This is a genomic window from Nostoc sp. (genome assembly GCF_036917315.1).
Taxonomy (GTDB): Bacteria; Cyanobacteriota; Cyanobacteriia; order Cyanobacteriales; family Nostocaceae; genus Nostoc.
Map to the genome: position 1 here is coordinate 115,344 of NZ_JBALDR010000071.1, position 57,671 is coordinate 173,014.

A 57,671-nucleotide genomic window follows, 5' to 3' on the forward strand; every position below is an offset into this window, starting at 1 on the left:
TGTAATCACTTTTTCAATAATAAAATTCTTGATGGGTTCGATCACCAAAGCATTGAGGTCGCCCATCTTCTCTTGGACAAACTGCCAAATCCCAGCCACTCCTTCACTGGCTAAGACTTGAAATACATCAACAGTTTGTTCCAATCGACTGACCTTTTCTTCACCCAATCGTTTCACAGCTTGACCGCGAATTGCTTCATAAGTGAAGCCTAAAAGCTGCATTGCTAGGCTAAAGATCCCTTTGAGGTCGAAATTTTCTGGCATTTCAATACCAGTTTCTGCCATTGTGCCAGTCAGCCAGCCGATTAATCCTTGCTGGAGGTGCTTCCCGATATTATTCATGAAGTTGAGGAAGCCTTGCTTCAGTGCCTGGATCAAATTAGTCAAGAAACCAATCGGGTCTTTGAGGATTTGCCCAACTACGCCAGCAACTCGCGCTAGCACTTGCAAAAGCATTTTGGTCAGTTCAATTATCGTCTTGATGACTCCCACGATGAAGTCGAAAGCTTTTTGAATAAAACCTTTATTTGCTGCCTTCATCTCTTCAATGCGGGCATCAACAGCTTCCAAGTTCTCCTGATATTTCTGCGCTAGGGTGTCAATTAGCTCATCTTGCTTATCGTCAACACTTTGTTGCAATTCTTCAAATTTGCTGTCAATGTCTGCGGCAGCTTGTTGACCAACTCCTTTCAACTCTTGCGGTAGTTGGCTAACATAATTCTGAATTTCCTGCTTACCATTGGCTATTTCTGCTTTGGCTTGGGTAAGTCCTTTACTGATAATGGCGACAACCTTGTTAATTACATTATCCATCTGATTGATGTAAAGCTGGCGACCTTCTTGATAGAAAGCGTTCACCTCTGAGGGCATACCAAACAATTTGTCTATCAACCATTTTCCTGGCCCCAAAATGCCGCTGTAGCGATCGCTCTTATAATCGTCCATCCGCTTGCCAACATAATCCTCGAAGGCTTTCTTTGCGTCAGCAGCACCAGCATCAAAGGCTTGTATAACTTGTCCGTCTAATTCACCGAGGGTTTTCTCAACTTTACCTTTGGTCTTGTCATAAATCTTATTAATATCACCAGCAACTTTTGCCCGTGCTTGCTCATCCTTGCTCTTGGCACCCACCTGCTGCTCCCCTACCTGACCCAGGTTTTGAGTACGGGTACCGTGCATTGCTTGCAAATGCTGCTGGGCTGTAGCTTCTGCCGTAGCTTGAGCGGTTGCGAGTATGCCTTGCTCTTGCTGGCGATATTGTGGCGGCGCTGCCACAGCATGGGTTTGAGCATCTTTCTTGGCTGCGAGTGCCCCTTGAAACTCCGGTTCATTGGAGTTTGCCAATTGCTCCTCGGTAATATCCGCCTCTTTCATCTGCTGGTCAAGTTTTTTACTGTCCTCTTGCAGTGGTGCTTCGACTTCACCTTGTCCTTTAGATTTGGGTGCAGCTTTATCTGCATCAACGCCTGTTGGCGTTGTCCCTGGCTCATTCTTTGGCAGTGGTGTTACTTGTTTAGCCTCAATCCCACTGGCATCAGGTTTTTCTTTAGTTTTCTCTTCTAGTTGACCCTGAGAGCTTTTCTGTTCTTCTTTAACCTGACCGCTCAAATCGCCTTTAACAGAGTCCAGTTTATTGTTATTTTTAAAGTTGTCCGCCTCTTCCAAGTTCTTGGGAGCCATATCAGCAATGCGCTCCATCAATTTGGCTTTGAAAGCGGCAGCATCAAATCCTGGTGTTGGGGCTTGTTGCATCTCCCCAACTTGATTGGCTTGCGCTTTGCTGTCTACTTCATTACCTGGGGGTTGGGCTGCCGCTTGGGCTTCTTGGGCTTTGCTATTGGCAGGTGGGTGTTTTTTCTCAAGTCCTGCAACCTCTTTTGTTGTGCCGACTACCGCTTGAAATGCTGGGTCATCTTCAGGGGAAGTGGGAGCCTTTTTACCATCAGCTGCTGCATCAGGTAATTTTACTGTAGTGCTGGCTACATTTGCTCCTGGTAATCCGGCGATCGCTTTCCCTGCGTTTCCTCCAGGTAAATCTGCGGTTCCCTTACCTACATCTGCTCCTTTGTTTTGAGCTTGCTGTTGAGAATCGACCTTTTCTGTATTAACTTTGGTATCTTTTGACTCAGGCTCTTTTGGTTGATTTCCTCCAGCCTCAACTTGTTTCTGAGTTACTGCTGCACCAACCTTTTTTGTCGGAGGTGGATCTGTTACCGCGTTCCCGCCATCATCTGGTGGTGTGGGGCTAGCTTGATGTTTTTCTGTCGTAGTCTGATTTTGTTGTTCGCCGTTTTCCGTATCAGTTTTGGATTCTAAATTTTTTTGGTTGTCTTCGTCACTTGGTTTTTGGAAATTCTCTCGCAGTTGGATAGCTAGCCCATGCCCCGCAGAGGTTGTAGGCACTTTTGTCTGAAGTTTATTTTCTTTTGGTGCTAGATGAAGAGATTTCGGCTGCACTGCACTGCCATTCTGCTGGACAACGTGCGTCAACTCATGAGCCAGTAATTCTTTGCCTGCATTACTTCCAGGAGAGTATTCGCCTTGACGGAAGAACACATCTTGTCCTGTGGTAAAAGCACGAGCTTGTATAGATTCATTTAAGCGATTAGATTGAGCATCAGTATGAACCCGAACGCTACCGAAATCAGCCCCAAACGCCTGTTCCATTGGTTGCTTGATATCATCTGCCAGCGGCTGCCCATTTCCACGTGCTTGTTGGATAGAAGTTTCTAGCTCAGATGTTGCGGCTGTCCTTCCTCCGCCCTGACGCTGCACCAAAGGGGTAATGGAACCCGCTAGGGATTTCATTTGTAATTGGTCTTCTTCCTCTGGTAATGCCTCCCGTTGGATAGATTGCACAGGTTCGCTCATCCTCTGCATCACCAACTGGGCGACGCTATCAGCCTCCTGCTCATAAATGTCTCCAGGTTGATTAACTGTCAGTTTTGTTTGTGGACGCCGCAGTGATATTCGACTGATGTCATGTCCAAGTGGTTTGGTTGGGGATTGTACCTCATTCACTATCTGGGATAAAGTACCAAGCGGCTTCATTTGCAATTCTTCTTCTGGTAGTTCCTCCCGTTGCAACGAGGGAGTTTCTCCCCAAGATTTCATTTGTACTTCTTCTTCTAGCAGTTCCTCGCGCTGAATACTGCCCTCTGGTTTCGCTTGCAATTCATCTTCATCATCAGGTAATTCTTCTCGCTGAAGTTTCCCACTCTGTGGCTGATGAATTCTTTGCATCACCTGACGTGCTGTTTGGTCAGCTTCTTGCTCGTATTTATCTCCAGGCTCCCCAATCGTCAGTTTTGCCTGAATTGGTGTTGATGTATCTGATCTTCTGACTGGAATATTGGCAAAGTTATGACCAAATCGAGTTGCTTTTTCCAGTCGAGAATTCAAAGATCGATCCATCTTGGCTTGCAATACAGTCAGTCGTTCTTGTCCCTCTGGCGTAATCGTCCGATGCTTGGCTTGTAATTCCAATCCAGTTACTTCCATCTTTTCTTCTACAAAAGCTTCATTCTCTACGTCTGTTTGTGTCACAGGCGTAAAAGATGCTTTTTGAGTTTGGCCGCCAAACGGTCTATAGGCCAATTGAGGAGTTTGTTCTGGTGCTTGGGAATTAGAAAAGCTGGATGAGGGACTTTTGAGGGATTTCATCGGTTTTATTGCAACTATTGACGATTCAATTTGTCTAGATGATTAGTTTTGATTATCATTTACCCAAAATTGCAATTATCAAGATAATTTTAGAACGCTAATCAATTAGAAATAATTAAGATGTGTTTCCCCCGAAGATAAGTACTGGCTTGTAAATAGTCTCATATCGAATAAAGGAGAACACGCTGCCGTGTTCCCCTAGCCACAAGAAAAAGTATCCTTGAATCTGCCTTCTGATATTAGTACTTTCTTAAGTTGGCAAAGTTTTTATGCAAAACTGACTCCTAGTGTATAAGAAAAATCAGGATTATAACTGTTACCAGAGAAAGTTCCGCTATCTTCAGGCAAGATAACCCTTCAGGGCTGGCGAATGTATTGTTTGTACTTTATCCAGTATTTTTCCGCTCATAGAAAAGTGAAGTTGTCACTATCAAGTGTGAGACCCACTACCCCCTGCACAATACCGATAATCTCATCTTGCTCTGCTCCTAATTTGTCTAAAAATATTCGTGTGTTACTTCCAACAACTTGCAAGCGGTAATCCTGTGAAAATCCGTTGAGTTCAATTCGGTCTTGGCTAGAGTCGAAGTCAGTAATAGTAGCCAAGTCTCCAAAACCAGGATTCGTAGTATTGTTATCGTCGTAGAAAACATTTACAGCGTCCCCTAGAATAAATCTATCTGCCCCAGCCCCGCCAGTTAAGTTATCAATTTCCCCTAATCCAGGTGGAAGCGGACTACCAGGAAAAGTACCGATGAGGATATCATTTCCAGATCCCCCATTGAGGATATCATTGCCCGGCCCGCCTTGTAGGCTATCATTGCCGTCCTCACCATTGAGGATATCATCGCCATTATTACCGTCTAGGGTATCATCGCCTGCTCTTGCATTTATAGTGTTATTAGAAGTATTACCAAAAAGAAAGTTGTTAAAACTGTTACCTATCCCGGTAATGTTGCCACCTTCTCTCAGCCTCAGGTTCTCCAGATTGGCTCCTAATGTGTAGCTTACAGAAGATCGGACGTTATCTATACCTGAATTCGCAGCCTCTCTAATGGTATCAAGAGTAGTGTCAACAATGTAAGTATCGTCACCTGCTCCCCCATTCAAAGTGTCAATACCTAAACCGCCGTCAAGTGTGTCATTGCCATTATTACCGGATAATCGGTTATTTTGGTTATCGCCAGTAATGCTGTCATTTGCATTTGTGCCGATGACATTATCAAAGTTGACTGCGGTAAATGACAATGTTCCTAAACCAGGAACGTTATTAGCAGCTAAACTTTGGGTTTGCAGGTTAGCGGTGATAGATACCCCAGGTAAAGATTGAGATGCATCGATGGTGTTGTTGGCAACCTTCGCATTAGCAATAACCTTTTCGACTTTAAAGAGTAGGTCGTTTCCCAATCCTCCAGCTTTTTGAATGGTTCCAACACCTGATAAGGTAATGCTTTGACCTAGTTGACTGTAGTCTGCGGTATCAATGCCATCTCCGCCATCAATGTTGTCGTTACCCTGACTGCCTTTGAAGGTATCACTGCCTGCACCACCTTTTAGAGTGTCATTTCCTACACCCCCATCAAGTGTATCATTGCCATTATTACCGGATAATTGGTTATTTTGGTTATCGCCAACAATGATGTCATTTGCATTTGTACCGATGACATTATCAAAGTTGACTGCGGTAAATGACAATGTTCCTAAGCCAGGAACGTTATTGGCAGCTAAACTTTGAGTTTGCAGGTTAGCGGTGATAGATACCCCAGGTAAAGATTGGGATGCATCGATGGTGTTGTTGGCAACCTTAGCATTAGCAATAACCTTTTCAACTTTAAAGAGTAGGTCTTTTCCCAATCCTCCAGCTTTTTGAATAGTTCCGACACCTGACAAGGTAATGCTTTGACCTAGTTGACTGTAGTCTGCGGTATCAATGCCATCTCCGCCATCAATGTTGTCGTTACCCTGACTGCCTTTGAAGGTGTCACTGCCTGCACCACCTTTTAGAGTGTCGTTTCCTGTGCCCCCATCAAGTGTATCATTGCCATCTCCACCGCTGAGACTGTCGTTCGCTGTGCCACCTGCGAGGGAATCGTTACCAGCCAAGCCATTCAAGATATCGTTACCGGAGGCACTATTGGCGTTACCACCACTAGCCCAACCAACTATGGTGTCATTTCCCGAACTCCCATTTATCGTGTCAGGATTTGTAGTACCGAAAGCCATATTATCTCTCCTAAATTTCTCACTAAATATGTAAGTTCAGCATCAATCAAAGAACTATTTATCAGTTCAATGTAGATTACTTGTCATTTGCGTAATCTCATGTTAAAAAACATTAACTATTTAGTTAGGAACTCTCAAGAAAAAATATCCAACTACTTACTGTAGGCTGACCTGAAAAGCCAGCCCTTAGTTGCGAGCGAAACGCCTACTCTACAAAATTAGATAAATTCTTTCCTGACAATCCATTACTTTATTACGCAAATGATTAAGTAACTAGGTCAAATATTTTGATTTTTTCCAACTTTTTGAACCCATGCTGTAATTATTTAATTATCATGAAGTACAAGGTTACATAAAGTTCTTTACAAAATCTTACAAATACTTAATAAAAGCGATTCATAATATATTAATATGTGTTTCTAAACCTTAAATTAAATTTTTTCTACAATTTACTGACTTATTTGGTTAATATTGTCAGCTTTGTAGCTTTATGGGCTTTGTCATTAAGTTAGGTTTCAATATCTTTTTTTTTGTTAAAGAACTATTATGTTTAATTGCAAAAAAACATCTATTAAACCAATATTTTTTTTAATAGATAAGTTAAATTGATATATATCCAAAATATTTTTGTCTTTAATAACACTTGAGCTTTACAAAAATTTTATATGCTTTTTATAAATTAGCGATCGCTGCGGTTTTTGGTAGTTAGATTCTTGAAAAGTTGAATGTAGATTCAGACCTCAACCAAATCTTACTTATATTTTCTTCCCTAGTACCCAAAGGAGACTTCTAGTCGTTCCGCTGCTAAAATTTTGGATAGTCTCTAGTCTATAGAAAATGCTTCGATACCGTAACCAAACAATATTTATTATTATTTCTATACTCATCGTTGTACCGATGGGGTTTTTGTTTAAGTATTATAATGGGCCTGCCCATCACTGGTTTAATGACTACGGAGCAGCTGTATTTTATGAAATATTTTGGTGTCTGTTCGCATTTTTGTTTTTCAGAAATCGGGTAGCGGTAATCCAAATTCCTATATGGGTTTTTGTCATCACCTGTATACTAGAATTCTTGCAACTTTGGCATCCGCCACTATTAGAGCAAATGCGCGCCACCTTGATAGGTAAATTGTTACTTGGTACGACCTTTGTTTGGTGGGATTTTCCTCATTATGTATTGGGTTCTGTTTTAGGCTGGTTATGGCTGCGACAATTACACAAAATAAGTTATGCAAAAAAAAGTCAAGGTTAAACCTAATTCAAAACAGCAAAAAATTGAAGAACAACCTGATGGTAGTCTGACTGTTTATTTAAAATCGCCCCCAGTTGATGGCAAGGCTAATGAAGAGTTAATTAAACTACTAGCAGATAAATTTGATGTACCCAAGTCTCATATCAGAATTAAGTCAGGTTTCTCCTCTCGGCAAAAGCTGATGGAAATCGATCCGAATACCTAACTGCTGCTTAATAATATCTTTTGTGAAGACTTTGCTACTTTCTGAATGTGAGCTACATTCCACCCAGGACATTCTCTACTAGAGACAAGAAAGGAGAGATAGGAACTTGCAAAATCTAATTTTTATGCCTCTCTAATACTGATATACCTTGGTTGAGTTTTGACTCTTTCTATCCAAGCTTGGATAGCAGGATATTGTGTTAAATCAAACCCACCTTCATCAGCTACATGAGTATAAGCGAACAAGGCAATATCAGCAATCGTATAACGTTCTCCTACAAAAAAATCTTGAGAAGTTAAGTGTTTATCCATCAAGTTAAGTGCTGCATAACCTGGTTCGCGTTTTTGTTTGATAGCTTCACTATATTCTTCAGTTTTACCTAAAATAGAAATCCAAAATCTTGATGTAGCAATAAAAGGCTCATGGCTATATTGTTCAAAACATAACCATTGCAGCACCTGCGCTCGTGAAAAGCGGTCATAAGGTAAAAACTCTGTACCTTCACTCAGATAAACCAATATGGCATTTGATTCTGCCAAATATTTCCCTGGCTCAATTTTCAGAACAGGTATCTTACCGTTAGGATTTTTACTTAAAAATTCTGGTGTTCGAGTCTCGCCTTTCAAGATGTTAAGCTCTATCCTCTCAAAAGGCATACCTAGTTGTGTTAATAAAAGACGTATCTTATAACCATGTCCAGAAGGTAAAAAATCGTACAGATGCAGTAGTTCCATGTTACAATACAGTTAGGAATGTGTTGAGAAGTGAAAGTTCAAAATACAATATTTTACCAAAAGATTTTCCCAAAACCGGATATTTTTTTTGTATTTAGTATCTGAACGTACTACAGGAAATTATTCGAGAAAATAAAAAAATATTATTTATTTCTAGTTTGAGATGTTTAATTTAGTTAATGGTCGAAAAGAAAACTATGTGTGGAAGATTTACTCTAAACCATTCGTCAGCAGGATTGTCTGAAGTTTTCCATGTCGAGTCTGTTCCCGATTTGGCAGCCGAATATAACATTGCGCCTACGCAAATGGTGGCGACAGTGTTGCAAAATCCCGAAAGCGAAAAGCGGGAATTTAAGCAGTTGCATTGGGGATTAATTCCGTCATGGGCGAAAGATGCAGGAATGGGGGCAAAGCTGATTAATGCTAGGGCAGAAACTGTTGCCGAAAAACCCGCTTTTCGTTCGGCTTTTAAGCACAGACGCTGTTTAGTGTTAGCTGATGGCTTTTATGAGTGGCAACGCCAACAAGGTAAAGGTAAGAAGCAGCCATTTTATTTTCGTCTTCAAGATGGGCAACCCTTCGGTTTTGCAGGTTTGTGGGAGAGATGGCGTTCGCCTGCTAACGAAGAAATAATTTCTTGTACAATTTTGACAACGGCAGCTAACGAATTACTCCAACCCATCCACGAGCGGATGCCAGTGATTCTGGAGCCACAAGATTACGATTTATGGCTAGATTCCCAAGTGGAAACGGCCCAAACCCTACAGCAGCTATTGCGTCCTTATCCAGCGTCAGCAATGACTGCATATCCAGTTAGCACCTTGGTAAACAACTCTCGACATAATAGTTCAGAATGTATCGTACCTCTCAGTGAGAAGAATGCCCCCGCAAATCAGTTAAATTAACTATTGAGTGAACTAGGGGATTGGGGAGATGAAGAAGCATACTTCTCTACGAGAGGCTGCGCCAACGACTACGCTCAGTAATCGGGGGAGCAGAGGGACAAGGTGACAAGGTGACAAAAGTTTAGAACTTACAACAAGTCTTTCCCCTTGTCCCCAAGTCCTCTTTCCCATGCCCCACGCCCAATGCCCCAATACCCAATACCCAGAGAGAAATATGCCAAGAACGCAAAAAAACGATAATTTTATTGACAAATCCTTTACTGTGATGGCGGATATCATTCTGAAGATCCTGCCAACCAACAAAAAAGCTAAAGAAGCGTTTGTTTATTATCGAGATGGTATGTCGGCCCAAGCGGAAGGGGAATATGCTGAGGCATTGGAATACTATGAAGAAGCTCTAACACTAGAGGAAGATACCAACGATCGCGGCTATATTTTCTACAATATGGGGCTAATTTATGCCAGCAATGGCGACCACAAAAAGGCTTTAGAACTGTATCATCAGGCAATTGAGTTAAACCCACGTATGCCCCAAGCCTTGAACAACATCGCTGTGATTTACCACTATCAAGGCGAAAAAGAAAAAGAAGCTGGAGATAACGAGGCTGGCGAAGCACTTTTTGACCAAGCAGCAGACTATTGGATTCGAGCCATTCGCATGGCCCCCAATAACTATGTCGAAGCTCAAAACTGGCTGAAAACCACCGGGCGATCGCAAATTGACGTATTCTTTTAATCATTAGTCATTAGTTCTTTGTCATTTGCTAAGGACTAATGACCAATACTTCTCTACGAGAGGCTCCGCCTTCGACTACGCCCTTAGACTACGCCCTTAGACTACGCCCTTCGACTACGCTCAGGACAAGCTCAGGACAAGCTCAGTACAAGTGACAAATGACAATTTATGATTGACCAAGAACAAGTTCACAAAGTTGCCAATCTTGCACGTTTAGAATTGACTCCAGAAGAAGAGAAACAATTCACTACCCAGTTGGGAAGTATTCTGGACTATATCGAACAATTGAATGAACTTGATGTCAGTGATGTGCTACCAACAACACGCGCAATTGATGTCAGCAATATCACACGAGAGGATGAATTGCAACCCTATCCTGACCGGGAAAGTATTCTCAACAGTGCGCCTGAACAGGAAGGCGAATTTTTCAAAGTACCAAAAATCCTCAATGCTGAATAGTCAAACAATTTGGGATTTTACAAAAAAGGCAGGAGTGAGGCAGTGTTTCGACTACGCTCAACAACCGGGCAGGAGGTTAGGAGTATTAATTAAAACCAAAAGGAGACGCTATGCGTAACTTACTTATACAAAATGGTACGAGAGGCTTGTCTGCGACACTTGCAGGAGTACGCCAACGGCATAGCAACTCTTAGAGATGCTACCGCGTAGCTTGCTTCTCCGTAGGAGTATGCTTAGATTTGTTTCACCACAAGTGGCGGGGAAGCAAAACATACTTATCTATGTTAAATATTTGTTTACATTATTAGCAAATATTAAAATACTTGCTCGTACTGCCAAAGTATGTTGTATGTCTAAATCTGTAATAACCGTTACCGTCAAATTGTTCGCTGCTTATCAAGAAGCCTTTAGGGTTTCGGAACTAGTGCTGGAATTTCCTAATAGTATGCCAGTCAAAGCAGTCTGCGATCGCCTCATAGCTGAACACCCTGAACTCTCACAATGGCGCGATTTAACCCGTTTCGGGATTAATTTGATATTTGTCGAACCAGATACCCTATTACAAGATGGGGATGAGGTTGTGTTGATTCCACCAGTCAGCGGCGGCTAGGAAAACAGTTAGGAGTTAGGAGTTAGGAGTTAGGAGTGATAAATTAAAGATTCAAAACTTCTAACTCATAACTTTTCAAAGAGAATTGGTCTTAGCAGTTAGCTTTATTAAGTTATCTAACTCTTGCTGCATCTGACTTACAACTAATTCATAACATTCATTGACATAATAGCGATCGCTAGCTGCTTCACGACCGTAGCGCTCAAATACAATTGGCGGACAAACCCGCGTATACATGGGCACTGGCAATGGAATATTGGGTAATGGCCCAATTGCTAATCCCCAAGGCAGTCCGAGATAGATTGGAAAAACTTCTGGATCGATACCTAATAGCCAAGGCATCCCCCACTCGTGGAGTTGCTGCACAACTTTGTAACAGTCAGCGATGACAATGAGTGTATCGTGAGCGCCCCAGGAAATCACAGGCACAATCGGCACATTTTCCCGTAACGCTAACTTGATAAATCCTTGTCGCCCCGCAAGGTAGATTTTGTTACGTAAATAATGCGGCCGGAAGACATCTTCGGCTCCACCGGGATAAACTAGCACACTCGCTCCAGAGCGCAAGGCAATGTAAGCCATTTTCGGATGGGCGATGATTGCTCCAGCCTTGGCTACCAGTTGCGCTAGTGGCGTGCTAACCTGCCAAGCCTTGGGATGCATCAAACCATAAATGGGTTTCTCTACACCAAATCTTCGGAACCAGTCGTACATCATCATTGACATATCGGGTGCCGCGAGTCCCCCATTGTGCGAACCAACAAATAAGACTTTTTGCTGGGGTGGAATATTTTCCCAGCCACTAGTTTGAACTCGGAAATAGTAGTGATACAAAAACCCAAATAGGGGCATCAGAGATTCTATGAACTTTGGATCTCGCTCATCCAAAGACCAACCGGGTTTTTTGTTTAATAAATGTTGCTTTTTTGACATCGATGCATTCTAACAGCATTGGCAAAGTTCAAACAATCCCTTGTTTAGATATAACTCAATACAGTTGGGTTAAAGCTAAAACTCTGTATTAAAGTCAACATAGACGCATCGGGGTTGATTTTACTTAATTGCGATCGCTTTATCATTAGACATTTGGTGAAATTAAATATGCGTTATCCATAACCCTTGTAGAGACTTAGCACTGCTACGTCTCTAGATTCTTTTTCACTTATATTTCTATTGCCACATCGCGGCGATTAATTTGGTGATGTTTATGGAGTAGTTGCTGGTTTTGAACGCTGCTGTTGGTAAAAACCCACAACTTTTTGAAGATATGTAGCAGTAAATCCACTGGTGCAGCCTGTATAGCTGCCAGTCATCCACCAGCAACCGACGCCACGCACAGCAGCGGTTTCATTATTATTGGTGGCGAGAAATTGCTTGTTAAACTCACGGCGCGTGATGCAAGAAACTACTTGACGTGCCTTCGCGGGGCTATTTTCAAACTGCGTCGGAGTTAGTTCTTTTTTGAGACAATATTTCGACCAGCCTTTTAAGGTTTCTGGTTTAACTTGCCATTGGCTGTAAAGTCCATCATTTGCGGTGCCGGTCTGCGGTGCAGCTAGTCGCAACGCTTCTACCATTGCCGCGACTTGGGCATTAGAAACCTGTTGTTGTGCTTGAGCTAACAATGATGACAGTCCAAAGCTGACAATCACTCCGCTAAGTAGTAATGCTATCGGGTTTCTCCTCATGATTTTGGATTTATTTTTAGATACCAATATGTAGGATACTACGTTTTTACACTTAGCAATTATCGAAGACTAGAGTGAATGGACATGGGAAAGAGGACTTGGGGACAAGCAGAATTGGGGACAAGGGCGAATGGCACGCTTGAAAAGCTGAAACCTCCTTGCTGGCAGGGTGTGGGAGGTGTGGGAGGATGGGGAGGCAATGCAGCATTTGTTGATATGCAGTTATTCAATTTCTCCTCTTTCTCCCCACACTTCCCACACTCCCCACACTCCCCACACTCAAAAATCTTGTTAGATCAGGGCTTTGCGATTAACAAGCGTGCCATTCGGGACAAGGGCAAATGGCACTAAGAAAAGCTGTAAACTATGCTGTATAAGCATTACAAGTATTGATTCGTTAATAGCAGTGGACGCTTGGCTGCGTAGGCGACTGTTTCGGCTTTTCTTAGTACCATTTGTCCTTAGGCTACAGTGATTCCTAGCGTATAAGAACCAGGATCAAAAGAGCCAGAACTGAAAGTTCCGCCATTTTGAGGGAAGTAATCATAATCACTTACTGAAATGGAGTAAGTACCTGCCCCTAGTGAAGCGGTGATTGATTGAGAAGTACTGGAACTCTGTAAGTTCCCAGCACTATTAAACAGGCCGAGAACTGGATAGTTACCGCTATAATTCGGCGTGTTAATAGTCACAGTTCCTGGGTTAGCTAAAGAAAATGTGAAAAAGTCGAAATCAGGATTGTTCCCTGGAAGTCTTGCCAGTTGAGCAGAGGTATTAACTTCTGAACCTGATGTTAAAGTACCTAGCTTCTCAGCAGTGGCTAGTGTATTGTTTGTCCCTTGTGCAGCATCTTCTTTCTCGTAAAACAGGAAGTCGTCACTATCAAGCTTCAGAGGCGATGCTTGCACAACACCAATGAGTTCATCTAGCTCTCCTGAGTTGTCCAGAAATAGCCTTGTATCGGCTCCCACAGTCTGCAAGCGATAGTCTGCCAGTGTTCCTTTGAGCTGGATTGTATCTTCGTTGGAGTTGAAGCCACTGATGGTAGCGTAGTCTGCCAAACCACCATTTCCACTGTTGTTATCGTCATAAAAGACATTAGTAGCATCTCCAAGTAAGAACCGATCTTCCCCAGGCCCTCCAGTTAGGGTATCAACCTCCCCTAATCCAGGAGAATCAGAACCGTTAGTATCAACGCCTATGAGGACATCATTTCCAGGCCCTCCAAGGAGAGTGTCATTACCGACCCCGCCACTGAGGGTGTCATCGCCTTCTCCTCCTTCGATTTGGTCATTGCCAGCCCCGCCAAACAGGCTGTCATTCCCATTCTCACCCAAGACGAGGTCATTACCTTCCTGACCATCAAGAAAGTCATCACTATCCCCACCAAGCAAGGTGTCATTGCCGCCTCTGCCAAAGAGGGTATCACTGCTGCCTCCTCCAATCAGGGAGTCGTTAAAACTAGAACCAAAGACTTGCTCGATATTGAACAGGACATCATTCCCATCTCCCCCACTGGCAGTTCCAGTGCTAAGGTCAACGGTGACTCCGGCAGTGGCATTTAAATAATCAGCACTATCAATGCCAGTCCCACCAAAGAGTTGGTCATCCCCACCTCCACCTTGGAGTTGGTCGTCGCCGTCCCCACCAAGCAGAATGTCATTGCCGCTGCCGCCTAGCAGGGTATCATTGCCTTCTCTACTAATGAGAGTGTCACTCCCGTCCTCACCAAGCAGAATGTCATTGCCAGCCCCACCAAGCAGGATGTCAATGCCGCTACCGCCAAGCAGGGAGTCATTGCCGTACCCGCCATTGATAAAGTCGTCGTTAGCCCCGCCAAGGAGGGTGTCATTGCCGTTATCGCCAAAGAGGCGGTCATTACCAGCCTCACCATTAACAAAGTCATTCCCGTCCCCAGCACTGATGAAGAAGTCATTGCCAGCTCCGCCAAGGATGGTGTCATTGAACCTAGAACCAACGATTCTTTCAATCTCCAACAGGACATCATTCCTGCCCTGCCCTGTAGCGGTTCCAGTGGCAAGGTTAATCGTGACTCCGGTAGTGGCACTGAAATAATCAGCAGTATCAACACCAACTCCACCCAAGAGTTGGTTATTGCCAGTCCCACCACGCAAGGTGTCATCGCCAGCCCCACCACGGACAATATTGTTGCCTTCCTCGCCATCCAGCAGGTCATTGCCAACTCCACCATCAAGCACGTCATTGCCACCTCTACCAAAGAGGTTGTCATTACCGCGCCCGCCAGTTAGGGAATCGTTGAAACCAGAACCAAAGACTTGTTCGATATTAAACAGGACATCATTCCCGGCCCCACCACTGGCAGTTCCAGTCGCCAGGCTGACGGTGACACCGGCAGTGCTATTTGAATAGTCAGCAGTATCATTGCCAGTCCCACCAAAGATTTTGTCATCCCCGTCCCCTCCTTCTAGTCGGTCATGGCCAGCCCCGCCAAGGATGGTGTCATCGCCAGCCTGACCAGTCAAGTTGTCATTGCCATCCTCACCATCAACCTGGTCATCGCCAGCCCCGCCAAGGAGGGTGTCAAACCCTTCCCCGCCAAAGAGTTGGTCGTCACCGTCTTCTCCAGCGAGTCGGTCATTTCCGTCCCCGCCTTCGAGAAGATCATTGCCAGATCCAGCAAGGAAAGCATCATTACCGAACCCACCAAGCAAGGTGTCGTCACCGCCTTTGCCAAGGAGTTGATCGTCATCCTGCTCGCCATCGAGAAGGTCATTGCCAGATCCACCAAGGAGGACATCATCGCCGAACCCACCAAGTAGGGTGTTCTCGCCGTCCTCACCATTGAGAAGGTCATTGCCGTCCTCGCCATTAAGCGAGTCATTGCCAGCCCCACCCAAGAGGTCATCATTGCCGCCCCGACCAAAGAGGTTATCATCACCGCCCTGACCAAGGATAGCGTCATTCTCAAACGTGCCAATTAGAGTGTTATTCTGGTTGTCTCCAATAATGTCTGCCATATCAATCCCCTCGGTTATAAGTTTGATTCAGAGATATTCGCTGGCAAATATGTTATCTATGAGTAGCCCTGCCAGCCGGGAGAAACCCTAGATAGGTAGTTCAATTTAAAAGTTACAATGAAAGTTACAATAAGTATGTGAGGATCTTGTGAAGAAATACCTTAGCAGAAGAAGAGGTAGAAGTTCCTTCTTTTCGAGACGCTCCGCGAACAAGTGATACAAGCGGATATTGTCTGCGCCAGAGCAAGGCTTCCAGAGAGATTATTAGAAAAAAAACTGTTCAACTCCTCAGTACGAAATCTAGAAGATAAAGTAACAGAAGAACATTTATGGTATGGTCGCAATATCAAAGTAATAAATAGGTTAACAGTGTCTATACAGGACACCGTAGAAAACCAAAAAGAATATCCAAAGGCCAAGTAGTCAAAAGCCCGGATGTGGGTTTCCAATTGCAAAAATTGGTGTGATATTCAGTTTGGTGACAGGAGCCGCCGTTGCTTTATGCATAGACGTTTGGAACACTCATGATATTAAATTAGCAAGAAAACTGTACAGTTCTCTTAAACCCAATGATGTGCTTAGAGGAGATAGAGGTTTTTGTGCTTACGCCGATATGTTTACTATCAAAAAGCTTGATTTTGATGCTGTATTTCGTAAGCATCAATCTCGTACAACAACTATGCGAAAAGGCAAAATTGTTGGAGATTGCGACAAATTAGTTACTTAGTATAAGCCTAGAAGTTGTCCAAAAGGATTGAGTAAAGATGAATTTGATGCTCTACCTAAAACCATAATTGTAAGAGAAATTTACTACTACATCGTTATTCCTGGTTTTCGTACTCAACGAGTTAGTTTAATTACTACTCTCTTAGACAAATAAATTTATTCTACTCTCAAAATTGTTGGACTTTACGGTAAATGTTGGGATGTTGAACTGGATTTAAGACATATAAAAACTACCTTGGGTATGGATATTCTACGATGTCAAACCCCCTCAATGGTACGCAAAGAAATTTATGTTTATTTGCTTGCTTACAATCTACTTCGTAGCTTAATGTGGTCGGCAGGCACTACTTATACGACTCCTCTTTTGCGCCTATCAAATAGGTGAGATGCCATTGGATGTCCGTAAATGGACTCCGAATTTATCGCACTTTGCTAAAAGTTATTGCTCGCAAGGCTGTTCCCGACCGCCCAGGTCGAAGTCAACCACGAGTTCGTAAACGCCGCCCCAAAATTGTACCCCTTAATGACAAAACCCCGGCATGAATTACGTAAACAATTACAAACTGCTTAATTGATAAGCTTTTCCGCTTTTCTTAGTGCCATTCGGGACAAGGGCAAAGACTTGTTGCAACTTCTTACCTCTTGTCACCTTGTCACCTTGTCCCCTTGTCCCCTTGTCCCCTTGTCCCCTTGTCCCCTTGTCTCCGCTACTCCCCTGCTTCTTCCCCAAATTGTTAAGCTGGGTTCCAAGTGCCGTGGAAGCTGTGGGGAATAACGCTAGGTAATCCTAGTTTGCAAACTGGTTCTGCATCCAGGCGATCGCTATCAAATACCCAAACTTCACTACTATGAGTATTAGCATCGTATACAACGGTTAGCACCCAGCCTTGCTCAGGGTTTTGGGCATCTTGGGCGTGGATGGGTTCTGAAGGATAGCGGTTTTCTCCTAAGTCTGCTTCGGTGAGGGTTTCAGTTTTATAGTCAAAACGGGCGATCGCACCTAACCATTCTTTGTCTATATCCCCTCTTTGGGGCATTAATGATACATAAGTATAGCGGCAAGGTTGCCCAACTTGCGATCGCTGCACTACAGGAAATTCACACTTGCGGTTGACAACTTCCTGTATTGCTGTAACTTTACCAGTTTGAGGATTGAGGCGGACTTGCCACAATGTTCCATGAGTTACTGCGTGCGTCTCACCACTTGCAAATTCTCTGAGATACTCATTAGTTTGGTGAAAATCTGCATATCGCACCATGTCCAACACCACGGAACCGTCTTTATCTTCATAGCCGTTGCCAAAATGCCAATTGAACCAAGGATCGGTTTCGCCACGACTCACTAAGGATAAGTTTTCGCGATCGAAGATTAGCACCTGGGTTCCTAATTGAGGTTCCCACAACTGAGATTCGCTAAAGGTAGTCAAACCTAGCAAAAGTGACAGCATTTTCATCCGCATCGGTGGCATGAAAAATACCAGATACCTTTGAGTTAAAACAAAATCATGCATTATCGAGTAGCGATCTAATTTAAAAGCAGTTTTTTGGATAATTTTGCCAGTGCAATCGCTTTTGTAGAGATTCAGTTGTACAGAACTTCCGATACTGATTCCAAAGTTAAAAATCTCGCCTGTGTCTGGATCGCGCTTGTAATGAGCAGAATAAGGTAATCCATTATCCAAAGCGCCTAAATCATCCAATCCCTTCGTTTCTAAAGTTTGCAAATCAAGGCTATATGGATTTGTTGCTTCCCACAAAGCCAACAATTTATCAGGTAAAGCCAACACTGAGGTATTCGCTGCATTCTTGACCTTTTGTCCCCAGCGCTTCCAGATGGGGCCTGGCGGATGCATTCCATAGACACCATAAAGAAATCTATCCGCTTGAGTTTCAGCTAGATATTCTGCTGTTTGCACATAGCGATAGACTCCGGTAGCTCCTGCATCTGTGAAATGAACGCCGAGAATTGCCCCGTCTCCATCAAACCAGTGACCGACACGAGCGCCACCGCGTTCTAGCCGTGCGGGGCCATTGCGGTAAAGAGTGCCACGCAAGCCATCTGGAATTTTGCCAGAAATAATTGACAGCGGAGTAAGGGGAAATTCTTTTGCAGGTTCTGCGATCGCACCAGCCCAAGATTTATTTATTGACTTTTTGATAATAGTCTGCATACTAAAACTTCTCGAAATATTGATATTGCATTTTTACATTGTTGCAATTTTTTCAAGATGTAAAAAATGCAGTGAGCATTGTTGATTTATCAAGAAAGCCTCTTTTCTCCCCTGCCCCCTGCCCCTCTGCCCCTTCTCACTACTCTGGTAAAAAATGCTGAAACTATTAAGATTAGAAGCATCTGCCTACTGAATACTTACTAAAACTTCCCAGCCATGCCTCTGTCACGCATAGTAACGCTGATTGTCGGTCTGATCGTCATTTTGGGGCTAGCCCTATGGCTAATTGATTCCCTGTCACGCCTCTATTGGCAATTATCCTATTCGCCGTTGCTAGGCAATTTACTGCTATTGTTGCTGATTATTCTGATTGGAGCTTTGGTTGCCGCTTTTGTTTATTATGTATTGGTGATTAGATCCGGGGAAAAGCGATCGCGTCGCAACCCGAAACGAGCGACTGCGGCACAAATTCCGGCTGCTAAATCTGACGCAGCTTCTACAACTCTCCAGGCTGTACGGCAACAGGTAGCGCAAATTCAAGATGAAGTCACACGTCAAGCTTTATTAAGTCGATCGCGAGAGATTGAAGCCAACCTCGCACGGGGTGAAATTCAAGTAGTGGTATTTGGTACGGGGAGTGCTGGTAAAACTTCTCTAGTTAATGCGATTATGGGACGCATGGTCGGTCAAGTAGATGCACCGATGGGTACAACTCAGGTTGGAGAAACCTATTGTCTGCGGTTGAAGGGATTAGAACGCAAGATTTTAATTACAGATACGCCGGGGATTTTAGAAGCAGGGGTGGCGGGAACGGAACGGGAACAGATGGCGCGAGAACTGGCGACAGAAGCAGATTTACTGTTGTTTGTGGTAGATAATGACTTACGGCGTTCAGAATATGAGCCGTTGCGGGGGTTGGCAGAAATTGGGAAGCGATCGCTCCTAGTTCTCAACAAAACTGATTTATATACAGATGAAGATAAAGAATCCATCCTTGCGAGATTGCGTCAACGGGTACGGGGATTTATTGCTACTAATGATGTGGTAGCGATCGCTGCTAATCCCCAACCTGCACAATTAGAAACTGGCGAAACCTTCCAGCCGGAACCGGATATTGTCCCTTTGCTGCGGCGCACGGCTGCTGTTTTACGTGCTGAAGGTGAAGATTTGGTGGCGGATAATATTCTTTTGCAATCTCTGCGATTGGGAGATGAAGCGCGAAAACTTATTGATGGCCAGCGTCGCCGCCAAGCTGACAAAATCGTAGAACGGTTTCAATGGATTGGCGCTGGTGTGGTATCAGTTACGCCGATACCAGTTGTAGATTTATTAGCGACAGCCGCAGTCAACGCTCAAATGGTTGTGGAAATTGGCAGAGTGTATGGCTGTGAATTGAATATGGAACGGGGACGAGAATTAGCCCTTTCTTTAGCAAAAACTATCGCCAGTTTAGGCATTGTTAAAGGAGCAATTCAATTATTATCTACGGCGTTGCAACTCAATGTTGCCACCTTTATTATTGGTAGAGCAATTCAAGGCGTGACAGCAGCTTATTTAACGCGAATTGCCGGTAAAAGTTTCATTGAATATTTTCGTCATGACCAAGATTGGGGTGATGGTGGAATGACGGAAGTTGTACAGCGACAGTTTCAAATTAATCGCCGAGATGAATTTATTAAAGCTTTTATTCAGGAAGCGATCGCACGAGTAGTGAAGCCATTACAAGATAAATCTGAGGTGGTTGAACATGATGAAGAAGTCAATAGTTAAATATTGAAAAGCCTTTGTTTGTAATTGTTAGTTTTATGACCACAAACGATATCATCTGTGTGTAGTGTTATACGCTCACTAGAAATCAGGAGTGCAATGAAACTTCAGCAACTAGTAATTGTCAGTGCAGTATTTGTTTGGGCGGCTGTGCCAAAAATTGCGCTTGCAGATGAAGTGTGGAATAGCAGCTATGGCAAGGTGGTCTATCAAAGCGATCGCGGTAAAACTGCTATATGGACTTATCCAGGAGGAACTATCTTCATTGAAGGGCTAGCTGGAATAACGAGCAATCGTGGAATTTATCATGGCTATTGGGTTGGTAACTCCAATGTCAAATGTGACACGTCACGAGAAGATGGGTCAGGCAAGTTAAGCAACACCTGGGGACGATTTTCAATCCGCTTTCAGGTTCCTAATTTTCCCATGCCCTGGGAAGCAAGATGGAGTTATTGTGAGGGCGAACCTACTTTCTCTTGGAACGGAACCCCGCTAAAACAAGCTTCAGTTCAACGCTAAAGTTTATTGACTTTTGTGGCTAAAATTCCCCAAACCTGACTGCAACCGTCTGAGTTGATGGCTGAAGTATTCGCCACTAGTCTTTGAAGGGAGCGGTTTTGTGAGCGATCGCACCGAGAGCCAGCCGTAAATCCGTGCAAAAACAGTTCGTCATCGTGCAGGTTTCGACGCTTGCTTGGCGTATTCTTCTATCAGGAAAGCATAGTCTTCGTAATTGGGCAGAGTCTCGAAGCTATGAACCGCAGAGGTCATCGCCCATAGCAGCTTTTCCCTGGTCCAAGTTTCGATGAAAGGCGCGAACCATGACGCATCATCCAGCATCGTTGCACGCAGGTTGACGAACTCGTCTATTCCTTCCGGGCGAGTAAACATCCAACTCATGCAGTGCGGGCAGAAGTAGTGGCGGGTCGCGCCGTGCAAACCGCCAATGGTCGGCTGACCTTTCAGTATTGAGAACCCAACGCTTGGAATCGCGACGCTTAAAGAAAAAGCGCTGGCAGTCATTCGCTGACAACCCGTGCAGTGGCAAGCCATCGTTAGCAGAGGCGGGGCACTCACCTGAAACCGTATCTGTCCGCAACGGCATCCACCTTCCCAGGGTAAATTCCAGTCGTTCACCATCTGCTGCCTCCGTTCGCTATTCATGTTCCAATTCATAACTAATAATAATATTTTATGGATTATCTGCAAGTAGAAGAAAGAAGAAAGAAAAACGAACCGCAAAGGACGCAAAGGACACAAAGAAAGAAATAAAAAAGTAAAGAAAGAAGTTAAAAGGGTTTGGCGCAACCTCACAAAGAAATGGTATTAGGCAACCCCACAGGCAGAAAACAACTAATTCTTTAGATAGAAGCCTCCGGTAAATATCAGTTTTAGCATGAAAGCTAATTATCCTAATTAATTTTCGGAAAACAATAGTGGGTAGCGCATTGGATATTAACGCTCTTTTATTACTCTCGTTAGATTAAATTTGAAACCCTCTTTTGGCGTTAGTCCGCGCAGGCGGACTTTGTTTATGTAGCCGCGATTTCTAATCGCTGAAGAGCGTTAATTACTGGGCTTTTAAATCATGGCTAGGATGTGTTTTATTGATTTGTGCAAGCAGGGCAATCTGTTTGTCATAAAAATTAGGAGATGATGAAAATGACAATTAATCATGGGATCTTATCTCAACTAGGTGATGGTGATAGTTATTCAGTAGCAGGCGATGTAGCCACCTTTAAAGCTACGAGCGAACAAACTGATGGCAAGTATGCACTGTTTGAAGTAGTACTTGCACCTCAACTAGGTCCGCCGCCACATATTCATAGTCGAGAAGATGAAGCATTCTACATTCTTGAAGGTTCGATTGAGTTTTATCTTGATGAACAAACAGTTGTAGCAACTCCCGGAACATTCTTGCATTCTCCTAAAGGTCAACTCCATAGTTTTAAAAACATTGGTTCTGCACCAGCAAAAATGCTGATTTTGGCTACTCCAGGTGGACTAGAATTTTTTTTGTACCAGTCGGAACTAAAGTAAATAATTCATCAGTTCCACCGTTACCTATAACTCAACAAGTGCTTGATAAAATATTAGCAACGGCTCCAAAATATGGAATTACCATTGTCCTTTCCGAAACTGATAGTTCTCCATAAAATTTGAACTTTTATCCCGAAAGATTTCGATTTTTATGATTATTTAGTTAATCTGGTATTCGGGAGAATTTATATCAAGGTGAAGCATCAATCCCATGTGTTTGATTACACTATCACAAACTTCCGATTATCCAACGCTGGCTCATACTTGAATGGCACGCTTGAATAACTCTAAGAGAATGTTTGAAAAGTTTTATTATCGGTAACAAAACGTTCTAGATCCCCCTAAATACCCCTTTTTAAGGGGTATATTTGATTCCGGTTCCCCCCTTTTTAAGGGGGGCTAGGGGGGATCGGATAGTGCCTAAAATGACAGCCAACCACTTTTCAAACAACCTCTAAGCTATGGTGAATAAGGCTATAGCTTTTAATGACCATCAAGCAGTAATGGTATGAGTCAGGGTTGGTTTATAGATCGCTTGTATAAGTACTGAGTTCACTCAGTATCTAAGCAGCCTGACCCGATATCACCGAAAAGGGATTACGATATACTGAATATAAATTGTAAAAGGAAATAGACCTCATGACCTATCCTGATAATAAGAGTCTGCCAGACAATCAACCGTACAAAATTTACGAATTTAAAAACAATAATCGGGAAATAATACCTGGTTATTTAGTAGTTAGTACTGCAAAACTGAATGTTGAGACAGAAGAAGACAATTCTAATAGGTATTTCTCATCAGTTGCGAATAAAAAGTTTTTTAATATCAATGATGGAGAAGCTGAACCTTCAGCCCAAAAAATGATTGAGAAAATTTCTAAAACTTTGCAATCAAGCTCCGATCCAGAAATAATTATCAATATTCATGGATATAGTTCTACACCATCGGATACAGAGACGGGATGCAACAAGATTTATGAATATGTTAATACACATATTGAACAACCCAATAAGTATATTTTTATCGGATACAGATGGCCATCAGAAAATCCTATAAAAACGGATGAGTCTGGTTCCTTTGGGCAAAAGCTAATCAACGCACTTTCTTCTCTACCAACTTTACTAGCTATTAATTTAGCTTTGGGACTAACAATTAGTATATGGTCTGCCATAGCTTTATTATTCCTAAATATTTTGAGTAATAGTGCTGTCCACTTTTTCACAGCGATGTTAATTTTATCTGGGATTGTATCTTCAATTATATTTACACTAATTATTCTCAGGATATCTACTTATTTTCGTGATATTTACAGAGCAAGTAATTATGGAACTACAGATTTAGTTGAATTGATCAGACAGTTGGATTACACAGTAAAACTTCCCCCAAACAAGCGTATTAAATTATCTTTTATTAGTCATAGTATGGGGTGTTTTGTAGTTACAGATGTAATTCGGATTCTCTCTGATGTTTTTGATGTTAAATCTATTAATAAAAAACCGAATTCGGATATCGGCAATGTATTCCAATTAGGCAGGCTTGTGTTAGTTGCACCTGATATTCCTGTAGAAAGTATCTTGCCAGGACGTGCTAATTTTCTTCGTTCTTCTTTACGTCGTTGTGAAGAAGCTTATATATTTTGTAATGAAGGAGACCTAGCGTTACGATTTACTTCTACTGCCGCAAATTATTTTAGTTTCCCATCGCGAACTCGTATTAGTGGGTACAGGCTTGGTAATATAACAGTTAAACATTTCAACAATAAAAATGATTCAGTGGGTCACACACCCAGATATGGAGTTGTTAATTTACACAAACAAGACTATGGCAAAGGTTACAGGCTTGATAATCCTTATAAATATTTAGAAATTCGTTCGTCTAGTAGCGAACATAGAAAACTTGAAGAAATAACTGAAATGTCAGAAGACTTGGTACAACCCGCAGATGTATTTACATATTTTGACTGTACAGATTATAAAGATGACCGGATGAATCAGATTGGAATAGTTAGTTCTGCCATCCAAAAGCCAGCGATAAATTTTGGGAATTATATTTTGCTCACCTTGGCATTTATTCGGAAGTCTTTTAAGAATACGGATCGTCAAGGTGTTGATACCCACACGGGATATTTTGAAGGTGTTTTTAGTCAGAAAGCTATTTATGAATTAGCTTTTTTAGGATTTCAAGGATTTTTGCGATCTTTGTCAATTGAAGGAGGCGAGTCCGAGCAAATTAGCATTTTTTCTCAAAAATGCCACGAAAAGCAAATTCAAGTGATTCTTGCGCCGCAAATTTATCAAGAAAAGACTCAAGATTAGACAAGAGATTCGTAAGTAAAGGGTAAAGGGTAAAGGGTAAAGGGTAAAGGGTAAAGGGTAAAGGGTAAAGGGTAAAGGGTAAAGGGTAAAGGGTAAAGGGTAAAGGGTAAAGGGTAAAGGTTTTTTCTTTACCCTTTACCCTTAATCGACAAGTAGTCACATTTCTCTCTTGCTCTTTCTTCTTCCCATTGCCTTTAGCACTTGCTGGGCAAACTCGACATCCTGATGGTCAATTGCAGGTTGTAAAGTATTTTTTCTACAAGGCAGCTATTATAAACATCAATCTCCCGGTTAAGAATGTAGCACCGCCAATACTTCGCATTTTGTTTGCAAAGTATTTGTTTTACTAAAAAAAGTATTTTTTCTACGCAACAATACTTAAGAAAAATTAACTTATATCTAAAGTGTAAAAATTCTGGTTATTTATTTTTAAAGTATTCCGGAAACAGGAGGGAATGTCAGAAAAACTAGATAAAAGGACTTACTGAGTAACCAGGTCATGACCCACCACATAATCGGTAAATTACTACAAGGGCGTTACCAAGTTGTCCAAAGCCTCGGTGCAGGGGTGTTTGGGCAAACATACATTGCTGTAGATGTAGATTATCCAGAGAATCCCAAATGCGTTATTAAGCAGATTAAAGTTAGCAGTTCTGAATCCGGCTACTTGGAGATGCTGAGGTTACTGTTTCTGACTGAAACTGAAACCCTGAAGCTTCTGGGAAGCCATGACCAAATTCCTGAATTCATCACCTGCTTTGAAGAAAACGAGCGATTTTATTTAGTGCAAGAGTGTATTGAAGGACATGCGCTGACTGCGGAATTGCCCATCGATCAATATTTTGGGTGTCTGTGGAGTGAAAGCGAAGTTGTACAATTTTTGATAGATGTCTTAGGTATTCTAGAATTTGTCCACTCTCAAGGCGTGATCCATTGCGATATCAAGCCGGAAAACTTGATCAGGCGCGATCGCGATCGCAAGTTAGTTATGATTGACTTTGGCTCAATCCAGTCGATCGATTTTGGCATAGGTGCAGAATTGCCCATTTATAGAATTCCCGTCACTTCATTGGGATACATACCGCCAGAGCAATTTATTGGTCAAACACAGCCCAATAGTGATATTTATGCTTTGGGTATGATTGCTATCCAGGCTTTAACAGGGCTAGAACCACTACAATTAAAAACCGATCCTTCTACTAATGAAATTTTTTGGCGTTCTCAAAACACGCCAGTTAACGATTATTTAGCTGCTATTCTCAGCCAAATGATACGTTATAATCACCAAGACCGCTTTCAGTCTGCGGGTGAAGTACTGCGGGTACTCAAACAAATAATCTGGGAACCTCAGCCATCAGAAACATTACAGGAAGATTCTCAATTTTCTCTAGAAGTAGCAAAAAATCCTGCGTCTGGGAAATTATCCCCATTATTCACAGGAATGAAAGTAGGGCTGGCAGCTAATTCTTTATTGATGGGATTTGGTGTATATTCTTTAGTGAATACTGCACCTGCATATTCAGAAACAGATACTTTATTTAAAGCAAAAAAAGAATATCAAGCAGGAGATTTAGAAGAAGCGATCGCACTCGCTAAATCAATTCCTTCTCACAGCAATGTTTATCCAGAAGCGCAAGCCACAATTGAAGAATGGCAAGAACAATGGCAAGTAGCTGCACAGCAATACGAAATAGCACAATTAGCTTTTCAGGAGAGCAGATGGTCAGATGTTCTTCATGCTGCTGCAAAAGTTCCCAAGATTTTATATTGGCAATCTAAAACAGATAAAATAGTTCAAAAAGCATCTGTCAACATTGAAATACAGACGCAAGATTTATTAGCAAAAGCTTACGAAAAAGCTGCTGACAAAGATTTTTCTGCCGCCTTACAATATCTGCGTCAAATTCCTCAAGAAAGTCATGCGGGTGCTTTAGTTCAAGATAAGTTAGCTGAATACAATCGAAAGCGGCAGATCAGGGCAGCCTACTTTTTACAAAAAGCTTATAAAAAAGCATCTATTGGTGATTTCGATCGAGCTGTAAAATTTCTCAGAAATATTCCCAACGATACTTTAGTTTATGCTCAAGCTCAAGTCAAATTGAATGAGTATACTCAAAAACAACGCGTACTGACTGACAATCAAAAGATAGCTTCTACAAAAAGAACAAATTCCTTCGTCCCTAAAAACTCAGTTACTAAGGTTGAATATCTTCAAGGAGTAAATTACCTTCAAGAAGTTAATATTCGGTAGGTTGAGTAATTCGTAATTCCTAATGACGCTCTTGCTTGCTTCCCTGTAGGGGAACGATGGGGGATAAGGGGAATAACCCATTGCACGAAATCCTAACTATAATTTTTTATTCCTAAAAGATTCTCTTTTTAGCAGCAATAAACCCGTAGCTATAAAACCTAGAGCCAAAACATTGTCTGGTTCAGGAATATCAGTACTGCGAATACTCAAGAAATTAATGCCAATAGCTTGATCGTTCACAGAGCTACTATAAACTAGTTTTGAAATATTTGCACTATCACTACTTACACCAAGAAAAACCGCTGAATTATCTATTACACTCGAAGAATTTCCTAGAGTAGAAAAACTTCCCAAAAGATTATTTTGGTCATCAAAAGCTGAGATAAACGCTGTAAATTGTGGTGTATTATCCACTGCTATTTGCGTTCCTGCACTTTGTATCTGTTGATTGAATGTAATAGTTAGTGGACTTGGATTTCCATTAGATAAGTTTCCAGGTTTAAACCCAGCAAAAAGAATGTAATCTCCATTAGAAAAGTTAGTTGAAAGGCTTGGTGTATTTTGGAATACAAAAGGTCTAGAATTTTCAACTGATGGAATATTTACACCTAACCCCAGTCCTTTTTCCGAAGTAGTTTCAAAAGAACTGGGTAAAAGATTGGCTGTTGTCCGCTGTCCTAAACTGATAGGTGTCCCAAATCTTAAGCTCGACCAATCTACTTTGTCATTAGCTTTCAAATCGTCTCGATTAGTCACTAATGTCAAAGCTTTTACTGATAAAGGGCAAGCAGTTGTAAATAGTACTGCAAAAGCAGCAAAAGACAAACTTTGTAGAGAATGTCTAATTATTCGAGGTGTCATAAAATGTAGGGAAAAGCTTTGTTTTCAGTTATTTAGAGACGGTTTATTATTTATTCTTTTACACAAGTTTTTATGTTCAAGTTGAGGAAGTTTTCAATCTGCTGACTCTGTTGTTCCTCAATCTTAAACCTGAATTCTGACGCTGTATTTACTTGTATAAGGAGGTTAGTTTTATTTCCACATCTAAATTGTAGAAGCTAGCGACTAACCTCCTCATACTTTTCTGATGTCTTTTAATCAGTTGCAAAAAATTTTCGCAGCAAAGTAGAGGCTTAGTTACAAATTAAATTATGCCCCTAAAAATTTTATTAGTGGGCCTGTAATAAGAATAACAGCGTCCTTAGCACCATCCACGGTGTACTTGGTGGTATCTAAAGTGTTGTTTACAGTCTGACCAGTAGCATCACCTGCCCCATCTAAGGGTTTTCCAAGGCTACCACCATTGCAGCTTTTCAGTTCTTCTTCACTAAGCTCAGTAAAAAAGGAGTCGAGATTTTGAATGTTCATAGTATGATTGCTGGTTTTAATAAATCTATTTTTAATATACTATAAATACGGCAAATTAATGCAGCAAGTATGTGGTCAATTCTTCCCAATTGCAGCCATATCAATACTACATTTAGGATTTAGTAATACTACACAAGCAAGTAGTGATTGATTGGCTCTCATGTTTGCACCAGTAGTAATTCACACTTTAGATAGCTGTTGAGAGAATATTTGCAGCATAAAGTAGCAATTGACTCAAAAATTCTTGAAGAAAGTAGATATGCAAACCAAACAGCTTGGAAATTCGGAGCTTAACATCACTCCAATCGGCTTTGGTGCTTGGGCGATTGGTGGAGGTGGATGGGCTTTTGGCTGGGGAGAGCAAGATGACCAAGAATCGATCGCAGCGATCAATGGCGCTCTCGATCTTGGCGTTAATTGGATTGACACCGCAGCTATTTATGGTTTAGGGCATTCTGAAGAGGTTGTTGCTAAAGCGCTCAAAGGTCGATCTAGTCGCCCCTACATTTTTACGAAATGCTCAATGATCTGGGATGAAAAGGGCGAAATTGGTCGCAGTCTGAAAGCGGATTCTGTGCGGCGGGAGGTTGAAGCCAGTCTGCGCCGACTAGAGGTTGAAACCATCGACCTCTACCAAATCCACTGGCCCAACCCTGACTCAGATATCGAAGAAGGCTGGACAACTCTGGCCAAGCTCAAAGATGAGGGTAAGGTTCGCTATATCGGAGTTTCCAATTTCAATGTCGAACAGTTGAAACGTATCCAACAGATTGCACCAGTTACGTCATTGCAACCGCCTTATTCGCTGGTGAAGCCCGATGTCGAAAAGGAGATTCTGCCTTTTTGTAAGGAAAATAACATAGGTGTGATTGTTTATTCACCGATGCAATCTGGCTTGCTCACAGGAAAGATGACACCTGAGCGGGTGGCTAATTTCCCAGATAATGATTGGCGCAAAAACAGTAGTGAATTTCAGGAGCCACGTCTATCTCGTAACCTGAAGCTAGTCGAAGTGTTGCAACACATTGGTAAACAACACGATCGCTCCCCAGGTGAAGTAGCGATCGCTTGGACTTTAAATAATCCGGCGGTGACTGCGGCGATCGTTGGCGGACGCAATCCCAAGCAGGTGGAAGGAATCATTGGTGCTGGAGAATTCCGCCTCGATCGGCAAGAACTAAATGATATTGATACTTTCCTGCGCGAGAATCCATAAAATCTCGGGTGGAAAACCTCATAAACTGGATTTTCTCACTTGTGAGAAATCCAAGGGGTGTGGGAGGTGTGGGAGGTGTGGGGAGTGTGGGGGGAAGAAGTCTTACCCCCCACACTCCCCACACTCCCCACACTCCTCTTCCCCTGAAGCCTACACTATGCGTGAGAAATCCGGGATAAACCCCACGATTTTAGCCGGGGGTTTATTCATACTTTTATTTTGTCGCTACGCCAATAATATGAGGACTAACAATTGGTAATTGTGCATCAAATCGCTCATAATTGATGCTACTAAAACCAGCTTTTCCTAATGCTATCCAAGTTTCTCTATCTGGATGACAACCATCACCTATTGTTTTCCAAATTGGACTAACTGTGTTTTGTATTTGTCGCAATGAACTTCCTTGAGGTGCGGCAACATGTTCAATAAATAAGAAGCGTCCGCCTGGTTTAAGTACTCTTAAAATTGCCTGCAATGTATAATCTATATTCGGCACTGAACATAAAACTAATGTACTAACAACAGTATCGATGCTGTTATCTTCGGCATCTAACCATTCAGCATTCCCAATGCGGAGGTCGATGTTTAAACCCAGTTTTTCTGCTTGTTTTTGGAGAGAGGAATGCGTCTGTGAATTTGGTTCGATTCCGATCCAATGGATATCTTTAGGATAGTAAGGTAAGTTAGCTCCTGTTCTGGGGCTAATTTCTAACACTTTACCTTGGAGATTAGCAAAAAGAGAACGTTTGCGATCGCTGACAATTTTATCATATTTACTACTACTTGAAGCCATCATCCAGGCAAAAAAATATTTACCAACGTTTGCAAAAATATTATTTTTTGAATCTCCAATAATTTGGTTTACAGTCATTATCTACTTCCTAATTTTTGAGCCGAGAAATTGGGGTACTACACAACCATTTGATAGCCTCAAGGTACAATACTTCGTGTTCGTTGTACCTCACCCATTAGACTCACCTGATAGGATGAATTTAATTAACGTATTAGGCGTAGCGACTGACCGTAAGATATCACAGAAAGGACAAAAGGATAGAGGCGTTTATATATACGATGCCTACGGCGGGCTTTGCCTACGCTATGGTTATACAATTTTGGGTAATTATAGCCAGAGATTTTTGAATAGCCGCTTTGGTTTCATTACCTAACGCAAAGTATCCCCGTCCAAAATCAGAAGTGGCGGATCTTTGACAACAGTATGGGCGATGCTTGGGGTTTTTCTTAGCCTACGCAATTTGCTGTGGCTGACTTCCAGAAAATTTCTGACCCCATCTGCCAACAAGTTAAAGAGATAGCTACTTTCTATTTTAAGTATTCGTGATAAAAGTTAATATAACTGCGGATGTTATAATCCAAAGTGGGTTTTGCAAAACAGCGTTTATTGAACTCCAATCGCTCTAATGAAGTACGGGATACCAAATTTGCAGCGGTAGTAACTTAAATTATACGACGAATAGTGACATAAAAATCAACTGAACACAATTGTTTCATTCAATAAAAACTATGAGCTTTAAACTTCAAGCTTTGCAACTTCCGACTCTCCAGAAAAAATCCGAAGGGCCAATTGTAATTGCTTGGCAGAAATTTCTTTTAGATTATGACTTCCCTATTGCTGCCGTTGATGGAGATTTTGGGAATATTACAACTCAAGCAACTCGTGATTATCAGACTAGTAATGCTTTAACAGTAACGGGAATTGTCGATACTGCTACTTATAAAAAAGCACTAGAGCAAGGTTTTGCAATTTATTTCGCTATCTATACCAATGCCGGGAAAAAATTCTTAACCTATCTTAACTTTGGAGATAATGAGGTCAAGGACTTACAAAAAAGTTTAACAGCAATCGGTCGTTTGAATCCGCCGTTAGTAGCTGATGGAGATTTTGGCCCCAACAGTACAAAAGGGCTAGCCGAAACTTATAAAATCAGAGATATCAATTTTCGAGCCGAATTAGCTCAACAGCTTTCTAATACAACAAAAACCAAGCTTGGCATTGATTTGGAGTTGGCTTTAGACAACATAACTGAATACGCCAAAAAATTAAGAGAACGATTGAGTGGAAAAGCTTGGGTTAATGTTTTCCCCGACAGCGACTTAATTGATGATTTAGCTTCTCCCTTCCGTCAAAAAGTACAAGCTTTTGAGCAAGCCTTAAAAAATGCCGGAGCTAATATCAGTGTAGCTTCAGTATTCCGTCCCTCGGAAAGAGCTTATTTAATGCACTATGCTTTCCGTATTAGTAATAATGAAATCGCTGCCAAAGATGTTCCACCTATGCCTAATGTAGATATTAATTGGCTACATTACACCAATGCTGGTTCTGTCCAAGCTGCTAAAGAAATGGTGTCTGCTTATAATATTGCTTTTCGACCTGTTCTTACCTCTCGTCATACCCAAAGATTAGCAATTGATTGGGAAATTACTTGGTCAGGAACCTTAAATATCAAAAACGCTAACGGAACGACAGTTAGTATTAATCAGCCACGAACCAGTTATGAAAATTCTACTTTATGGCAGGTTGGGCGTTCTTACGGTGTGATTAAATTATCTAGCGATCGCCCCCACTGGTCAAATGATGGACATTAATGCCTTGGAGGAACCGCATATATGGAGAACGCAGTTCCAAAGTTCAAAGTGAAATTATTGAAGAAGAATTCAGGAGTGGAGCAAGGAAAGCTCCGCCAAGGCTCCAAAATAACTCTTCGTAGGGGATTTCTATTTGCGTCTCTCAATCTCTGCATATTTTTTGAGTACGGTAAACCGTATTGGCTCGTTAGTTCACAAAGATTCATTAAATTGTTAAGTTTAGTTACATAAATAAGTAAAAAAAAGCTGCAAACGTTGTTAAATGGGAAAAATTATGAGAAACGGTAGTATACTTGAATATCGAGAGAAGCTGAACAACTTTGCCTTACCGTTAGCGAGTCTTCTCCCAAACATAGATGCAAGGGCTAACGAGCATCATGAGCCTTACAGCCCGTCGTAGACATTGCTCAGATGCGAATATACCAGCATTTTTGACTAGTCTTTAATCAAGTTTCTCAAAGCGTTAAGGGAAATAAGGAACAGGGGAAGCAGGGGAAAAGTAATGCTCAATGCCCACTTGCCCATATCCTATGCCCAATTTTCAAGTTAGTTTTCATTATTTAAGGATTGGTAAAATCTATGGGAATTAAAGAACAGCCTAAGTTACCTCGGTTTCGGATCGTTGCTAATATATTACTGGCAGTATCAGGACTATTCCTGCTCTTAAATTTATTTTTGCCTGGTTTATTTGCTTCTGGCCCTGCTGGTGTTCCTTATAGCCTATTTATCCATCAAGTACAGGAAGGGGAAGTCAGCCGTGTTTCCGTTGGTCAAAACCAGATTATTTACCAATTAAAAGCAGAAAATGCCGAGCCGGCTCAAGTGTTTGCAACGACACCAATCTTTGATTTAGAATTACCCAAACTTCTAGAAGAAAAGGGAGTTGAGTTCGCTGCTACACCGCCACCCAAAAATACTTGGTTTACAACCCTCTTAAGTTGGGTGATTCCACCACTGATTTTTATTGGTATTTGGCAGTTCTTTCTCGCTCGTGGTGGTGGTGGCGGTGGCCCGCAAGGTGCGCTTTCCATTGGTAAGAGCAAAGCTAAGGTTTACGTTGAAGGCGAATCCGCGAAAATCACCTTTGCAGATGTGGCTGGGGTAGAAGAAGCAAAAACTGAGTTAGTAGAAATTGTAGATTTCCTCAAGACTCCGGCACGGTTTACGCAAATTGGCGCTAGGATTCCCAAAGGTGTGCTGTTAGTTGGCCCTCCTGGTACTGGTAAGACACTTTTAGCGAAAGCCGTAGCAGGAGAAGCAGGAGTTCCATTCTTCAGCATCTCTGGTTCCGAGTTTGTCGAATTGTTTGTCGGTGTCGGTTCTTCTAGAGTCCGGGATTTGTTTGAACAGGCTAAAAAACAAGCTCCCTGTATTATATTCATTGATGAATTGGATGCGATTGGTAAGTCTCGTAGCAGTAACGGCTTCTACGGTGGTAACGATGAACGAGAACAAACTCTCAACCAATTACTAACTGAGATGGATGGGTTTGCGGCTGGGGATGCAACGGTAATTGTGCTAGCTGCTACTAACCGCCCCGAAGTACTAGACCCTGCATTGCTGCGTCCAGGACGCTTTGACCGCCAAGTGTTGGTAGACCGTCCCGATTTATCCGATCGTGAAGCAATTCTCAAGATTCACGCTCAAAAGGTAAAATTAGGAGATGATGTAAATTTAAAAGCGATCGCTACTCGTACCCCAGGTTTTGCTGGCGCAGATTTGGCAAACTTAGTGAACGAAGCCGCATTATTGGCAGCGCGCAATCTCCGTGAAAGGGTAGCTCAAGAAGACTTTGCCGAAGCAATTGAGCGGGTAGTCGCCGGTCTAGAGAAGAAGAGTCGCGTGATGAACGAGACTGAGAAAAAGATTGTTGCATACCATGAAGTTGGTCACGCAATGGTCGGGGCGCTCACAACCGGAAACGGTCGTGTAGAAAAGATTTCGATTATTCCTCGTGGGATGGCAGCTTTGGGCTACACTCTGCAATTACCAACTGAAGACCGCTTTTTGATGAATGAAGCAGAATTGCGGGGTCAGATTGCAACCTTGTTAGGTGGACGTTCCGCTGAAGAGATTGTATTTAACAGTATTACCACAGGTGCTTCCAACGATTTGCAACGAGCAACTGACTTGGCAGAACGGATGGTAACAGCTTATGGTATGAGCAAAGTTTTAGGGCCATTAGCTTACCAACAAGGACAACAAGCAGCATTCCTGGGTAATGGTGGGGCTAATCCTCGACGGGCGGTAAGTGAAGACACATCCAAAGCCATTGATAGCGAAGTCAAGGAAATCGTGGAAACAGCCCACGAACAAGCCCTAGAGATTCTCAGACAGAATCGAGACTTGCTAGAAGCGATCGCTACTCAACTCTTAGAAACAGAGGTCATTGAAGGCGAAAAACTGCACAGTTTGTTGAGTCAAGTTAAACCTGTAACTCATTCGTAATTAAGAAAGTCAGATTTCATCCACAAAGGTACGCAGAGAATAACTTTGCGTACCTTTGTGTTTCTTTGCGTTAAACCTCTGCGTTCCTTTGCGTTTCAGAAATGCCACTCACCGCAATGCAAACACCAGCTAGGAAAAATGCCAATCCACCCCCAATAGCACCAACAAAAGGTGTTATCTGTTGCGCCTGGGGAAATATAACGCCAAACAAACTCATAGCTAAAGCAAACCCACCAAAATACATCCCAATTCCTAATCCCGCCCACCGCTGGGGTACTAACCCTAAAGCAAAAGGAATTGCCCCATTGACAATTAAACTAAAGCTCGCAACGATTAACAAAATTATCGGAATTTGTGCGCCCAGAGATATCATTATCAATAACGAGGGAATGATTGCACAGATCCCACAAAGCATTGCTTGACTATTACCAATTTTAACGGCGAAGATTCCTGCTGGTATGCTGGCAATTGCGATCGCTATTCCAATCCAAACTATTTGCATATCAATATTATCAGTATTCAGTTGGGTCTTGAGTACTTTACCCAAGACATCCATGAGAAAACGGATACCCCACGCAACACCGAAACCAGTTCCTAAAATCAAAGCCAATTTCTCTAAGGGCAACTTTACTGTTTTTGCTTGGTGTCTATCCACTGGTACTTCTGGGGGATTGACTAAGCGAAACACGGCTGCCGCCCCCAGCATTACAAAAGAACCGATCGCAAAAGTATAAACTGGGCCTAAACTCAGAATAAACTTGTAGCTTATTGGTTTAAAAGCTCCAATCACACCGCCTGTTAAAGTGATAAAACTTGCTGTTAAAGGTAACTGGGCTGGTTTTGAATACATCCCCAATAGGCACATAACTGGAGAGCGAAATATTGTCATTGCCAATGCCCAGGCTACCAATACTATAGGTAAGAGCGATCGCATGACGGTAGTAGGCGGGATCAAACTTACAACACATGGTATGGCAAGAAACAAAGCCGATGCGAGAATCATGCCTACTGAGATGAAAGGAAACCGAGTTCCTAACCAGCGCCTAGCTTGGTCTGAAAGTCCGCCCATCACTGGTTCCAACACCGCACCCAAAGCATTTTCGACTAGCACCAAACCAACTGCCAATGAAGCAGGAAAACCAAACTGAGTCAAAAGTTGCGGTAAATAGATATTATAAATTAACCACGAGAGGGTAATTGCTCCCTGCACAGCTGCCAACACCCAAACTTGCACCCATAAAATATTGAGATGAGATTTCGAGGTAGTCAAGTCGCTTCGCTCCAATTAAAAATTAAAAATTATTAATTAAAAATTTCAAGACGCTTTCTACGAGACGCTGCGCCTAGCTTGCTTCTTTGCAGGAGTACGTGGCCTCGCTAACACTACGCTATCTATCATTGTTAGCTCTGTACCAAAATTAATTAATTAAAAATAGAATAATTTTTAATTTTTAACTTTTAATTCCAAAAAGGTCATCAGGAGATGGGAAGTGGAGACTTAAACCGCAAACTCGCTCTGCTGAAGGCAGAAAACAGAGGCTAGTATTCCTCCTGCCTCCTGCCTTCTGCCTCCTGCCTCTCTTGTTAATACTCTGGAACTGAAGGATCGATTTCTCGACTCCAAGCGGTAATTCCGCCTTTAACATTCGTCCCCACAATTCCGGCTTCCTTGAGAATAGCTAGGGCTTTTGCCGATCGCCCGCCCATCTTACAATGAGCAATTAAGCGGTGGCCGTTCAATATTTCCTTCACCTTAGCAACACCATTCCCATTTTCAATGTCGGGTAAGGGCACCAACACCGAACCAGGAATCTTGGCAATGTCGTACTCATGGGGGTTGCGGACATCCAACAGTACAAAATCCTTTGCACCGCTATCCAGCAACTCCTTTAAATCCTTGACGGTCATTTCTTGACTTTCCAACTGCTGTTTTGCCTCCTCTGCCTTAGCTTGTGGAATCCCGCAGAATTCTTCGTAGTCTATCAGCTTTTCAATCACTGGGCGAATCGGGTTAGGACGCAGTTTCAATTCCCGAAATTTCATATCCAAGGCGTTGTATAGCAGCAATCGCCCGCTGAGAGTGTTGCCTTGCCCCAGAATAATTTTAACAGTTTCGGTTGCTTGGATTAAACCAATAATTCCTGGCAAAATTCCCAATACGCCACCTTCTGCACAAGAAGGAACCATCCCTGGTGGTGGTGGTTCTGGGAAAAGGTCACGATAATTCGGGCCACCTTCGTAATTAAATACACTAGCTTGCCCTTCAAAGCGTAAAATTGAACCGTAGACGTTGGGCTTATTCAGCAATACACAGGCGTCGTTAACTAGATATCTGGTGGGGAAATTATCAGTACCATCCACTACGATATCGTAAGGTTGAATCAGCTCCAGGGCGTTTTCGGAAGTCAGACGAGTTTCGTATAAATCAACCTGACAATAGGGATTAATCTCGTGAATGCGGTTTTTTGCCGATTCAATTTTGGGTTTACCCACCCAGGATGTCCCGTGAATTACTTGGCGTTGCAGATTAGAAGTATCGACAACATCAAAATCGACAATCCCGATGCGTCCAACACCCGCCGCCGCCAAATATAAAAGTAGTGGTGCACCGAGTCCGCCTGTACCGATACACATTACACTAGCGGCTTTCAGGCGCTTCTGTCCCTCTAGCCCTACTTCCGGTAAAATCAGGTGTCGGGAGTAGCGTTCGTAATCGTCTTTGGTCAACTGGATTTCGTCCAGATTGGGATTGAGCATAGCAGTTATGATGTGGGAAAGCGGAATATTAATCCTATCGAAAAACTGGATCTTATATAGAGATAGGAGTGGGAAAGACGAATTTTCATCTGTGATAGCGACGAAAACCGCGATGAATGACTGTCTTTAAACTAAGCCAGTTATTTTATATTTTCAATTTCCTCTATTTGAAACTGATGAGTATCATCAAGGCTCCAACTTTTGAGTTCTCCAGCTTTGCCGTTTTGGACGGAAACTATTATATACGAGTATCCCTGCCAAGCGTATAGGCGATCGCATTCTGAGGGTATAGCAGGATGATCTGGATGGGAGTGAAAAATGCCGATAATGTTCAATGAGCGATCGCGTGCTTCCCTTTGTGTTTTTAACATAACTTCGGGTGCGATCGTATATTGCCGTCTTTTACTTTCTGTTGTGCGTTCACCTGGAAACTCAGCAACCGCTTCTGTATTCCAAGCATTTTCTGTTGGTATGACTTCTACCACAGTTTTGCCCTCATTAGCCAGATAGCCCAAGATTATACCACAGCACTCATCTGGATAGGTGCTTTCGGCATGGGTGCGGATGGTTTGCAAATGTTCTTGGCTAAGTTGGATCATGTCTGCGTTTGTAATTCTAGCGACTTCTAACAATTCTTGCTGAATGCGTATGCTAGCAAAAACCGCAGGTGTTAGCGTACCACTCCGTGGAAGCAAGCTGTGTGTAGCGTCTCGTAGAGAAGCTTACCCTTCGCGTAGCGTTCCGAAGGAAAGATAGCGCAGCCTTTAAAAAAGTACGTACTTTTTATCGCTTCTTAAAAGATTTGCCTACTAGGTTCTACTTTTTTATTACCTAGACACGAGAAGAAGATGAAGAATATACAAAGCTCAATACTTGTGTATACATTTTTCAACGAGTAATGTGAAGAGTATGCAAAGATGAGTATTTAAGTATAAACATCTAAGTATGATATTGACTGTGTAGTTCTTTTGAGGCTCTTGAGATGTTCTCTATTTTCAAGCTAGACACTCACAAATAACAAGCTACAGGGAAGGTATCAAAATCTTTTTTCCGATTAAAAGTCAATTGTTGATTATTTTTATCTTCTAGTAGGACTTAGGCGCTGGCAAAAAATAAATATTAAGGATGAATTTTCGGCATGGAAGCTGAATTTTTTGGTACTTAAAAGAGTAATTTTTACTCAAAAAGGATGATAAAAAGCCTGAAATGACCAGTTCTCGCAAATTCACACGCTAATTAATTTGTATAGTGCTTAAGACTTCAATAGTTTGAGATAAAAAAGTACACGTAAAAACCTTGAAATTGGGGAAACTTTCGATAAATTTACTGTTTTTCAAGGTTGGCGTATAAAATATGTAGATTTTGGTGAATTTTTGCGCCCTTAAACAGCATAATCTGCAAATTGACAACTGAAGTTACTGAAAAAAATGATTTAGAAAGGTAAAAGTTATGGCAAATATCATTGGAAGCAACGGCGATGATACCCTACAGGGTACTTATAATGACGCGGATACGATTAAGGGCCTTGCAGGCAACGATACCATATATCCTAACGGTGGCAAAGACACCTTAAGTGGTGGAGACGGCAACGATAAATTCGTCTACTACTACTACTACAACTACACCAACAACAACAACAACAACAATACTGCGATAATCACCGATTTTGGTGGTCTAGGTAAAGGGACAAACCCAACAGCAGCAGTCATTGCCGAAGTGGATACCCTAGAATTCCAGGGCACTGGTGCCATAGCCCAAAATTTGTTGTTGACCCAAAAAGGCAACAATCTGGAAATCAGCTTTGCAGGGGATGCTTATATAACGAGGTTTTTTGATGTCCCAGTTATCCTGCAAAACTTTGCTCTGGAAAACCTGGATAACCTTAGCAAATCTACAGGTGCCACTGTAGACTTGGGCAATATCTTATTTGATGGAGAAACTAGCACTATAGATAGCTTTGATGTTTTCAATGCTAACTCCACTCAAAGCACTATCTTCAATAAGAATACAGTCACTTTTCTTAACGACCTCAACAATAATGTTAGCGGTTTTGACAACTCAGATGATGTCATTAATGGTCAGGGCGGGGATGACCTCATTGATGGCTTAAGTGGCAACGACATACTCAGAGGTGGTACGGGCAATGACTCCCTCATTGGTGGTGTGGGGAATGATATTCTCATTGGCGGTACGGGTAATGACTCCCTCACAGGTAATGATACTCTCGTTGGTGGTGCGGGCAATGATATCTTGAATGTCGAATTTTCAACAGGCGATAACACCCTCAACGGTGGGGTTGGTGACGATGTTTTGAATGCTGGGGCAACATCTGGCAATAACTTACTCTCTGGGGGCGATGGCAATGATTATCTCTCTAGCTCTAACGTTTATAGTAGCGTCAGCGGATACATCTATTACCCCTCCTCAAGCAATAATACCCTCGATGGTGGCGCTGGTGATGACACCTTGAATGCTGAGTCTCCATCAGGCAATAACTTACTCTCTGGGGGAGATGGCAATGATTATCTCTCCACTTCTGGCATTTTTACTTATAGAGGGGAGCCTAATTTTAGCTCATCAGGCAATAACACCCTCAACGGTGGTGCTGGTGACGATACCTTGAATGCTGGCAATTCAACAGGCAATAACTTGCTCTCTGGAGGCGATGGCAATGATTCTCTCTCCATTTCTGGCGATCTTATCTCCTATAGCGGTCAAGATTCCTATAACCCTTCTTCAGGCAATAATACCCTCAACGGTGGCGCTGGTGACGATACATTGCGTGTTGAGTATTACACAGGGAATAATTTCTTCTCTGGGGGCAATGGCAATGATTTCTTCTATCTAGACTTGACAATTCTAGATTCTCTCTCCTCTGGTTTAGTGACTCAAACAATAGACGGGGGTAAGGGTGACGATTTGTTGTCAGTCGATTACAGCTATGCTTCTGGGGGAATCACAACGACATTCAATGCCACTACAAATGAAGGAGAAATTACGGCGGGGACATATCGAGTTAATTACAAGAATATCGAACCATTAAATATCTTAGGTACAGCCTACGACGACAACATTGTTGGCAATGATGGGAACGATACGCTCTCCATTGGCTTTGGTGGCAAAGATACGATCGATGGGGGAGCAGGTGACGATGTGTTGTTCGTCGATTACAGCAATGCTACAGAGGGAATCACAACGACGTTCAATGCGGGCACAAATAAAGGAGAAATTACGGCGGGGACATATCGGGTTGACTACAAGAATATCGAACAATTAAATATTTTAGGTACAGCCTACGGCGACAACATTATTGGCAATGATGGAAATGATACGCTTTCCACTGGTTCTGGTGGCAAAGATACGATTGATGGAGGCCAGGGTGACGATGTGTTGTCTGTCGATTACAGCAATTACAACAGTGTTTCTGGGGGGATTACAACGACATTCAATGCCTCTACCAACATTGGAGCAATTACGGCAGGCACGAATCGGGTTAGCTACAAAAATATTGAGCGATTAAATATCTCAGGTACATATCAAAATGACAACATTGTTGGTAACAGTGGTAATGATACGCTCTTTGGGGGCTATGGTGGAAATGATACGCTCTTTGGGGGTGCAGGTAATGATATCCTGACAGGTGGGAGTGGTGACGACACCCTAACTGGTGGCGCGGGCAATGATAAATTTGTTTACAACTTATTAGACAGCAGCTTTGACACTGGCACTGATATTATCACTGATTTCGGTGGCGTAGGTAAAGGCTCAAATCCGTCTGCGGCAGTGATTGCCTCCTCAGATACCTTGCAATTTACGGGTGGTGTATTCGCTACAGGTAGTGTCTTCACTGCTCAAAATCTGCAATTAACTCAAAATGGTAACAACTTAGAAATCACTTTTGAAAATGTCCCTAATAGCAAAGTCATTCTCCAAAACTTCAAATTAGAAAACCTCGATAATCTGCCAGCAACTTCTTCACAACCAGCTATTGGCAATATCCTGTTTGATGGACAAACCAGCATCACTGACAGTTTTGATGTGTTTGATGCCAATTCCACTCAAACTAGCCTTTTCAACAGGAACACAGTTACCTTCCTCAATGACCTCGACAACAATATAACGGGTTTTGACAACTCCAATGATGTTATCAATGGTCAAGGGGGTAACGACATCATCAACGGCAAAAGTGGTAATGACCTGCTCAGAGGTGGTGTAGGAAATGATATTCTCATTGGCGGTGTGGGAAATGATACTCTCATTACCACTACAGGCAATGACACTCTTGACGGTGGTACTGGTGATGATACCTTGAATGCTAGCGGTTCAACAGGCGATAACCTGCTCTCTGGAAGTGATGGTAATGATTCTCTTGACATCTCTGGCAATTACAGCTACTCCTTCCCTGGCTACTCCTACGACTCTCGCTCCTTGGGGAATAACACCGTAGAAGGAGGTGCAGGTGACGATACCTTGAGTGCTGGTGGTTCAAAAGGCGATAACCTGCTCTCTGGTGGCAACGGCAATGATACTCTTTACCTTATTGGTTTTTACAGCTATAGCTACGGTGAATCCAAGAACTCGCGATCGGAGGGCAATAACACCCTAGAAGGAGGTTCAGGTGACGATCGCTTGAGAGCTGGTGGTTTAACAGGTGATAACCTGCTCTCTGGAGGCGATGGCAATGATGAGCTCGATCTTTCTGGTAACTACTACAGCTACAACTCCAGTGATTTCAACGACTCTCGCTCGTCTGGTAATAACACTCTCAACGGAGGTGCAGGAAATGATCGCTTGGATGCTAGCAGTTCAACAGGTGATAACCTGCTCTTTGGGGACGATGGTAATGATACTCTTACAGCCTATGACGCCTCTGGTAAAAATATCCTCACAGGTGGCAATGGCAATGACTTTCTTATAGGTGGCAATGGTAATGATAGTCTAATTGGAGGAGCTGGTACTGATACCTTTGCTTTCAATAGTTACAACCAAGGTGTTGATACTATTTATGACTTCAATGCTACTAATGAACTGATTCAGGTATCGACTTATGGTTTTGGTGGCGGGTTGTCAACGCCTTCACTTCAAACAAGTCAGTTTACCATCGGAACATCTGCAACAACAAGCAATCAACGATTTATCTATGACGATATTACAGGTGCGCTATATTTTGACCTTGATGGCAGTGCAAGTACATTTACTCAGGTAAAATTTGCACAACTATCTGGTGGTGTAACACTAACTGAAAAGAACTTTGTATTAGTTTAATCGTAATTAACATTCTCTGCTCGTTAAACGACACAGGTTGCAAGGTGCTTTTGTAAGCACCTTGCATTCGATTGCTCAATCCAAATTACTTTTAGCAGAGAGTAAATGTTGGGTTTTTTCTCAACTTTTGATATGAGTGCAGATGGTTTGCAAGTGTTATTGGCTAAATTTAATTATGTCTGCGTTCGTAATTTTAATTGCCTATAATGATTCTTGCATTGATAACAGATATAAGATATAGCTGTCGCTAGTACAGTTAGGACGTAGACTAGAAAACGTATTGTGTTCCTCAATCAGGACTGACTACCAATGCCAAACCCGTACAGTTACGATTTTCGGCAAAAGGTGATTGAAGCAATTAAATTGAATTTTATTGCAATGCCTACTGTGAATGAATTTTATCGATTTTTCAGATGTCACGGTTGACGTAGAAAGTATACAGAAAACGTCAAATTTAGGTGAATTTTTGCGCTTGAAAACCGCACAAACAGCAAATTGAGAACTGAAGTTACTGAAAAAATAAATTTAGGTAGGTAAAAGTATGGCAAATATCTACGGCACTAAGGGCAACGATACTCTACAGGGAAGTTCCAACGATACCTTGACTGGTGGAGGTGGCAACGATTTTTACTATGATGTTTATACCATCACCGATTTTGGTGGCATAGGTAAAGGCGTAAATCCCTCGGCAGAAGTAATTGCTGAAGTGGACACCCTAATATTTTCAAACTCTTTCTCTGCTAAAAATCTACAGCTTACCCAGAATGGCACCAATCTGGAAATCACCTTTATAGCGGAATATAGTCCCAAAGTCATCCTGCAAAACTTTGCTCTGGAAAACCTGGATAACCTTAGTAAATCTACTGGAGCAACTGTAGACTTGGGCAATATACTGTTTAATAATGATGGGGAAAGTAGGATTACAGACAGCTTAGATGTTTTCAATGCCAACTCCACCCAAAGCACTATCTTCAACAAGAACACAGTCACCTTCCTTAACGACCTCTCCAATAATGTTAACGGCTTTGACAACTCAGATGATGTCATAAATGGTCAGCGGGGTGATGACCGCATCGACGGCAAAAGTGGCGACGACCTTTTAAGGGGTGGTACAGGGAATAATACTCTCATTGGTGGTGTGGGCAATGATATCTTGAATGTTGACTCTTCAACAGGCGATAACATCCTCAATGGTGACACTGGTGATGATATCTTGAATGTTGATTTTTCAACAGGCGATAACATCCTCAACGGTGGCGCTGGTGACGATACAGTAAGTGCTGGGGCTTCAAAAGGCAATAACTTCCTCACTGGGAGCGATGGCAATGATTATCTTGACACCTCCTTCGTTTCTACTAACTTCGGATACAGCTTTATTGGCTCTTCAGGCAATAACACCCTCAACGGTGGTGCTGGTAACGATACTTTGCGTGCTGACTCTCCAGAAGGCAATAACTTACTTTTTGGGGATGATGGCAATGATTATCTCTCCACCTCTGGCTTTAATCCTTATAGACCGTACTTTAGTTTTAACTCTTCAGGCAATCACACCCTCAACGGTGGTGCTGGTGACGATACTTTGCGTGCTGAATTCTCAACAGGCAATAACTTGCTCTCTGGGGACGATGGCAATGATTCTCTTGATATCTCTGGCGATTTCGTTCTGTTCGGCACTAATGCAGGGAATTTTTACCCCTCCTCAGGTAATAACACCCTCAACGGTGGTGCTGGTGACGATACATTCCGTGCTCGGTATTCAACAGGTAATAACTTATTTTCTGGGGGCAATGGCAATGATTCCTTCTATCTAACCAGCTTGTCCTTAGATACTGCCACCTCCTCTTTAGTGACTCAAACTGTAGATGGGGATGAGGGTGAGGATTTGTTATACGTAGATTACAGCTTGGCTACTTTAACTAAATCTGAGAATATAATCTTGACAAGAGGTGACGATTTGTTATCCGTCGATTACACCTTGTCTACAGCAGGGATAATTTCGACTTTCAATTCTACTACCAACATTGGAGAAATTACAGCGGGCACATATCGAGTTAGCTACAAAGATATCGAAGGATTAAATCTCTCAGGTACTATCTACAATGACAACATTGTGGGGAGCAATGGGAAAGATACGCTCTCTGGGGGCTATGGTGGCAAAGATACAATTGATGGGGGAGCGGGTGACGATGATGTGTTGTCCGTTGATTACAGCTACGGCAATGCTACAGAGGGGATCGCAACAGCATTCAATGCTGCTACTAACACTGGCTCAATTACAACGGGCACATATCGGGTTGACTACAAGAATATCGAACAATTAAATATTTTAGGTACAACCTACAACGACAACATTGTTGGCAATAGTGGAAACGATACCCTTTCTACGGGCTATAGTGGCAAAGATACGATCGATGGGGGAGCGGGTGACGATGTGTTGTCCGTTGATTACAGGTACGGCAATGCTATAGATGGTATCACAACAACATTCGATGCCGCTACTAACACTGGCTCAATTACGGTGGGCACAAATCAGGTTAACTACAAGAACATCGAACGATTAAATATCTCAGGCACAACTTACGACGAGAACATTCTGGGGAAGAGTGGAAACGATACGCTCTCCGGGAGCTATGGCAAAGATACGATTATTGGCGATGCAGGTAATGATATTTTGGCAGGTGGGGGTGGGGAAGACACCCTAACTGGTGGCACGGGCAATGACAAATTTGTTTATGACTTGAGCGACAGCTACGATGACGGCACTAATACTGATATTATTACCGATTTCGGTGGCGTAGGTAAAGGTTCAAATCCCTCAGCAACCGTGGTTGACTCCTTAGACACCTTGCAATTTACAGGTAATATATTCACTGCTCCAAATCTGCAATTAGCTCAAAATGGTAACAACTTAGAAATTTCCTTTGAAGGTTTTGGTAATGACAGCAAAGTTATTTTGCAAAACTTCAAGTTAGAAAACCTGGATAATTTACCAGCAACTTCTTCACGAGCAGCTATTGGCAATATCCTGTTTAATGGACAAACCAGCATTAGCGACAGTTTTGATGTGTTTGATGCTGATTCCACTCAAACTACTGTGTTCAACAGGAACACTGTTACTTTCCTGAATGACCTGGATAACAACATTACGGGTTTTGACAACTCCAATGATGTCATCAATGGTCAGGGGGGTGACGACATCATCGACGGCTTGAGTGGTAATGACTTGCTCAGAGGTGGTGCGGGAAATAACACCTTAGAAGGAGGTATTGGTGACGATACCTTAAGTGCTATCAGTTCAACAGGCGATAACCTGCTCTTTGGGGACGATGGTAATGATTCTCTTGATATCTCTGGCAGGATATTCAGCGACCGATCTAACAAATTCGGCAATTTTGACTCTCGCTCATTAGGCAATAATACTCTCAATGGAGGTGCAGGTAACGATACCTTGAATGCTAGCGGTTCAAAAGGTGATAACCTACTCTCTGGGGGCGATGGTAATGATTCCCTTGATATTTCTGGCAGCTACAGTTTCTCCTTCCCTGGCTACTCCTACGACTCTCGCTCCTTGGGGAATAACACCCTAGAAGGAGGTACGGGTGACGATCGCTTGAGTGCGGGTGGTTCAAAAGGCGATAATCTGCTTTTTGGGGGCGATGGCAATGATTCCCTTGATATTTCTGGCTCTTACAGCTACTACTACAGCGAATCCAAGAACTCCCGCTCGGAGGGCAATAACACCCTAGAGGGAGGTGGGGGTGACGATCGCTTGAGCGCTAGTGGTTCAAAAGGCGATAACCTGCTCTCTGGGGGCGATGGCAATGATGAGCTTGATATCTCTGGTGACTACTACAGCTCCAACTCTAACGACTACTCCGACTCTCGCCCGTCTGGTAATAATACTCTAGAAGGAGGCGCTGGTGACGACAACTTGAGCTTTAGCAATTCAACAGGTGATAACCTTCTGTCTGGGGGCGATGGCAATGATTCCTTCAATCTAATCATTAATTCCATAAATACTGACCTGTCTGATTTAGTGACTCAAACGTTAGATGGGGGTAATGGTGACGATTCGTTGTTCACCCTTTACAACTATGCTGCTGGGGGAATTACTTCGACGTTCGATGCGACTACTAATACTGGCTCAATTACGGTGGGCTTGTATCGAGTTAACTACAACAATATCGAACAGTTACATATCTCAGGTACGAGCTATGATGACAATATTGTTGGCAGCAATGGCAATGATATCCTTTTTGGTGCAGACGGTAATGACAGCCTAATTGGAGGGGATGGGACTGATACCTTTGGTTTCTATAATTACAGTGGGGGTGTTGACACTATTTATGACTTCAACGCCACTAATGAATTAATTCAGGTATATGCTGGTAATTTTGGTGGCGGGTTATCAAAAGGTACATTTGAGACAAGTCAGTTTACCATTGGAACATCTGCAACAACAACCAATCAACGATTGATCTACGATTTTGATACAGGTGCATTGTTCTTTGACCAGGACGGCAGTTCATCTGCGTTTACTCAGGTAAAATTTGCACAACTATCTGCTGGACTGTCACTAACTGAAAAGAATTTTGTGCTTGTTTAATCGTAATTAGATTCTCTAATCGTTAAGCGACACGGATTGCGAGGTGCTTACAAAAGCACCTCGCAAACGATAGCGCTCAATGCAATTACTCTTAACAAAGAGTAGATGTTGGGTTTTATTTCTCAACTTTCGATATGAGTCTGGATGCAATACTTCTCGGTTAAGGGGAAAAGGGGAAAGGGAAAAGGGAAAGAAAAAACCTTTAACCCTTACCCTTTACCCTTTACCCCAAACCCGATTCCGAGTTAAAAATGCTTAACCGAGAAGTATTGAGTCTGGATGGTTTGCAGGTATTATTGGCTAAATTTGATTATGTCTGCGTTCGTAATTTTAATAGCCTATAGTGAATACCGTCATGCGTGGGCTAGCAAAAACCGCAGGCATCGCAACTCATTGCCTTAAAGTAGTAACAACAACTTTTTGTAGAATTGCGATCGCGAGACGATGAATGCTCTAATCAATTTACTGCTTTTTTTGCTGCCGATTCTGAGTAGCTTTTGGATTGCCCAAACTTTCAACCCTTTATCTTCTTATCAACCTCTCCAAGCTGTAGACGGTGCAGCTTTATATAGAAAACAATTAACGAATGCTAACGAAGCGTATTTACAAGTTATTAATCTCCGCAAAATGCACATAGACCAAATTATCGGAGAGGTAGATAATATGGGTCTAAATGAAGGAAAATATTATCAAGGAGAAGGTAAATATTACAGCCCTTTTTTTCAAAATAAGTTGTTTTCTGATGTTGCAGACGAATATCAAAAACTTTACGCAAACAACGTTTTTTCGCTGATTAATTGTTCTTTTTTTGAACAATACCAATCTAGTACTCAATTATCCTTTCCGATTAAACTTAATGGTGTAGTCATCACTGGTGGCACTAGCCCTTATGGCCCAATTAAGAAACCAAAAGATAAATATTATAATAATATTCGCCTCAAGACTTTAGTCTGGGATGATAAGCAGGCATATATTACCGATTACAACCAAGCTAGCGGTGCGCCTCTGAACCAAAGAGCAGTGAAGAATGCGATCGTTACTTACCGATATAGCGATCATCCGGCGAAAGTATTAGCCCAAAACCAAGCGAATAAATATCAAGTCATCGGTACTCTGAATAAGGATGGTGTTAAAGGTGACGAGCTTTTGTTGATTATGACGGTGAACCAAGCAACTCTGGATGAGGCAGCCGATTTATTACGTAAATTAGGGGTCAAAGGCCATATCATTACCGTTGACGGCGGCAGATCGACTTATTTGTTCAATTCTCAGAAGGGAAACATTATTGTTCCCCAACTGTCTAATCTGCAAGAAAATCCTACTTTCCGAGATTTACCTCATTATCTAGGATTCCGTAAGAAAAGCAAAAATCAGATTGCGCCAAAAATCTCGATCGCTCAACCAGTTGGTAAAGTACTTCCAAAGAAAGATCAACCTTATTTAATATTGTGGCGGGATAATTTTGATGGCGATGTCTCGATTAAGTTGTACGATGGGAACAAACTTATCCACAACATTTCTTCCCGTACTGCTAGCGATGGAGTTTATGAGTGGAAACCACGTATTTCCGTAAAAGAAGGCTATTTTATTCGTATTTCTAGCTGGAAAGACCGGAATATTTTCGCGCAGTTGCAATTATAGCAGAATGGGAAAATGAAGTGGATAACTAGCTAAACGCAAACCTCTCAACAAGGTTGACGGTGTGGCATTAATCGGAATTGTTATCGTTTCTCACAGTAAACAACTAGCTTTGGGTGTGCGGGAACTCGCCGCGCAGATGGTTCAAGGCCAAGTTGCCATTGCTGTTGCAGCAGGTATTGAAGATCCGGAAAATCCATTGGGTACCGATCCGATTCAGGTTTATGAGGCGATCGCTTCTGTTTTTTCTGATGATGGTGTCTTGGTGTTAATGGATTTGGGTAGTGCTTTGCTGAGTGCAGAAATGGCAATCGAGTTTCTGCCAGAAGCACAGCAGGAGAAAGTCTATTTGTGTGAAGCACCTCTAGTAGAAGGTGCGATCGCTGCTGTAGTAGCGGCGGCGGCTGGTAGAGATATTCACCAAGTGATGGCGGAAGCACGCGGCGCACTCCTTGCCAAGGCAACTCAATTGGGTGTAGTTAGTAGGCCGTTGTCACTTGTCACCCCAATAACAACTAATATAGAATCGCCAACGCGAGAAATCCGGCTGATTGTGAGCAATCGCTTCGGATTACACGCCCGCCCCGCCGCCCAGTTTGTGGCAACGGCAGCCCGGTTTCAATCTCAAATTCTGATACGGAATTTAACGAGAAATACTGAGCTAGTCAGGGGTGACAGTATTAACCAAGTCACAACTTTAGGGGTGCGTCAAGGACACGAACTGCTGATTACTGCCACTGGTTCTGATGCAGATGAGGCGCTGGCTGCATTACAGGCATTATTCACCAATAACTTTGGTGAAGATAACGTTGCCTTGAATTCTCCACCAGCATTTCACCATGAAGTTACACCAACAACTTACGGCGAACTTTCGGGGATTGCAGCTTCTCCAGGAGTAGCGATCGCACCTGTTATTCGTTATCAACCCACTCACATCACAATTACGGAATACCACGTAGACGATCCTGATGCAGAGTGGCAACGATTACAAGCAGGGATTAATACTGCCCGACAAGAAATTCAAGCCGTTTTCTCACAAGCATCTCTGCAAATTGGTGATGCTGAAGCCGCCATTTTTGATGCCCAATTACTATTTTTAGAAGATCCAGTACTGTTGGAAGCGGCTCATCAGCGCATTTTAGACAACCATATAAATGCTGAAGCCGCTTGGCAAGCTGTAGTCGATGAAGTAGCGACTTCCTACCGCGCACTTGAGGATTCTTATCTGCAAGAGCGAGTTGACGATGTTGTAGATGTCGGGCGAAGAGTGCTGCGATTACTCGCTGGGAATGCTGCGGCTAACTTGCATCTGGAGTCACCAGCAATTTTGGTGGCGACTGATTTAACCCCCTCAGATACGGCTGGACTAGATCCGACAAAGGTGTTGGGTATTTGTACAACTTCTGGTAGTGCAACTTCCCACAGTGCCATTATCGCCCGGACGTTGGGTATTCCGGCAGTTTTGGGAGTGGATGCCCAGGTGTTGCACTTGGCAGATGGTACACTGATGGCACTTGATGGTGAAAGTGGCAGAGCTTGGGTAGAACCAGAATCAGACATCTTGGATTTACTGGCAGCAAAGCAAGAAGCTTGGCAAACAGCCCAACAAGAAGCACGAGCTACGGCACATCAACCAGCGATTACTCGTGATGGTCGGCAAGTTAGCGTCTTCGCCAATATTGGTAGTATAAATGATGTGCAAGTTGCTGTGGCTAGCGGTGCAGAAGGTGTGGGACTACTCCGCACTGAGTTTCTGTATTTAGACCGAACCAGCGCCCCGACTGAAGAAGAACAATTATTAGTTTATCAGGCGATCGCTCAAGTTTTAGATAATCGTCCGCTAATTATTCGTACCCTCGATGTCGGTGGTGATAAGCCGCTTCCCTATATCAAAGTGGGGTTTCCAGAAGCTAACCCTTTTTTAGGTTGGCGGGGAATTCGTTTCTGTTTAGCTCGTCCAGAACTCTTCAAAACTCAGTTACGGGCAATTTTGAGAGCTAGTGTCGGACACCAAATTAAAATCATGTTGCCGATGATTGCGACTGTAACTGAAGTACGTGCAGCGAAGGTAATTTTGGGCGAAGCACAGGCTGAACTAAATCAAGCTGGTATCGCATTTGATGCAGCGATGAAAGTAGGAATTATGGTGGAGGTTCCGTCAGCAGTAGCGATCGCCGATCGGTTAGCTGCTGAAGTAGACTTCTTTAGTATAGGGACTAACGATCTGAGTCAGTACGTCATGGCTAGCGATCGCACTAATCCCCGCGTGGCAAATTTGGTTGATGCATTACATCCAGCCGTGTTACGAATGGTGCAGCAAACTGTCCAAGCTGCCCATACGGCGGGGATTTCGGTAGGATTATGTGGAGAATTGGCAGCAGATACTTTAGCAACACCAATTTTATTAGGTTTAGGGCTGGATGAGTTGAGCGTAAATCCTCAAAGTATACCTGGAGTGAAGCAGGCGATCGCTCGGTTAAGTATAGTTGAAAGTGAAGCGATCGCGGCATCAGCATTACAACAAGATTCCGCAGAGCGTGTTAGAGAACTAATCTCAACTTCAATTACTCCCCCTGCATAATTAACTCGTAATTGATAATGACGCTGTGAGAACGTCATTACGAATTACGAATTACGAATTAGTTAAAATCTTATTCCCAATTGCCCGTTAAAACCACGAACAGAATTGTAACCAGCACCAACAAAAACGTTATTAGTAGCACCTACCTGAACGCCACCTGAAACTGCAACACCTTTATCCTCTGAATACAGTCCAATTCCTACATAAGGTGAAATTACAGGCAAATTGATAAATTTTAAAACATCTACTCCCGTAGCACCATCAGCGCCAGTTCCCACTTCAACCCCGAAATTCAAAGCCCTAGCTCCGACAGCATAAGTTAGATCGCCATCTTTTCCACCGACTGAAACCCAAGGTTGCGGTATCAGTTGAGCCGATGCTTGACTTGGGGCAAACAAAGTTAACAAACCTATAGATGTAATTAATGTTTTAGCAATAATCGCTATTTTCACGATGTTCTCCGATTAATTGTTTTTAGGACTGATACCAATCCTTTATGAGGACGCATAAAAAGAACCCCAGTGCCGTAACATCTCCTTTTGGTAATACCATTTGCAAAAAAACCTACAGATGCAAAGCTGGAAATCCAGATTAAATATAACCCCTCTTAATTACGAATTACTAATTACGTAGCTTACTTCTTACCTTTGACAAGTATTGCGAATTACAAATTGGTATTATTATCTCAACAATTTGCTAAAAACAATTTGAGTATTGGGAATTTGGAGGGGGTTGCAGAGTGGCTGATGAACGCATAGTCAATACACAACAGATTTATCCAAAGGATTTTTCCTGGGGATTATGGCCTGTTGTGCCACTCTACCCCTACGGTAGGCGGCAAACAATTCGTCAAGAAGTGCTTAAGGACACAATCTGGAATTTTGACCAGATTCAAGGCATTTTCTACGTTGTTGTCCCGATTCGCATGACTGTTGTGAAGTTGGAAACCGGGGGTCTTCTCGTCTATGCGCCTGTTGCACCAACGCCAGAGTGTATGAGACTTGTGAATGAGTTGGTGGCGAAATATGGCAGCATTAAGTACATCATTTTGCCAACAATCTCTGGTATAGAACACAAAGTCTTCGTTGGCCCCTTCGCCAGATACTTTCCGACTGCACAGGTGTTTGTAGCTCCCCATCAGTGGAGTTTCCCACTCAATCTTCCCCTTAGCTGGCTTGGCTTACCCCCAAAACGAACTCAAGTACTTCCAGAAGATAGCAGCAAAACACCTTTTGCTGACGAATTTGATTATGCAATGCTGGGCCCCATCGGTCTTGGCCCTGGTAGGTTTGCGGAAGTTGCTTTTTTCCACAAGCGATCGCATACTCTTTTAGTGACAGATTCTGTGCTTTCTATCCCAGAAGATCCACCTGCGATCGTTCTCTTAGATTCATATCCCTTATTATTCCATGCCAAGGATTATGCTTCCGATCTTGTTGCAGATAATCAGGTAAATCGCCGTAAGGGTTGGCAGCGCATCTGTCTGTTTGCTTTGTATTTTCAACCACAGGCATTAGATATAGCCCAATGGAGTCAGGTTTTACAAGATTCCTTGAAAGCCCCAGAACGCTCAAGGAAAGCTTATTTTGGATTGTACCCCTTTAAATGGCAATCAGATTGGCAGCGATCGTTTGATGCCCTGCGAGGTGATGGGCGTTTATTTGTCGCACCAATTTTACAAACACTGATTCTCAACCGCGCACCGAAGGAAACCATTGACTGGGCTGATAAAGTTGCAAGTTGGAACTTTGAGTGGATAATTCCCTGCCACTTTGATTCGCCAATTAAAGCTAAACCGCATCAGTTTCGCCAAGCTTTCTCTTTTTTGGAAAAGCAGCCTACTTTCAGCGGGGGTTTGTTCAGTAGTAGCAGCTATCCTTTACCGGAGGAAGATTTTAAAACACTTAGGGAAATCGATGCAGGTTTAAATAAGTTTGGCATTGTGCCAGCAGCAAAGGAGAAAGTGTAGGAGAGACGATATAGCGCAATACAGTTACAGGATAAGGGACTTCCAACAAATAAATTATCCAATCTTGTGGGGTGGACATCTTGTCCGCCGTTGGCTTGGGGCAGGCAAGACGAGACGCCCACCCCACAAAAAGTAGTTGAGTATTTTTTTATTTGGAGTTCCCTAAGCAACAAAACCCCGATCTAGAGACGCGATTTATCGCATCTTGAAAGACTAATTATCCTTCACTGAATCATATTGCAATATAGCGTTCTCCTTTGGATGCAGGTAACACAGCTAGCTAGCTGTGCTACCAAAGCTATGTATCTGTATCAGGTGTTTCGTGGAATGGTATAAGTGCTGGAAATTATGATTAGCCACCGATAGTCGTGCGCTCAATCACAGAGGGTGCACTCGAACCGTTGCCTTTGCCTTGTGTTTGTCCAACTTTCGGCGTACCATGCAGTCGGAGATCGGGCTGGGGTGGTTCCGGTTCTGGGCCTAGTGGTTGGGGATTTTCCACATACTCGAATTCGCCTTTGCCATCCATTGAGGGGCCTTTTGCCCAACGACCTTCGGCACTTTCGGTTCCTTCTGAGTGATTCCAGAACTGATAAGAAAACTCGCGTTTCTCCAAATCCAACGGGAAGGAACTGGGAACTGGAGTCGTTTCCATTCCAGAACTTTCTAAATCTTCAATGGTGGCTAGCCACAGGTTTTGGTGCATCGTATCACGGGCGATCATAAAGCTCAAGGTATCTTTCACCCCTGGGTCGTCCGTCATTTCATACAGTCGCACTGCTTGCAAACGTCCCTGACTTTCTGCGTGGAGATTAGACCGGAAATCTGCCAACAGGTTGCCACTGGAGACAATAAAACGACCATTCCAAGGATAGCCGACGCTATCAGAAGGTGTTGCTCCCAAACCAGAGACAATGGCGTGTTGGGGGTTCATCGCTGCCGCCATAATTACATCCCGTGGGTTACTACCGCCCATCACAGCACCCACAACCGCATCTTTGACACTTTCTTCTTGCATTTTGAGCGGCGCTTTATCTAGAAGATGGGCAATCATCGTTGCCAGCATCTCAATGTGACCGATTTCTTCAGTCCCAACATCTAGCAGCATATCTCGGTACTTGGCAGGGCCTCGACAGTTCCAGCCCTGAAACAGATACTGCATCATCACAGTCATTTCACCAAAAGTACCGCCGATGAGTTCTTGAATTTTCATTGCATAAACCGCATCTGGTTTTTCTGGCGGCTTAAAATACTGGAGTTTCTTAGTGTGATAAAACATTTGAATTCCTCGTTAATTGCAGAGGCTGCTTACACAAAATCAATACAGTTGCCAAACTTTTATCCGATATTTGTGTAGCCTCTTCTTATCTAGGAAACTAATCAAATGTTTTATCTTCATCAGCCTCTAGTCGGATAAAAAAAATACTTTTAAATAAGTATTTCGACTAGTTTTTTTTATTTATAGTTCTGTCTAGGAATGGATTCATATTAGGTCCACTTGCTTACAATCACTCAACGCATCACCCCACCCTAACCCTGCCCGTATGTATTGGCTACGGTGTATACACAAGTTTTTGAAATAGCTGATTAACCAAGGTTCTACCCCACCCTAACCCTCCCCTTATAAAGTGGAGGGAACTAGATTTATTGCAATATATCGGGGGGATTAAGGGGGGTAAGAGAACTGCTATATCTATATCTATATTTAATTTCAGCAGATGTCTAATAGTGTTTAATCCCCTTAAACCGTTCTTGCGCCGCTTTAAATGCTTCTTGCATCACCAATTGAATTTTTTGGGGATCGGGTTTCTTACCTCCCATTAAATCGCCAAAATAAACACAGGCTGCTTCGCCTAGTGCCCAAGTATAGGCGGCTGCCCAAGAAGCAGCGATCGCACTCCCAAAACCTGGTATAAATTTAATTAACTCTCGGGCAATTGCCTGTGCTAAAAAACCACCTGCGATCGCACTCACAACGCCTCCCGCCTGAGATGGAGTAACTGTTTGCCCATATAATTTACCCAACAGTCCCACCATTGATCCTTGCAAAGCAGTGAGTACGGGCATTGTGGCAAATGGTAGAGGTACGGCAGCCAAAGTTGCAGACATGATCGCAAATGGCAAAATATAACGGCGTGCAGTATCTCGGTAAAGGTTGCCAATTTGCTTCCCAACTTCTTCTCGATCTAATAGCTGATAAATCGCTTGGGCTTCTGCTTGTGGGAGTAGTTCTGCTAAGGAATCTCGCAGTGCTTCTAAGCCATAAAATACTTGAGTGTAGCCATCTTCTTCTAAGGTAAAGTCAATGAGTACAGAGCGATCGCTTATTCCTGCAAAGGCTTGTTGCATTGCGGCAAATGCGCGGTTGACTTCCTGATAATCTGGCGGATAGGTGGGATGATCGATGGTATTGCCAGGATAAACTTCGTGCAAGCAGGTAACTACCAGCAGACAGGGAATGTCTGGATACTTCTGGCGCAGTTGTTGAGCAATTTGTCGTAGGGTATCAGTTGCAAAATCATTAATTTTAACCGTCAAAAGCAGGATTCTGGCGGAACGAGTTTCCTGTTGTAAATCGCCAACTAACTCCTGAATAATTTTTTGAGTATCTTGTTTGACATCACCCAGTCCCACTGTATCAGTAAAAATTAGTAGCGGCAGGTCATTGGAAGGATAAGCATAGCGCTGGGTGTGTTGCGTGTGTGGGCGAAATCCTTGACCGACAATTTCAGCAGAAACTCCCGTCAATCCCCGCACAATTGAACTTTTTCCGGCTTGGGGTTTACCAATCAAGAGGGCTTCTGTGGTTGGCAGTTCGGCTCGGATTTTCTCTAAAATCTCTGCAACCTGAGTATCGCTCACACTAAACCATTCCACAACTGTCTGTGCCAGTTGTTCCACGGGTAGGTGTTGTGTTAGACGTGTTGTTGCTTTGTTCCACACACCAGCAATCTGATTTTTCCAGGAATTATCGGCCGACTTGGTAATCGTTTTGTCGGCCGGTTCGCTCAATTGCTGAGAATCAGTTGATGGTAAATCAGCATCACGTTGCTCAGTCATTTTCATCCAAACCTAGAAGACCCTTTTTGTCATCTTATAGCGATTTTCAAAGGGATAACTAGTACCTTTAGTAGTGTTATAAATCTAAGCGATCGCGTTTTGGCTGACAATGCGATTGTTCCGACTAACAATGCGATTGGTTTTTCAAGACGCGATTTATCGCGTCTTTACAATCTGGGTTTTGTCGGAAAATTTGCCCACCCTGCGGGATCTTGCTACATCCCCCAACCCCTTCTCCCAATATTGGGAGAGAGGAGCGAATTTCAAAGTCCCTCTCCCAAGCTTGGGAGAGGGATTTAGGGTGAGGGCTTTTGATTCAGGATTTAGTATCAACTTGGTTCAATCAAATCAGCGATCGCTTTTACCAATACATCTGGATCTACTGGTTTAGAGATATGCATTTGAAATCTTGCTGCTGATTCATTTTTAGAAATTTATTTCGAGTTTATTTTATCCATCTGATGGTTTCTCTGTGAGGCGCTCTTTCCAGTATTCCGGTTCACGACTACAGTGCATTACCGCCAAAATTAAAACGCGATCTTCCTCAATAGTGTATAAAATTCCATAGGGAAATTTGCGCGTTAGACATCGACGAATGTCTTCGTCAACAATAGCCCAACGAGTCGGTGACTGGATAATTCGGAAAATTGCATCCTCAACCGCATTAATAAATGCTTGTGCTAATTCAACCCGGCGCTCTGCGTAAAACTTGACTGCTTCACCGTATTCACTCAATGCTTCTGGATGAAAGACGTATTTCATTACTCCAAAAGTTGTCTTACTCTAGCTAACGCTTCCTCTCCAGGAATGGGTGAAACCGCACCGCGACGAACTTCATCTCTACGCTTCTTGGCTTCATCTGTCCACAGTGTTTGGAGTGTTTCGTCTACATCAAATTCAAGACTTTCAACCAGTTTTTCTGCCAACAATGCTCTCGCTGCACTGGGCAAAGTTAAGGCTTCTTTCATTATCTGCTCAACAGATGCCATAATTCCTGAAAGCATAAGGACTATTCAGAGTCTAGCAGGAAAGCAGTAGACATCGCACAACACTAAAGTGATGGACAGCCGACGGACGCTTATCTATATCAACTTGGCTCAATCAAATCAGCGATCGCTTTCACCAATACATCTGGATCTACTGGTTTGGAGATATGCATTTGAAATCCTGCGGCTAATGCTTGCTGCTGATTCATTTCCCCTGCATAGGCTGTCAGAGCGATCGCTGGGACATTTCCTCCTTGTTCAGGGGATCGCGATCGCACTTCCCGCATCAGCATATAACCGTCTGTTTTTGGCATTCCAATATCGCTAATTAAAACATCTGGTATCGACTCAGACAGCGCTTGTAATGCTTCCTGTGCTGAGGATACGGCGGTTACTTGCACGCCGTAGTCTTGCAAAATAAAGGTA

General features: G+C 42.8%; 44 protein-coding genes (2 of these 44 cut by a window edge). 23 read left to right on the plus strand and 21 right to left on the minus strand.

The window, feature by feature from the left end; translation table 11 throughout:
* Positions 1 to 3,663, minus strand: partial view of an eCIS core domain-containing protein gene (locus V7K84_RS33260; RefSeq protein WP_334844622.1) — the 5' portion only. Its footprint begins 1,740 nt before the window's first position; the window shows 3,663 of its 5,403 coding nt (coding positions 1–3,663); its start codon is at positions 3,661 to 3,663; its stop codon lies off the left edge, out of view.
* A 405-nt stretch (positions 3,664 to 4,068) separates the two neighbouring features.
* Entirely contained in the window at positions 4,069 to 5,886 is a 1,818-nt protein-coding gene (locus V7K84_RS33265) for a calcium-binding protein (RefSeq protein WP_334844624.1), read from the minus strand.
* 837 nt (positions 5,887 to 6,723) lie between these two features.
* Between V7K84_RS33265 and V7K84_RS33270 the strand changes: the two genes are divergently transcribed.
* On the plus strand, positions 6,724 to 7,140 hold the full coding sequence (locus tag V7K84_RS33270) for a ribosomal maturation YjgA family protein (protein WP_334844626.1): 417 nt from the start codon (positions 6,724 to 6,726) through the stop codon (positions 7,138 to 7,140).
* Positions 7,118 to 7,345 carry a DUF167 domain-containing protein gene (locus V7K84_RS33275; protein WP_322670473.1) on the plus strand — a complete coding sequence of 76 codons (228 nt, stop codon included), beginning with the start codon at positions 7,118 to 7,120 and terminating at the stop codon, positions 7,343 to 7,345. The genes V7K84_RS33270 and V7K84_RS33275 overlap by 23 nt, the downstream gene beginning before the upstream one ends.
* A gap of 122 nt (positions 7,346 to 7,467) precedes the next feature.
* Here V7K84_RS33275 and V7K84_RS33280 read toward each other — a convergent pair whose 3' ends face one another.
* Entirely contained in the window at positions 7,468 to 8,079 is a 612-nt protein-coding gene (locus V7K84_RS33280; protein ID WP_334844630.1) for a glutathione S-transferase family protein, read from the minus strand.
* A 197-nt stretch (positions 8,080 to 8,276) separates the two neighbouring features.
* Here V7K84_RS33280 and V7K84_RS33285 point away from each other — a divergent pair, with 197 nt between their 5' ends.
* The 4 genes from V7K84_RS33285 to V7K84_RS33300 all read left to right on the plus strand — a co-directional run bounded on the left by V7K84_RS33285 (position 8,277) and on the right by V7K84_RS33300 (position 10,789).
* The gene (locus V7K84_RS33285; protein ID WP_334844632.1) at positions 8,277 to 8,984 is read left to right on the plus strand and encodes an SOS response-associated peptidase; all 708 of its coding nucleotides are present in this window, start codon (positions 8,277 to 8,279) and stop codon (positions 8,982 to 8,984) included.
* 214 nt (positions 8,985 to 9,198) lie between these two features.
* Positions 9,199 to 9,720 (plus strand): photosystem I assembly protein Ycf3, encoded by a 522-nt coding sequence (locus V7K84_RS33290; protein ID WP_334844634.1) that lies wholly within the window; start codon positions 9,199 to 9,201, stop codon positions 9,718 to 9,720.
* 168 nt (positions 9,721 to 9,888) lie between these two features.
* On the plus strand, positions 9,889 to 10,179 hold the full coding sequence (gene gatC / locus V7K84_RS33295; RefSeq protein WP_094347614.1) for an Asp-tRNA(Asn)/Glu-tRNA(Gln) amidotransferase subunit GatC: 291 nt from the start codon (positions 9,889 to 9,891) through the stop codon (positions 10,177 to 10,179).
* Between the two features lie 349 nt (positions 10,180 to 10,528).
* Positions 10,529 to 10,789: a MoaD/ThiS family protein gene (locus V7K84_RS33300; protein ID WP_292732168.1), complete on the plus strand. Its 261-nt coding sequence runs from the start codon at positions 10,529 to 10,531 to the stop codon at positions 10,787 to 10,789.
* A gap of 75 nt (positions 10,790 to 10,864) precedes the next feature.
* On the opposite strand, the gene V7K84_RS33305 is transcribed toward V7K84_RS33300, so the two are convergent.
* Both V7K84_RS33305 and V7K84_RS33310 read right to left on the minus strand, forming a co-directional pair.
* Positions 10,865 to 11,722, minus strand: coding sequence for a lysophospholipid acyltransferase family protein (locus V7K84_RS33305; RefSeq protein ID WP_334844635.1), 858 nt, complete (start codon positions 11,720 to 11,722; stop codon positions 10,865 to 10,867).
* A gap of 272 nt (positions 11,723 to 11,994) precedes the next feature.
* Complete coding sequence (locus V7K84_RS33310; protein WP_334844636.1) at positions 11,995 to 12,477, minus strand: hypothetical protein; 483 nt, start codon at positions 12,475 to 12,477, stop codon at positions 11,995 to 11,997.
* Between the two features lie 84 nt (positions 12,478 to 12,561).
* On the opposite strand from V7K84_RS33310, the gene V7K84_RS33315 reads away from it, so the two are divergent.
* Positions 12,562 to 12,828, plus strand: coding sequence for a hypothetical protein (locus V7K84_RS33315; protein WP_334844638.1), 267 nt, complete (start codon positions 12,562 to 12,564; stop codon positions 12,826 to 12,828).
* A gap of 110 nt (positions 12,829 to 12,938) precedes the next feature.
* Here the strand turns inward: V7K84_RS33315 and V7K84_RS33320 are convergent, their stop codons facing one another.
* Entirely contained in the window at positions 12,939 to 15,476 is a 2,538-nt protein-coding gene (locus tag V7K84_RS33320; protein WP_334844640.1) for a calcium-binding protein, read from the minus strand.
* A gap of 475 nt (positions 15,477 to 15,951) precedes the next feature.
* Here V7K84_RS33320 and V7K84_RS33325 point away from each other — a divergent pair, with 475 nt between their 5' ends.
* Positions 15,952 to 16,203 carry a hypothetical protein gene (locus tag V7K84_RS33325; RefSeq protein ID WP_334844641.1) on the plus strand — a complete coding sequence of 84 codons (252 nt, stop codon included), beginning with the start codon at positions 15,952 to 15,954 and terminating at the stop codon, positions 16,201 to 16,203.
* Between the two features lie 207 nt (positions 16,204 to 16,410).
* Positions 16,411 to 16,587, plus strand: a complete 177-nt coding sequence (locus V7K84_RS34385) for a hypothetical protein (RefSeq protein ID WP_442941031.1) — start codon at positions 16,411 to 16,413, stop codon at positions 16,585 to 16,587.
* A gap of 349 nt (positions 16,588 to 16,936) precedes the next feature.
* Here V7K84_RS34385 and V7K84_RS33330 read toward each other — a convergent pair whose 3' ends face one another.
* Complete coding sequence (locus V7K84_RS33330; RefSeq protein WP_334844643.1) at positions 16,937 to 18,373, minus strand: carotenoid oxygenase family protein; 1,437 nt, start codon at positions 18,371 to 18,373, stop codon at positions 16,937 to 16,939.
* Between the two features lie 216 nt (positions 18,374 to 18,589).
* Between V7K84_RS33330 and V7K84_RS33335 the strand changes: the two genes are divergently transcribed.
* Together V7K84_RS33335 and V7K84_RS33340 are read left to right on the plus strand one after the other, a co-directional pair.
* Positions 18,590 to 20,143: a YcjF family protein gene (locus V7K84_RS33335; protein WP_099100707.1), complete on the plus strand. Its 1,554-nt coding sequence runs from the start codon at positions 18,590 to 18,592 to the stop codon at positions 20,141 to 20,143.
* A 96-nt stretch (positions 20,144 to 20,239) separates the two neighbouring features.
* Positions 20,240 to 20,659, plus strand: coding sequence for a hypothetical protein (locus V7K84_RS33340; RefSeq protein ID WP_334844644.1), 420 nt, complete (start codon positions 20,240 to 20,242; stop codon positions 20,657 to 20,659).
* Here the strand turns inward: V7K84_RS33340 and V7K84_RS33345 are convergent.
* Both V7K84_RS33345 and V7K84_RS33350 read right to left on the minus strand, forming a co-directional pair.
* Positions 20,656 to 20,799 carry a hypothetical protein gene (locus tag V7K84_RS33345; protein ID WP_334844646.1) on the minus strand — a complete coding sequence of 48 codons (144 nt, stop codon included), beginning with the start codon at positions 20,797 to 20,799 and terminating at the stop codon, positions 20,656 to 20,658. The two genes, V7K84_RS33340 and V7K84_RS33345, sit on opposite strands and share 4 nt — an antisense overlap.
* Before the next feature lie 10 nt (positions 20,800 to 20,809).
* Positions 20,810 to 21,316 carry a GFA family protein gene (locus tag V7K84_RS33350; RefSeq protein WP_334844648.1) on the minus strand — a complete coding sequence of 169 codons (507 nt, stop codon included), beginning with the start codon at positions 21,314 to 21,316 and terminating at the stop codon, positions 20,810 to 20,812.
* Positions 21,317 to 21,802: 486 nt separating this feature from the next.
* Between V7K84_RS33350 and V7K84_RS33355 the strand changes: the two genes are divergently transcribed.
* The 3 genes from V7K84_RS33355 (at position 21,803) to V7K84_RS33365 (ending at position 26,747) form a co-directional block, all read left to right on the plus strand.
* Positions 21,803 to 22,180, plus strand: coding sequence for a cupin domain-containing protein (locus V7K84_RS33355; protein ID WP_334844650.1), 378 nt, complete (start codon positions 21,803 to 21,805; stop codon positions 22,178 to 22,180).
* Positions 22,181 to 22,819: 639 nt separating this feature from the next.
* Entirely contained in the window at positions 22,820 to 24,496 is a 1,677-nt protein-coding gene (locus V7K84_RS33360; protein WP_334844652.1) for an alpha/beta hydrolase, read from the plus strand.
* A 499-nt stretch (positions 24,497 to 24,995) separates the two neighbouring features.
* Positions 24,996 to 26,747, plus strand: a complete 1,752-nt coding sequence (locus V7K84_RS33365) for a protein kinase domain-containing protein (RefSeq protein WP_334844654.1) — start codon at positions 24,996 to 24,998, stop codon at positions 26,745 to 26,747.
* Between the two features lie 96 nt (positions 26,748 to 26,843).
* Here V7K84_RS33365 and V7K84_RS33370 read toward each other — a convergent pair whose 3' ends face one another.
* A complete protein-coding gene (locus tag V7K84_RS33370) occupies positions 26,844 to 27,608 on the minus strand; it encodes a hypothetical protein (RefSeq protein WP_334844657.1) in 765 nt (254 codons plus the stop codon).
* Between the two features lie 288 nt (positions 27,609 to 27,896).
* Positions 27,897 to 28,115 carry a hypothetical protein gene (locus V7K84_RS33375; protein ID WP_334844659.1) on the minus strand — a complete coding sequence of 73 codons (219 nt, stop codon included), beginning with the start codon at positions 28,113 to 28,115 and terminating at the stop codon, positions 27,897 to 27,899.
* A gap of 259 nt (positions 28,116 to 28,374) precedes the next feature.
* Between V7K84_RS33375 and V7K84_RS33380 the strand changes: the two genes are divergently transcribed.
* Positions 28,375 to 29,331, plus strand: coding sequence for an aldo/keto reductase (locus V7K84_RS33380; protein ID WP_334844661.1), 957 nt, complete (start codon positions 28,375 to 28,377; stop codon positions 29,329 to 29,331).
* A gap of 214 nt (positions 29,332 to 29,545) precedes the next feature.
* Here V7K84_RS33380 and V7K84_RS33385 read toward each other — a convergent pair whose 3' ends face one another.
* The gene (locus V7K84_RS33385; RefSeq protein ID WP_334844664.1) at positions 29,546 to 30,202 is read right to left on the minus strand and encodes a class I SAM-dependent methyltransferase; all 657 of its coding nucleotides are present in this window, start codon (positions 30,200 to 30,202) and stop codon (positions 29,546 to 29,548) included.
* A 115-nt stretch (positions 30,203 to 30,317) separates the two neighbouring features.
* On the opposite strand from V7K84_RS33385, the gene V7K84_RS33390 reads away from it, so the two are divergent.
* The 3 genes from V7K84_RS33390 to ftsH4 all read left to right on the plus strand — a co-directional run bounded on the left by V7K84_RS33390 (position 30,318) and on the right by ftsH4 (position 34,383).
* Positions 30,318 to 30,497 carry a hypothetical protein gene (locus V7K84_RS33390; protein ID WP_334844666.1) on the plus strand — a complete coding sequence of 60 codons (180 nt, stop codon included), beginning with the start codon at positions 30,318 to 30,320 and terminating at the stop codon, positions 30,495 to 30,497.
* Positions 30,498 to 30,852: 355 nt separating this feature from the next.
* Complete coding sequence (locus tag V7K84_RS33395; protein ID WP_334844668.1) at positions 30,853 to 31,935, plus strand: peptidoglycan-binding domain-containing protein; 1,083 nt, start codon at positions 30,853 to 30,855, stop codon at positions 31,933 to 31,935.
* 579 nt (positions 31,936 to 32,514) lie between these two features.
* On the plus strand, positions 32,515 to 34,383 hold the full coding sequence (gene ftsH4, locus V7K84_RS33400) for an ATP-dependent zinc metalloprotease FtsH4 (protein ID WP_334844670.1): 1,869 nt from the start codon (positions 32,515 to 32,517) through the stop codon (positions 34,381 to 34,383).
* 70 nt (positions 34,384 to 34,453) lie between these two features.
* Here the strand turns inward: ftsH4 and V7K84_RS33405 are convergent, their stop codons facing one another.
* From V7K84_RS33405 to V7K84_RS33415, 3 genes are all read right to left on the minus strand, one after another.
* Positions 34,454 to 35,653 carry an MFS transporter gene (locus V7K84_RS33405; protein ID WP_334844672.1) on the minus strand — a complete coding sequence of 400 codons (1,200 nt, stop codon included), beginning with the start codon at positions 35,651 to 35,653 and terminating at the stop codon, positions 34,454 to 34,456.
* A gap of 314 nt (positions 35,654 to 35,967) precedes the next feature.
* Positions 35,968 to 37,140: a molybdopterin-synthase adenylyltransferase MoeB gene (moeB, locus tag V7K84_RS33410; RefSeq protein WP_334844674.1), complete on the minus strand. Its 1,173-nt coding sequence runs from the start codon at positions 37,138 to 37,140 to the stop codon at positions 35,968 to 35,970.
* A 140-nt stretch (positions 37,141 to 37,280) separates the two neighbouring features.
* The gene (locus V7K84_RS33415; RefSeq protein ID WP_334844883.1) at positions 37,281 to 37,739 is read right to left on the minus strand and encodes a M67 family metallopeptidase; all 459 of its coding nucleotides are present in this window, start codon (positions 37,737 to 37,739) and stop codon (positions 37,281 to 37,283) included.
* An 850-nt stretch (positions 37,740 to 38,589) separates the two neighbouring features.
* On the opposite strand from V7K84_RS33415, the gene V7K84_RS33420 reads away from it, so the two are divergent.
* The 4 genes from V7K84_RS33420 to ptsP all read left to right on the plus strand — a co-directional run bounded on the left by V7K84_RS33420 (position 38,590) and on the right by ptsP (position 51,230).
* Entirely contained in the window at positions 38,590 to 42,405 is a 3,816-nt protein-coding gene (locus V7K84_RS33420) for a beta strand repeat-containing protein (RefSeq protein WP_334844677.1), read from the plus strand.
* Positions 42,406 to 42,946: 541 nt separating this feature from the next.
* Positions 42,947 to 47,011 (plus strand): beta strand repeat-containing protein, encoded by a 4,065-nt coding sequence (locus V7K84_RS33425; protein ID WP_334844679.1) that lies wholly within the window; start codon positions 42,947 to 42,949, stop codon positions 47,009 to 47,011.
* Between the two features lie 444 nt (positions 47,012 to 47,455).
* Positions 47,456 to 48,652, plus strand: coding sequence for a hypothetical protein (locus V7K84_RS33430; protein ID WP_334844681.1), 1,197 nt, complete (start codon positions 47,456 to 47,458; stop codon positions 48,650 to 48,652).
* 61 nt (positions 48,653 to 48,713) lie between these two features.
* The gene (ptsP, locus tag V7K84_RS33435; protein WP_334844684.1) at positions 48,714 to 51,230 is read left to right on the plus strand and encodes a phosphoenolpyruvate--protein phosphotransferase; all 2,517 of its coding nucleotides are present in this window, start codon (positions 48,714 to 48,716) and stop codon (positions 51,228 to 51,230) included.
* A gap of 62 nt (positions 51,231 to 51,292) precedes the next feature.
* Here the strand turns inward: ptsP and V7K84_RS33440 are convergent, their stop codons facing one another.
* Positions 51,293 to 51,682 carry a hypothetical protein gene (locus V7K84_RS33440; protein ID WP_334844686.1) on the minus strand — a complete coding sequence of 130 codons (390 nt, stop codon included), beginning with the start codon at positions 51,680 to 51,682 and terminating at the stop codon, positions 51,293 to 51,295.
* A 287-nt stretch (positions 51,683 to 51,969) separates the two neighbouring features.
* Between V7K84_RS33440 and V7K84_RS33445 the strand changes: the two genes are divergently transcribed.
* On the plus strand, positions 51,970 to 53,199 hold the full coding sequence (locus V7K84_RS33445) for a DUF4336 domain-containing protein (RefSeq protein ID WP_334844689.1): 1,230 nt from the start codon (positions 51,970 to 51,972) through the stop codon (positions 53,197 to 53,199).
* Between the two features lie 352 nt (positions 53,200 to 53,551).
* Here the strand turns inward: V7K84_RS33445 and V7K84_RS33450 are convergent, their stop codons facing one another.
* The 5 genes from V7K84_RS33450 to V7K84_RS33470 all read right to left on the minus strand — a co-directional run.
* Positions 53,552 to 54,478: a manganese catalase family protein gene (locus V7K84_RS33450; protein ID WP_334844692.1), complete on the minus strand. Its 927-nt coding sequence runs from the start codon at positions 54,476 to 54,478 to the stop codon at positions 53,552 to 53,554.
* Positions 54,479 to 54,921: 443 nt separating this feature from the next.
* Positions 54,922 to 56,259, minus strand: coding sequence for a GTPase family protein (locus V7K84_RS33455; protein WP_334844693.1), 1,338 nt, complete (start codon positions 56,257 to 56,259; stop codon positions 54,922 to 54,924).
* Positions 56,260 to 56,709: 450 nt separating this feature from the next.
* Positions 56,710 to 57,021, minus strand: coding sequence for a type II toxin-antitoxin system RelE/ParE family toxin (locus V7K84_RS33460; protein WP_334844695.1), 312 nt, complete (start codon positions 57,019 to 57,021; stop codon positions 56,710 to 56,712).
* Complete coding sequence (locus V7K84_RS33465) at positions 57,021 to 57,248, minus strand: addiction module protein (protein WP_334844697.1); 228 nt, start codon at positions 57,246 to 57,248, stop codon at positions 57,021 to 57,023. The genes V7K84_RS33460 and V7K84_RS33465 overlap by 1 nt, the downstream gene beginning before the upstream one ends.
* Positions 57,249 to 57,346: 98 nt before the next feature.
* On the minus strand, positions 57,347 to 57,671 hold the 3' end of the coding sequence (locus tag V7K84_RS33470) for a PAS domain-containing hybrid sensor histidine kinase/response regulator (RefSeq protein ID WP_334844699.1). Its footprint extends 2,300 nt past the window's final position; 325 of the gene's 2,625 nt are visible here — the last part of the coding sequence; the start codon falls outside the window, past its right edge; it ends in the stop codon at positions 57,347 to 57,349.

Excerpts from the sequence above, each read along its gene's own strand:
- V7K84_RS33265 (WP_334844624.1), bottom strand. The coding sequence starts at position 5,886 with ATGGCTTTCGGTACTACAAATCCTGACACGATAAATGGGAGTTCGGGA.
- V7K84_RS33270 (WP_334844626.1), top strand. The coding sequence starts at position 6,724 with ATGCTTCGATACCGTAACCAAACAATATTTATTATTATTTCTATACTC.
- V7K84_RS33275 (WP_322670473.1), top strand. The coding sequence starts at position 7,118 with ATGCAAAAAAAAGTCAAGGTTAAACCTAATTCAAAACAGCAAAAAATT.
- V7K84_RS33280 (WP_334844630.1), bottom strand. The coding sequence starts at position 8,079 with ATGGAACTACTGCATCTGTACGATTTTTTACCTTCTGGACATGGTTAT.
- V7K84_RS33285 (WP_334844632.1), top strand. The coding sequence starts at position 8,277 with ATGTGTGGAAGATTTACTCTAAACCATTCGTCAGCAGGATTGTCTGAA.
- V7K84_RS33290 (WP_334844634.1), top strand. The coding sequence starts at position 9,199 with ATGCCAAGAACGCAAAAAAACGATAATTTTATTGACAAATCCTTTACT.
- gatC (WP_094347614.1), top strand. The coding sequence starts at position 9,889 with ATGATTGACCAAGAACAAGTTCACAAAGTTGCCAATCTTGCACGTTTA.
- V7K84_RS33300 (WP_292732168.1), top strand. The coding sequence starts at position 10,529 with ATGTCTAAATCTGTAATAACCGTTACCGTCAAATTGTTCGCTGCTTAT.
- V7K84_RS33305 (WP_334844635.1), bottom strand. The coding sequence starts at position 11,722 with ATGTCAAAAAAGCAACATTTATTAAACAAAAAACCCGGTTGGTCTTTG.
- V7K84_RS33310 (WP_334844636.1), bottom strand. The coding sequence starts at position 12,477 with ATGAGGAGAAACCCGATAGCATTACTACTTAGCGGAGTGATTGTCAGC.
- V7K84_RS33315 (WP_334844638.1), top strand. The coding sequence starts at position 12,562 with ATGGGAAAGAGGACTTGGGGACAAGCAGAATTGGGGACAAGGGCGAAT.
- V7K84_RS33320 (WP_334844640.1), bottom strand. The coding sequence starts at position 15,476 with ATGGCAGACATTATTGGAGACAACCAGAATAACACTCTAATTGGCACG.
- V7K84_RS33330 (WP_334844643.1), bottom strand. The coding sequence starts at position 18,373 with ATGCAGACTATTATCAAAAAGTCAATAAATAAATCTTGGGCTGGTGCG.
- V7K84_RS33335 (WP_099100707.1), top strand. The coding sequence starts at position 18,590 with ATGCCTCTGTCACGCATAGTAACGCTGATTGTCGGTCTGATCGTCATT.
- V7K84_RS33340 (WP_334844644.1), top strand. The coding sequence starts at position 20,240 with ATGAAACTTCAGCAACTAGTAATTGTCAGTGCAGTATTTGTTTGGGCG.
- V7K84_RS33350 (WP_334844648.1), bottom strand. The coding sequence starts at position 21,316 with ATGAATTGGAACATGAATAGCGAACGGAGGCAGCAGATGGTGAACGAC.
- V7K84_RS33355 (WP_334844650.1), top strand. The coding sequence starts at position 21,803 with ATGACAATTAATCATGGGATCTTATCTCAACTAGGTGATGGTGATAGT.
- V7K84_RS33360 (WP_334844652.1), top strand. The coding sequence starts at position 22,820 with ATGACCTATCCTGATAATAAGAGTCTGCCAGACAATCAACCGTACAAA.
- V7K84_RS33365 (WP_334844654.1), top strand. The coding sequence starts at position 24,996 with ATGACCCACCACATAATCGGTAAATTACTACAAGGGCGTTACCAAGTT.
- V7K84_RS33370 (WP_334844657.1), bottom strand. The coding sequence starts at position 27,608 with ATGACACCTCGAATAATTAGACATTCTCTACAAAGTTTGTCTTTTGCT.
- V7K84_RS33375 (WP_334844659.1), bottom strand. The coding sequence starts at position 28,115 with ATGAACATTCAAAATCTCGACTCCTTTTTTACTGAGCTTAGTGAAGAA.
- V7K84_RS33380 (WP_334844661.1), top strand. The coding sequence starts at position 28,375 with ATGCAAACCAAACAGCTTGGAAATTCGGAGCTTAACATCACTCCAATC.
- V7K84_RS33385 (WP_334844664.1), bottom strand. The coding sequence starts at position 30,202 with ATGACTGTAAACCAAATTATTGGAGATTCAAAAAATAATATTTTTGCA.
- V7K84_RS33390 (WP_334844666.1), top strand. The coding sequence starts at position 30,318 with ATGAATTTAATTAACGTATTAGGCGTAGCGACTGACCGTAAGATATCA.
- V7K84_RS33395 (WP_334844668.1), top strand. The coding sequence starts at position 30,853 with ATGAGCTTTAAACTTCAAGCTTTGCAACTTCCGACTCTCCAGAAAAAA.
- ftsH4 (WP_334844670.1), top strand. The coding sequence starts at position 32,515 with ATGGGAATTAAAGAACAGCCTAAGTTACCTCGGTTTCGGATCGTTGCT.
- moeB (WP_334844674.1), bottom strand. The coding sequence starts at position 37,140 with ATGCTCAATCCCAATCTGGACGAAATCCAGTTGACCAAAGACGATTAC.
- V7K84_RS33415 (WP_334844883.1), bottom strand. The coding sequence starts at position 37,739 with ATGATCCAACTTAGCCAAGAACATTTGCAAACCATCCGCACCCATGCC.
- V7K84_RS33420 (WP_334844677.1), top strand. The coding sequence starts at position 38,590 with ATGGCAAATATCATTGGAAGCAACGGCGATGATACCCTACAGGGTACT.
- V7K84_RS33425 (WP_334844679.1), top strand. The coding sequence starts at position 42,947 with ATGGCAAATATCTACGGCACTAAGGGCAACGATACTCTACAGGGAAGT.
- V7K84_RS33430 (WP_334844681.1), top strand. The coding sequence starts at position 47,456 with ATGAATGCTCTAATCAATTTACTGCTTTTTTTGCTGCCGATTCTGAGT.
- V7K84_RS33450 (WP_334844692.1), bottom strand. The coding sequence starts at position 54,478 with ATGTTTTATCACACTAAGAAACTCCAGTATTTTAAGCCGCCAGAAAAA.
- V7K84_RS33455 (WP_334844693.1), bottom strand. The coding sequence starts at position 56,259 with ATGACTGAGCAACGTGATGCTGATTTACCATCAACTGATTCTCAGCAA.
- V7K84_RS33460 (WP_334844695.1), bottom strand. The coding sequence starts at position 57,021 with ATGAAATACGTCTTTCATCCAGAAGCATTGAGTGAATACGGTGAAGCA.
- V7K84_RS33465 (WP_334844697.1), bottom strand. The coding sequence starts at position 57,248 with ATGGCATCTGTTGAGCAGATAATGAAAGAAGCCTTAACTTTGCCCAGT.